Here is a 56,972-nt window from a genome sequence, read left to right as displayed (position 1 = left end):
ACCGGCGTGAACCTCGAAGGCGCCAAGTACACGCTCGCCACCAACGCCAAGGGCGCTGAACTCGGCATCAAGGACTTCTCCGACATCGGCAAGCACAAGGACGCTCTCGGCGGCAAGATCTACGGCATCGAGCCGGGCAACGACGGCAACCGCCTCGTCATGACCCTCATCGAGAAGAACGAGATGGGCATGGGCGGCCTCGAGCTGGTCGAATCCTCCGAACAGGGCATGCTTGCCCAGGTCGCACGCGCCGACAAGGCCGGCGAACCGGTCGTCTTCCTCGGCTGGGCACCGCACCCGATGAACTCCACCTTCGACGTCACCTACCTGACCGGCGGCGACTCGACCTTCGGCCCGAACTTCGGTGGCGCGACCGTCTACACCAACACCCGCGCCGGCTATGTCCAGGAATGCCCGAACGTCGGCAAGTTCATCACCAACCTCAAGTTCTCGCTCGACATGGAAAACCAGATCATGGGCAAGATCCTGAACGACGGTGAGGATCCGGAAAAGGCTGCGACCGAATGGCTCAAGGCCAACGGCGCTGCGATCGAGCCGTGGCTCGCCGGCGTGACCACCAAGGACGGCAAGGAAGCACTTCCGGCCGTCAAGGCCTCGCTCGGCCTCTGAACGATCGTCGGAGGGGCGGCTCGGCCGCCCCTTTCGATACCTGCGCCGCGCACATGGAGGAAAGGGGTGTGGCGCGCACTATCACCAGCTGTATGCACATGAATTCTGCCGCGGCTTTGCTTCGGCGAAGATGTGTCATATCGTCGATCTTCAGCTCTTAATTTGCGACGGGTGCGAACAACGTGAATTGGCTCACCGAAAACCGGATTCCGATCGGGGCTTGGGCTAAGTCCTTCGTGGACTGGCTCACCACCAATGGCGAGTGGCTCTTTGACCAGCTCTCCTTTCTCCTTTCCCACATCATCAACGGACTCCTGTTCGTTCTGCAGGCGCCGCATCCGCTGGTGATCGTCGCCTTTGCCACCGGCCTCGGTTGGTGGCTGCACCGCTCGCTGGGCACGGCGCTCTTCACCTTTCTTGGCCTGCTTCTCATCATGAACCAGGGCTACTGGAAGGAAACCACCGAGACGCTGGCTCTGGTGCTTGCCGCCACCACCGTCAGCATGCTGGTCGGCGTGCCGCTCGGCATCCTCGCCGCCCGCCGCGCCTGGATCTATGCCGGCATGCGCCCGGTGCTCGACCTCATGCAGACGATCCCCACCTTCGTCTACCTGATCCCGGCCCTCATCCTCTTCGGCCTCGGCATGGTCCCGGGCCTGATCGCCACGGTGATCTTCGCGATCCCCGCCCCGATCCGCCTGACGCGCCTCGGCATCATTTCCACCCCGCCGTCGCTGGTGGAAGCCGCCCAGGCCTTCGGGGCGACGCCGAGCCAGGTGCTCCGCAAGGTCGAACTGCCCTTCGCCATGCCGCAGATCATGGCCGGCCTCACCCAGACCATCATGCTGTCGCTGTCGATGGTCGTCATTGCCGCCCTCGTCGGTGCAAGCGGCCTCGGCGTTCCGGTCGTGCGCGCGCTCAACACCGTGAATGTCGCCAAGGGCTTCGAAGCAGGCCTTTGCATCGTCATCCTGGCGATCATCCTCGATCGCATGTTCCGCAGTTCTGAATCGGGAGACGACGCATGACCGACGCCGTCATTTTTGGAAATGTCGATATCGTCTTCGGCGATCATCCGGAGAAGGCGCTGGCCCTCGTCGACCAGGGCAAGACCCGCGACGAGATCGGCACCGAGACCGGGCTGGTGCTCGGCGTGGCCGGGGCCTCGCTCGCGGTCAAGGAAGGCGAGATCCTTGTGCTGATGGGCCTGTCCGGCTCCGGCAAGTCGACCCTGCTGCGCGCCGTCAACGGCCTCGCACCCGTGGTGCGCGGCAATGTCAGCGTCAAGACCTCGAACGGCGCGGTCGACCCCTACCGCGCCAGCCCCAAGGCCCTGCGCGACCTGCGCATGCACACCGTGTCGATGGTGTTCCAGCAGTTCGGTCTGCTGCCCTGGCGCACGGTCGCCGAGAATGTCGGCTTCGGCCTCGAGCTTGCCGGCGTGCCGGAAGCCGAGCGCCGCAAGCAGGTGGAAGAACAGCTCGAGCTGGTCAACCTGTCGAAATGGGCGAACCGCAAGGTCAACGAGCTCTCGGGCGGCATGCAGCAGCGCGTCGGCCTTGCCCGCGCCTTCGCCACCGGCGCGCCGATCCTCCTGATGGACGAGCCGTTCTCGGCACTCGACCCGCTGATTCGCACGCGTCTCCAGGACGAATTGCTCGAGTTCCAGTCGCGCCTGAAGAAGACGATCCTCTTCGTCAGTCACGACCTCGACGAGGCCTTCCGGATCGGCAACCGCATTGCCATCATGGAAAGCGGCCGGATCATCCAGTGCGGCACGCCGCAGGAGATCGTGCAGAACCCGGCCGACCAGTATGTTGCCGACTTCGTGCAGAACATGAATCCGATCAACATGCTCACCGCGCGCGACGTTATGCATCCCGGCGTCGAGAACGCCTCCGGCGCCGGCTCTGTCGCCGGAACGGCCCGGCCGGAGACACCGCTCGTCGACATTCTCGACGCGCTGTCACGTCAGCCTGGCACAATCGGCGTCGTCGACAACGGTAACGTCATCGGGACGATTTCGGCCCAGGATGTCGTTTCCGGCCTGACCCTGCACCGTCGCAAGGCCTGAGCGGACATCCGCTCAGGGCCGGACGCAGGAAGGAGCATGCCATGACGGATAAGCCATCGGTCATCCGGGAAACCGACGAGGAGGCCCGCGCGCTTGCCCGTCGGCTCCTTCGATCGGCGCGCTATGTCTCCCTGGCCGTGCTCGACCCGCAGACCGGGTTTCCCTCGGTCAGCCGGGTCCTGCTGGGCACCGACACCGACGGCTCCGCCGTCATCCTGGTGTCGGGGCTCTCCGCCCATACCAAAGCGCTGAGCGCCGACCGGCGGGCTTCCCTCCTGGCCGGCGAGCCGGGCAAGGGGGACCCCCTCGCCTATGCGCGGCTGACGCTCCACTGCCTGGCCGAATCAGTGGAGCGCGACAGCGCCGATCACGCTCGCCTGCGCACCCGCTTCATCGCCCGCCATCCGAAGTCGAAGCTCTACATCGACTTCCCCGATTTCCGCTTCTTCCGCCTTGTTCCGCAGTCCGCCAGCCTCAATGGCGGCTTCGGCCGGGCCTACATCCTCGGCGCCGAGGACTTCCTCATCCCCCCGGCAATGGGGGGTGATTTTTCGGGATGCGAGGAGCAGGCACTGCAAGATTTAGTGGCCCGCGGCCCGCAATATGCCCTCTCTATCGCCACGACGCATTGTGGACAGAAGCCCGGGAAATGGGCCATCTGCGGGGTCGACCGGGCCGGAATTGACCTAATTTGCGGCGATTTACTCGTTAGATACGAATTTGGGCATCTTATAGCGACACGGGCCGAACTCCCTTAAGAAATCCCTAATACAGCATACCCGGTACCTTAAATTTAGGCATATACAATTATCTTCGCGTTGTTACACTTACGTAATAGGTAAATTGACGGATTGCAGCCGGCGCCTTCCCCCGATGGTGTCCGAGAAACGAAAGTTGAAGTTATGAAAACCAAGGCATTATCCGAACAGTCCATTGCAGCAGCAGGCCTTCTTTCCGCCATGGCCAATCCCAAGCGTCTCATGATCCTGTGCAGCCTCGTCGAAGGCGAAGTTCCGGTCGGCGTTCTCGCCAACCAGGTGGGACTGAGCCAGTCGGCACTGTCCCAGCACCTCTCCAAATTGCGCGCCCAGAAGCTGGTGAAGACCCGCCGCGACGCGCAGACGATTTATTATTCCAGCACCTCCGAATCGGTCATCAAGATCCTCGGCACGCTGGAAGATATTTATTGCGCGAACACCGCAAACAAGACCGCAGCCGCCTGATGGTAACCGCCTCCGGGCGGTGACGAGGGCTCGGCCGGTTTCCGGTCCGGTTGTCTTGCGAGCGACGTTTTTGATCACGAAGACCAGATTGTCCGGCCGGCAGATCCCCGATCTGCCGGCCGGACTATTTGGTGAGGTTGAACCAAGGCGAACGGGGTTCAGCTCCCGACCGCCGCGCTGTCGTCGCGGCTCAGCACGATCAGAGACGGACGCGCCGGCTGAGCCTCCTTGAAGTCCGGCCAGTTCGTGCCGGCATCGGCGATCGAACTTGCATCCTCGTCGTCTTCGAAGCGCAGTTCCCCCGGATGCTGGATCGATACGAACACCGAACGGCCGTCCGGCGTGAAGGTCGGCGAACAGCATTCCGATCCGACCGGCGCCACGTAGAACAGCCTCGGCAGCGCCCGTCCCTCGCCCTCCGTGTCCACGACGAACAGGGCATCGGCAATGCCCTCCGGCGGCGGGCCGTCGGTCGCCACCCACAGCCGCCCGGCCGGGTCGACCGACAGGTTGTCGGGATCGGTGAACCAGCCGTTGACCGAAGTCGCCGGATGGAACAGGGCGCCGTCCTCCGCCACCGCCGGATTGCCGCACAGGACGAAAACGTCCCAGCGGAAACTTGCGGCGGCAAAATCGGCCTTGTCCGGCCCGCCCGGCGGCACCAGTTCGAGGAGGTGACCATGCGGATTGGGACCGCGCGGATTGGCCGGGTTCACCTGCTCTTCCGCATCCCCCTCACCCGCCGGCAACCGGTCTTCGTTCTCCGTCATCGCGACATAGAGCTTGCCCGTTTTCGGATGAACCACGAAGCCCTCCGGCGCGTCCATCGGCGTCGCCCCGAGCAGATCCGCAGCGGCGCGGGTGTTCAGCACCACGTCCGCCTGGCTGGCAAAGCCCGCCTCCGCCGTCAGCGGCCCTTCTCCGGCGATGAGCGGCAGCCAGGACATGGTGCCATCGCTCTCGAACTTGGCGACCGACAGCGTGCCGTTGTCGAGCAGGTCGCGATTGGCGGCACGGTCGTTCGGGTTCCATGGGTCGCGGGTGACAAAACGATAGAGATATTCGAAATCGTCGTCGTCGCCCATGAACACCACGACGCGGCCGTCCGGCGCCACGGCGCATTGCGCACCCTCATGGGTGAAACGGCCGAGCGCGGTGCGCTTCACCGGCTTCGACGCCGGATCGAGGGGATCAATCTCCACCACCCAGTCGAAACGCATCCACTCGTTCGGCTCTTCCTCGAAGCGGAAGCGCGGCTCGATCCGCCCGGCGCCGTAGATGTCGTTGTCCTCCTCGTCCCAGCCCTGACGTTCGACCAGCTCCTGATTCGGCAGCGTGGTGAAGTCGCCGGCAAAGACGTCCATCGAGCCTTCCTCGCCCGAAAGCAGCGTGCCCCAGGGCGTGATGCCACCATTGCAGTTGGAGATGGTGCCGAACACCGTCCTGCCCACGGGATCCGCCTTGGTCTTGAGGCGATCGTCGCCCGCGGCCGGACCTGAGATCGCCATCTCGGTGCCCATGTGGATGCGGCGGTTGTACTGGCCGTCACGGACGATCTCCCACCGGCGATTGGCCTTCTTCACCTCGAAGATCGACAGTCCGACCGACGCCATCACCGCACGGATCTGGTCCTCGGTCATCTTCTCGCGATAGTCGTCGGCCGTCAGCTCCGGAAACATCAGGAACGGCGTCGCATATTCGTGGCTGACCAGCATCAGCCCGTGCTCGGAGCCGGTCGAACCCGGCGGCAGCGGCATGTAATGCGTAAAGTCGTTGTTGTAGCCGAACTGGCGCTCCGCCGCCTTGCCGTCCAGCTTCGCCGGATCGAAGTCCGGGCTGTCGGCAAACAGGCCGTCACCCCAGCGCGCCAGGATCTGGCGGCTGTAGCCCGTCGGCCAGTGATCGTCCTTGTCGCGAACCCGCGCAAGTTCGGTGAAGGTCGAGGTCGGTGCCGCTGCAGCACGCGCCGTCTCGCCGAGCACTGGCAGGATGACCGCGCTGCCGGCAAGCGCAAACAGGCCCTTGAGGACGCTGCGGCGCGCAATCCCTTCTGCGAGGACTTCACCATAGGTCTCTGCGAATACGCGACGCGGATTCGGCCGCGCCCTTGTCTTGCGACGATCAGACATAAGTTCTCCCGGGTAAAAATGATTGTTTGGCTGAAATAGATCTGGCGGACCGATGTCCGGATGCTTTGCAGGACCGACCATAGGTCGATCACACGAAGTCTTGATGACGGGTTTTGAGGGAAAATACTTGGAGCTCCGGACCCGGGCCCGCCGACCGTGCCGTGTCACGCGCAATCATAACCGGAACCTCGGGCATCCATGATGTTTGTTGATGACGGTTGACGACCTTGGGTGCCCTGTTAATTTGACGTGGTTTTTCTGGAATATCCGGCCCTGCGCCGCCAACCGGGAAATGGCCGCCCGCACGAAAACGGCCATGGAGAGCTTTGATGTCCAACCGCCTGAATACCACGCCGAACGATCTGCGCGCCTTCTGGATGCCGTTCACGGCCAACCGCCAGTTCAAGAAGGAACCGCGCCTCTTCGTCGGCGCCAAGGATATGTATTACACGACCCATGACGGCCGCCAGGTGCTCGATGGCACCGCCGGTCTCTGGTGCGTCAATGCCGGCCACTGCCGCCCGAAGATTACCGAGGCGATCCGCGAGCAGGCCGGAGAACTCGACTATGCCCCGGCCTTCCAGCTCGGCCACCCCAAGGCCTTCGAGCTTGCCAACCGCCTGGTCGACATCGCTCCGGAAGGCATGAACCACGTCTTCTACACCAATTCCGGTTCGGAATCGGTCGACACCGCGCTCAAGATCGCGCTCGCTTACCAGCGCGTGAAGGGTGAAGGTTCCCGCTTCCGTCTGATCGGCCGCGAACGCGGCTATCACGGCATCAACTTCGGCGGCATGTCAGTCGGCGGCATCGTCTCCAACCGCAAGATGTTCGGCACGCTTCTGACCGGCGTCGACCACATGCCGCACACTCACCTGCCGGGCAAGAATGCCTTCACCAAGGGCCAGCCGGAATACGGCGCCGAGCTCGCCGACGAGCTGGAGCGCATCGTCGCCCTGCACGACGCCTCGACCATTGCCGCCGTCATCGTCGAGCCGGTCTCGGGCTCGACCGGCGTTCTCATCCCGCCGAAGGGCTATCTCCAGCGCCTGCGCGAGATCTGCACCAAGCACGGCATCCTGTTGATCTTCGATGAAGTCATCACCGGTTTCGGCCGCCTCGGCGCGCCCTTCGCCACCCAGTTCTTCGACGTCAAGCCGGACATCATCACCACCGCCAAGGGTCTCACCAACGGCGTCATCCCGATGGGCGCCGTCTTCGTCACCTCCGAGATCCATGATGCCTTCATGACCGGTCCCGAGCACATGATCGAGTTCATGCACGGCTACACCTATTCCGGCAACCCGATCGCCTCGGCCGCCGGTCTCGGCACGCTCGACACTTACAAGGAAGAGGGTCTCCTGACCCGCGCCGCCGAGCTCGCCCCCTACTGGGAAGAAAAGCTGCATTCGCTCGCCGATTGCCCGAACGTCATCGACATCCGCAATATCGGCCTGATCGGCGCGATCGAGCTTGCCCCGATCGCCGGCGAACCGACCAAGCGCGCCTTCAACGCCTTCCTCAAGGCCTATGAATCGGGCCTGCTGATCCGCACCACCGGTGACATCATCGCGCTCTCGCCGCCGCTGATCATCACCAAGGACGAGATCGACGAACTGTTCGACAAGCTCCGCAAGGTGCTGGTGGCGAACATCTGAGTTTGCCGGTTTCCGGTGCAGCGACCGAAGGCCGCGTCCCGCGCGGCCTTTTTTCATGCTTGAACTTTCGTTAAAGAAGAATGACTGGGACGAAACAATCGAACCCGAGCAGCGACAAACCGGCACAGATCGGAACGTTGCTCCCAAGGAGACAGACATGAAGTTTCAACTTCTCGCCGGCGCGGCGCTCGCCGCACTTCTCGCATCGACAGCCGGCGCACGCGCCGACATCGTCATCGGCCTGATCGCGCCGCTGACCGGTCCGGTCGCCGCCTATGGCGAACAGGTCAAGCACGGCGCCGAAGTCGCCGTCGAGGAAATCAACAAGGCCGGCGGCATCAACGGCGAAAAGGTCGTGCTGAAACTTGCCGACGACGCGGGCGAGCCGAAGCAGGGCGTATCCGCCGCCAACCAGCTGGTCGGCGAAGGCATCCGTTTCGTGGTCGGCCCTGTCACCTCGGGCGTCGCCATCCCGGCTTCCGACGTCTTTGCCGAAAACGGCATCCTGATGGTCACGCCGACGGCAACCGCGCCGGACCTTACCAATCGTGGCCTCACCAATGTCCTGCGCACCTGCGGCCGCGACGACCAGCAGGCCGAAGTTGCGGCGAAATATGTGCTCGCCAACTTCAAGGACAAGAAGGTCGCGATCATCAATGACAAGGGCCAGTACGGCAAGGGTCTGGCCGACGCCTTCAAGAAGACCCTCAACGAGGGCGGCGTGACCGAAGTCTTCAACGATGCGCTGACCGCGGGCGACAAGGACTTCAGCGCGCTGACGACCCGCCTCAAGGCGGACGGCGCCGAGGTGGTCTATTTCGGCGGCTATCATCCCGAAGGCGGCCTGCTGGCCCGTCAGCTCGCCGATCTCGGCATCAAGGCGCTGATCGTCGGCGGCGACGGCCTGTCGAACAGCGAATACGCCTCGATCGGTGGCGACTCCGCCAACGGCACGGTCTTCACCAACGCCTCCGACGCGTTGAAGAACCCGGATTCGAAGGCCGCCGCCGACGCGCTCGCCGCACGGAACATCCCGGCCGAAGCCTTCACGCTCAATGCCTATGCCGCCGTTGAAGTGATCAAGGCCGGCATCGAGAAGGCCGGCAGCGCCGAGGATGCAGAGGCCGTCACGACCGCGCTGAAGTCGGGCGAACCGATCGCCACCGCCATCGGCAAGGTCACCTACGGCGAGACCGGCGACCTGACCTCGCAGAGCTTCTCGCTCTTCAAGTGGGACGCCGGCAAGATCGTCGCCGCCGAGTAAGTCGACCGAGACAATCGCAAAGACACGGGAAAGCGGCCGGAAACGGCCGCTTTTCTTACTCCAGGACCAAAGTTGAAAATACAGCCATACATTGCATTAACTAATCATTAATGCAATTATCGCGTCCTCAACCTGGAGAGCCGCGACAATGGAATATACCGAAGTCGAAAAGCAGCTTTTTTCCGGTAACGCCATCGTTTTCGATGCGATGAAACAACACCAGCCAATTTCGTCATCGGCCTTACGCGATGCAATCCTGGCTGCTGATCTCAAGACCCACGATACTCGACACCGAGACAGCGCCTACAGTCTTTCGCACGCAAACATCACCGGAAAACTTGACCTTGCTGATCTTTATCCCACCCGGGAAGATGCTCTGATCTCGCTGGTCTTCATCGATTGCATCTTTCACGACGACATATCGATTGCACGCTCGGCCATCACAAACATTCGCTTCAAGCAATGCGCCCTGAAGAAGATCGACGGCGAACGTGTCTTCGTCCATGGTTCGGTCGAACTCGATGAAGTTCGGTCATCTGAGCCGGTCGACCGAAGGAGTGGTCAGGAGGCCGCAGACAACTGGTTCGGCTCAAGAGGCCCGCAGCCCCCCCAAGGCGAACCGCAATCAGAAGCACAGCACGGTCACGCAGTCGAGGTGAGCAGGCCTCAGGGGCTGTGCCATATTCATCTGCGCCACTCTGAAATCGGTCGGTCTGTTCTCATCAAGCAGAGCCTGCTTGTCGGCCCGGCGCTCCGAGACGACATCGACAGGAACAACGAGATCCTGAACTTCGCCCTCAATCTGGCCAGCGCAAAAATCAAAGGTTCAGTCTATCTGATAGACGGCGCGGCGGCCCTGGGAGGGGTAAGCCTCAGCGGTGCAGATATACAGGGCGATGTGTACATGGCCGGCGCCCGCCTGGTTTCCGGCGAAGGTGCAGCATTCAACGGCCAGTTACTTTCCGTGTCCGGCTTCGTCGGTCTCCGAGGCAAGACCGTGCAGAACGGCATGGTGGCCCGCTTCGAGAGCCTAGGCATGATCGTGATGATGAATGCCCGAATCGCCAGCGTCATCGACCTCACCGCCGGTCTCTTCGAGGCCGCGCCGAATGACACGATCGCGATCTACGTCTCAGGCTGCGAGAGCATAGGCAGCCTGATAACAGGAGCGCTTGGCGCCGCGGATCAGATGGTCAGGACGACCGTAGTGGGCGATATGCGAATGGTTGGCTGCGGGTTCCAGGGAGACCTGCAACTCTCCGATCTGGACATCAGCCACAAGCAAAGTTCGCCGTCCAAGGCGATGACCGCTCCCGAGATGCAAACCCAGGCAGCCGTCCTTCATTTGATCGCCTTGACTGTCAACGGCCGACTGCTGATTTCCGGCGGGTTCCGAGGCGGAATTGATCTCAGTGACACGAGAATTATCCGGTCCGTGTACCTCGGCAACAATGCCGAGCCCCTGGAGTTCGTCTGCACTCCGGAGAACATCAGGCTGATCGACATGAACGGCGCGCAGATCGAGAGCACGTTGGCGGTATCGAACCTGAAGGTCGAAGCCGTGACAGGCCTTGACCGGCTGAAGAATAACCTCGGCTCAGACCATGATCTGAAGATGCGTAGCTACCCGTTAGCTTTTGCCCCGGGCGTCCTGTTTCACGAACTCCAGATCAATGGCAAGAAGCGCCGGTTCAGCGCGGGCATTCTTGAAACCGACGGACAGCTTGCAATTCTCGACGGAACTGGTCCTTCCATCATTTCCGTTTTGCGGAAGGCCCAGGTAAACTTCGACTCCGAAGACAATATCAAGGAGTACCTGCGCCTCTTTTGCCACAACATTTGCGGGGACCTCGGCCCCTTCATGATCATCGAGCGTAGTGGCTGGCTCTACTCGATCCTCCCTGAAAGCGCCAAGCAGACGGTGGAGGACATCGAGATAGTGCCGTCAGACGCTGTAGGCGTGACGCACCCGGCCGAGTATGTCTGCGCTGCGCGGGTTTCGATCTGGTACGGGCCTGCGATATTCCGCTCGACGCTGGCTCTCCGAAAGGATCTGATGGTAGAGATGACGGATGACGAAAGCCGGTACGACGGCCTGTCGTTGCAGATTGCCCAGTTGAAGCCGCTGAAATATCTCGACACCACGGGTGTGGCCTGCCCGGGCGAATGGCCGCTCTGCCCCACTCTGGCGGCGACACCAACCTACGGATCACTAGACAAGTCCAGGCGGCGGCGGCTCCTCGCGGCATCGCGGTCCTTGTCGGAAAAATATCGCACTCGACCCGAGATCAATCTCCAGAACGCCCACGTTTGTGAACTCCACGACAAGGACGGGAAGGCATGGCCGGACGGTGTACGCCTGACCTTGGCCGGCTTCACCTACGACGCTCTGAGAATTACCGATGGTGGCGACGACATTCGCGAAGAGCGCGGCCGAGCGCATAGGCTTCCAATCATGCAGGACCTGTGGCGGAAGCCTGCCAGATATGCAGGACGGGCGTTGTTGAAGCTCGCCGTCGTGCTGCTCGCGGCTTACATGGCCTGGGAGTTATCGTCTTCACCATACGCACTGTTCGCGCTTGTCGCGGCGGCGGCCATCTGGCTCACCTTGTGGATAAGGAAGCAGGCGGTAAACAGCAAGGCAGAGAAATACTCCCGCCCCTGGCAGGCGAGGAAACGCTGGCTTCGGCTGCAATACGAGGATCTGCGGCCATCGCGAGAGGAGTTCACGCCCCAACCCTTCGAACAGCTTGCCGGCGTGTTCCGCAAGCAGGGACAGGAAGAAGACTTTCGCAGGATTTCGCGTCTGAAGCTGGCCTGGAAAGACAAGGTCGAAACGGCCTTCATATGGCGACCGTTCACCGCCCTCTATCGCCTCGGTTTCGGCTATGGCTTCTCGACTTTCAGGGCCTTCACGACATTCGGCCTGCTTCTTCTCTTCGGGATATGGGCGACCGAGAAAGCGCTGGAAGAGGAGCTTCTGGTCCTGGCGGCGTCACCCGACATATACGTCGCAGCGGTCGCCGATGCACATCCCGGCGAGCCTGCCGACAGGTCGAAGCTCGACGTCTCCTGCCGCGGAGAGATAAACTCGCCAATTTACGCGCTGGATACCCTCCTCCCGCTGATCGATCTGGGACAGGAGACCCGCTGCGGCATACGCTCCGAAGCGAATTTCCGTTTTTCCGCTCCGGCGCTTCCTGTGATCCAGACACAACCCCTGGCAATACTTCAAGACTTTGCCAAAGAAACGGCGAATTGGCTTGGAGATCTCGCATTCCGGCCAACCGTCTGGCAGTATGGCCTCGCCTTCTATCGGCTGCTCGGCTGGATCGTACTCTCCCTGCTGATATTCACGATCTCCAATTCGATGCGCCGCGCGTCCGGAGGATAAAGATGGCGAACTCCTGATCCCCCTTCCCCCGCACCGCCGTGGAAAGCTACACTCCCCGTCAACCGGAATCGGAGTGATCGCATGAGCAGTTTGGAAGACCGCATCGACCAGGGCGTTGGCCGCAAGCCTGCCGACATCGTGCTGAAGAACGGCCGCTTCTTCGATCTCGTCACCGGCGAACTCGTCGCCTCCGACATCGCGATCTGCGGCGACACCATCGTCGGCACCGGCGAAAGCTACGAAGGCCACGAGGTGATCGACCTTTCCGGCCGCATCGTCGTGCCGGGCTTCATCGACACCCATCTCCACATCGAAAGCTCGCTGGTCACGCCCCACGAATTCGACCGCTGCGTCCTGCCCCATGGCGTGACGACGGTCATCTGCGATCCCCACGAAATCGCCAACGTGCTCGGCACCGAAGGCATCCAGTTCTTCCTCGACTCGTCCGAACAGACGATCATGGACATCCGCGTTCAGCTCTCCTCCTGCGTGCCGGCCACCCATCTCGAAACCTCCGGCGCAGACCTGCCGATCGAGCGGCTTTTGCCCTTCCGGAACCATCCGAAGGTGATCGGGCTCGCCGAATTCATGAATTTCCCCGGCGTGATCCACAAGGATCCGGTCGCGATGGCCAAGCTCGAGGCCTTCCAGCACGGCCACATCGACGGCCATTCGCCGCTGCTGTCCGGCCGTGACCTGAACGGCTATCTCTCGGCCCGCATCCGTACCGACCACGAATGCACCAATGTGCCGGAAGCCATGGAGAAGATCCGCAAGGGCATGCATATCCTGGTACGCGAGGGGTCCGTCTCGAAGGATCTTCACGCCCTGATGCCGATCCTCACCGAGCGGCTGTCTCCCTTCCTCGCGCTCTGCACCGACGACCGCAATCCGCTCGACATCGCCGAGGAAGGCCATCTCGACTACATGATCCGAGAGGCGATCAGCAACGGCGTCGAGCCGATCGCCGTCTACCGCGCCGCTTCGATCTCGGCCGCGCGCGCCTTCGGGCTGAAGGACCGCGGTCTCGTCGCCCCCGGCTGGCGCGCCGATCTCGTGGTGATCGACAGCCTGGAAAACTGCAAGGCGGAGATGGTCTTTTCCGCCGGCCGCCGCGTGACGAACGACCTCTTCGCCACCCGCAAGCCCGTCGCCCCCGTCGGCCTCGACAGTGTCAGGGCACGCATCGTCAAGGCGGCGGATTTCGGTGTGCCGGTCACCGAGAGCGAGACACCGGTGATCGGCGTCATGCCCGGCAAGATCATCACCGAGCACCGCCGCTATCGCTTGCCCTCCATCGGCAACCAGACCGCCGTCGATCTGACAAACGACATCATCAAGGTCGCCGTCATCGAGCGCCATGGCAAGAACGGCAACCATGCCAATGGTTTCGTTCAGGGTTTCGGCCTGAAGAAGGGCGCGATCGCCTCGACCGTCGGTCATGACAGTCACAACATCTGCGTGGTCGGCGTCTCCGAGGACGACATGGCGCTCGCCGCCAATCGTCTCTCGGAAATCAAGGGCGGCTTCGTCGTGGTCGAGGACGGCAAGGTGACTGGCGAGATCGCCCTTCCCGTCGCCGGCCTGATGAGCCTCGAACCCTTCGAGACGGTCCGCGATACGCTGCATCATCTGCGGCAGGCGGCCTACGCGCTCGGCACCACCTTGCAGGAACCCTTCCTGCAGGTCGCCTTCCTGCCGCTGCCGGTCATCCCGCACCTGAAGATTTCCGACAAGGGCATGGTGGACGTCGACCAGTTCCGGCTGATCGGGTGAGCCTCAGGGCTAGATCGTTGATCAGACAATATTCGGCCCAACCCAGGGCGCCCAATGCCGTTATCACTATTGACCAGCGATCGACTTGGAATTCCGTCTGCTGCAGCTTATTCTGTCGCCAAGTCACGGAGAGATTAAGTGTCGAAACTGGAAAAGCTTGAGCAGGCCGTAAGCGCCTTGGATGCGGAAGAGTTCGCAAGCTTCTCCGCGTGGTTTGAAGCCCAGCAGGCCGCCCGCTTTGACCGCCGGATCGCTGAAGATGCAAAGGCCGGTCATCTCGATGGCCTTGCCGGCGCCGCCCTTGGCGAACATCGCCAGCACAGGACCCGCCCGTTGTGAACCACCACACGACGGAAGCGTTCTGGCACTGCTATAAAAATCTTCCGTCGGCGGTTCAACGTGTTGCTGATCGCAACTTTCGCCTCCTCAAGGCGAATCCCCACCATCCTTCCCTGCATCTTAAGCAGATCGGCCGTATCTGGTCCGTACGAGCTGGCGCGTCTTGGCGCGCCCTCGGCGTCGATGACAACGGCGACATCATTTGGTTCTGGATCGGTAGCCACGCCGATTACGACCGTCTTCTGAAGACAGCGCCCAAATGAGAAACGGCGGGGGAGGCTCCCTCCCCGCCGACAGTATTCCATCCTGCGCCTACCTCAGTGGCTGGCCGCAGCCGCAGCGCCGAGCCCCGTTTCCGAGCGGATGAACTGGTCGCGGAAGCCGGCCTTGTCGAGGGCTGCGCGCGGGCTCTTGTCGGTGACCGAGAAGAACCAGATGCTGGAAAACGCGATCGTCATCGAGAACAGCGCATATTGTTCATAGGGGAAGATCGGCTTTTCGAAACCGAGCACCGCCACCCAGACCGCCGGCCCGAGCACCACGCAGGTGACCGCGCTGATCAGCCCGAGGAAGCCGCCGACAAAGGCGCCACGGGTCGTCATGTTGCGCCAGAAGATCGACATGAAGAGCACCGGGAAGTTGACGCTCGCGGCAAGGCCAAACGCGAGGCCGACCATGAAGGCGATGTTCTGGTTCTCGAAGACGAGACCGAGGCCGATCGCGAGCACACCGAGCACCAGGGTCGCAAGACGCGATACCAGCATCTCCTCGCGTCCCGTCGCCTTGCCCTTCTTCAGGACGCGGGCATAGAGATCGTGCGAGACGGCCGATGCGCCGGCGAGCGCGAGGCCCGAGACCACCGCGAGGATGGTCGCGAAGGCCACCGCCGAGATGAAGCCGAGGAACACGTCGCCGCCGACCGCCTTCGACAGGTGGATCGCCGCCATGTTGCCGCCGCCGAGGATCTTGCCGGCCGCATCCAGATAGGCCGGATTGGCGCCGACGATGGTGATCGCCGAAAAGCCGATCATCACCGCGAGGATGAAGAAGTAGCCGATGAAGCCGGTGGCATAGAATACCGACTTGCGCGCCGCCTTGGCATCCGGAACGGTGAAGAAGCGCATCAGGATATGCGGCAGGCCGGCCGGACCGCACATTAGCGCAAGACCGAGCGAGATCGCCGTCAGCGGGTCGGAAATCGAGCTCGAGGGACGCAGGATCGCCTCCTTGGCCGCATGGTTGTCGATCGCCGCCGTCATCAGCGCGCTCGGATCGAAGCCGAAATGGGCGAGCGACAGCAGCACGAGGATGGTGCAGCCGGACAGGAGCAGCACCGCCTTGATGATCTGCACCCAGGTGGTGGCGAGCATGCCGCCGAAGGTCACGTACATCACCATCAGCACCCCGACGAGCACCACCGCATAGGCATAGTCGAGGCCGAACAGGAGCTGGATCAGTTTGCCGGCGCCGACCATCTGGGCGATCAGGTAGAAGATCACGACGGTGAGCGAGCCCATGGCCGAGAGCGAGCGGATCTTCGTCTGCTCGAAACGGTAGGAGGCGACGTCGGCAAAGGTGTAGCGACCGAGATTGCGCAGGCGCTCGGCGATCATGAACAGGATCAGCGGCCAGCCGACCGTCCAGCCGACGGTATAGAACACGCCGTCGACGCCCTTGCCGAACACCATGCCGGAGACGCCGAGGAAGGCGGCCGCCGACATGTAGTCGCCGGCAATCGCAAGGCCGTTCTGGAAACCGGTGATGCCGCCGCCGGCGGTGTAGAAGTCCGAGGCCGAGCGCGTCTGGCGCGCCGCCCAGTAGGTGATGCCGAGCGTGCCCAGCACGAACAGGATGAACATCGCGATCGCGATGACGTTGACCGGCTGCTTTTGGACGGCGCCGGCAATGGCATCGCCCGCGGCAAGCGCCGAGGTCGCGACGACGAGGCCGGCAAGCCCGGCGGAAAGGATGAGCGAAAAGCGCCGGATCATGCTTCGGCTCCCGCGATGACGGACTTCGCGATGGCATCGAATTCGCCATTGGCCCGGCGCGTGTAGATGCCGGTCATGACGAAGGCGAAGGCCTGGATGGCAAAGCCTGCGAGAAGCCCGAAGGCCCATTTCGAACCGCCGATCACCGGCATCGAGAACAGGTCGGGATTGAAGATCGCGATCGACACGAAGGTGATGTAGACGCCGAGAACGATGATCGACAACATCAGGGAAAAGCGGTTGCGGCGACGCACCAGCTCGGCAAAACGCGGGTCGTTGGCAATCCTGTCATAGGCTATCTTCACGCACATCCTCCAATTCTGCGTATCCGACTGCCGTCATGCGGCAGTGCATCATGTTTCCTCGATGAAGAAAGGCAGCGTGCGTCTCAAGCCAGACTTAAGGCGTGAGACAAAAGTCGAAGCGCCCGGAGAGGCGCGGAAAGTTGAGTTCCGGCAAAGGGTTGAGGCTGCAATTGACGGAGACGGGGCGGCAGGGGATAACCAACCGGTCGACCCCGGAACCCGGGAAGATCACCCCGGGCGCGATCCGCCAATCAGAAGGCCGAGCATGACCTCGAAGACAGACGAGACCACCCTTCGCGGCCGCCTGCGTGGCCTCTATTTCGGCGAAAGCCTTTCGGCGGTCCGCTTCCAGCTGATGCTCGCCGTCGTCGATCTCGTGATCATCGCCTTCTTCCTGCTCGGCCCCTATCTGAGAGACCGGCCGAGCTACCTGATCATCGACTACGCGATTGCGCTGTGGATCGCCGCCGAGCTGGTGGCGCAGGTACTGACGTCGCGCAGCATTCTCCGCTGGCTCTCGCGTCCGATGACCTGGGTCGATCTCATCGTGCTCGGCACGCTGCTCTTTCCCCAACTGCTGTTCAACTTCGCCTTCCTGCGCGCATTGCGCATCTGGGCGATCGCCCAGCGACCGATCTTCAAGGTCATGCTCCGACGCTTCGGCTGGGGGCACCTGACGGAAGTCGCAACGGCGGTCGTCAACTTCATCGTCTTCCTCTTCACGGTGACCGGCTTCGTCTACACCTTCTTTTTCTACCGGGAGGATGGCGGCGAAGGTTTCGTCGATGCCTTCTATTTCACCGTGGCGACGGTGACGACCACCGGTTTCGGCGACATCACGCTGCCGGGCACTTTTGGAAAACTGACCTCGATCGTGACGATGATCATCGGCATCTCGCTCTTCGTCCGTCTCGCCCAGGCGATCGTCCGGCCCTACAAGGTGACCTTCCCCTGCCCGCAATGCGGGCTGCAACGCCACGACGCGGATGCGGTCCACTGCAAGGCCTGCGGCCACGTGCTGAACATTCCCGACGAGGGACTGTAGGGAGGGGCGAATGCCGGTGATCCTTCGACGAGACGGCTACACCTTCTTCTTCTATTCGAACGAAGGAGATCCCCGTGAACCGATCCACGTGCATGTTCGACGAGGGGGCGCTGAAGCGAAGATCTGGCTGGAGCCCACCATCGGTGTCGCCGAGAGCAAAGGCTTCAACAGCAGGGAGCAGTCTGCTATCCTGCGGATTGTTATCGTTCACCGCATTCTGATCGAAAAGGCATGGCGTGATTATTTCGGCGAATGACATTCGGTTCGACGAGGACACGATGTGGGTGTCCCTCGACGACGGACGCGTGCTCGGTGTGCCGCTCGCCTGGTTCCCGAGGCTGCTATTGGCAACGCCGGAACAACGCCTTGCCTACGAACTTAGCGCGGGTGGCATCCATTGGGATGCGCTCGACGAGGACATCTCGATCGCCGGCCTGATTGCCGGTCGCGGCGATCGAAGCCTCAAGCGCCCCGCCGCCTGATTCTCAGATCTTCGCGCAAAAACCGTCGAGCGCACCGAGCCTGATCTCGCCGTCGACCACCGCCCCTGAAAGCCCCGGCATGACGACGGGCTCCTTGATCGTGATCCGCGACGGCAGCTTCACCGCTTGCGGTCCGCGTCGGAGATTGAAGACGAAGAGCAGCCGGTCATCGCCCTTCTTGCGAGTGAAGGCGAGCACATCCTCTTCGGTCTTCAGGAACTCCATTTCCCCGTCCCGGAGCGCCGCATGTGCCTTTCGGAAGGCGAGCGTCGTGCGGTAATGGTCGAGAACGGAGCCGGACGTCTTCTCCTGCCTGTCGACGGCAAGCGCCCGGTGCTCGGGCGGAACCGGAAGCCAGCTCTTCTTCGCAGTGCTGAAGGCGGCGTGCTCCTTTGCCACGCTCCACGGCATCGGCGTGCGGCACCCGTCCCTACCCTTGAAGGCCGGCCAGAAGCGGATGCCATAGGGGTCGGTTAGCTCCTCGAACTGCAGCTCCGCCTCGGGCAATCCCAGTTCCTCGCCCTGGTAGAGGCAGATCGACCCGCGCAGCGTGGCAAGCACGCTGATCGCAAGCTTCGCCACCGCCTCCCGCTCTTCGGCATTCTGCGCGAAACGGCTGACATGCCGGTTCACGTCATGATTGGAAAAGGCCCAGCACACCCAGCCTTCGCTCACCGAGCCATGGAAGGCATCGACGCAATGGCGGATGTGGTTCGGCGTGAAGTCCGGCCCGAGAAGGTCGAACGTGTAGCACATGTGCAGCTTGTCGCCGCCGGCGGTATAGGCCGCGACCGTCTTCAGCGAACGCGCACCGTCGCCCACCTCGCCCACCGTGGTTCGGCCGTCATAGCGGTCGAGCAGTGCCCGGAACCGCTTGAGGAACTCGATGTTTTCCGGCTGGGTCTTGTCGTAGAGATGGCTCTGCATGCCGTAAGGGTTGACGTCCGGCGCATCGAGCCCCGCCTCGTCGCTGTCGGGGGCGTGCGGCGGATTGTTGCGCAGTTCCTTGTCGTGGAAAAAGTAGTTCACGGTATCGAGCCGGAAACCGTCGACGCCGCGGTCGAGCCAGAACTTGACCGTCGCCAACAGCGCCTCCTGAACCTCGCGATTGTGGAAGTTGAGGTCGGGTTGCGAGGTCAAAAAGTTGTGCATGTAATACTGCTTGCGCACCCCGTCCCATTCCCAGGCCGGCCCGCCGAACACCGACAGCCAGTTGTTGGGCGCCGTGCCGTCGGGCTTGGCGGCGGCCCAGACGAACCAGTCCGCCTTGGGATTGTCGCGGCTCGCCCGGCTTTCCTTGAACCACGGGTGCTGGTCGGAGGTATGCGACAGGACCTGGTCGATGATGACCTTGAGCCCCAGCCGGTGTGCCTCGGTCATCATCGCGTCGAAATCGGCAAGCGTTCCGAACATCGGATCGACGTCGCAATAATCCGAGACGTCATAACCCATGTCCGCCATCGGCGAGGTGAAGAAGGGCGACAGCCAGATCGCATCGACCCCGAGGGCTGCGATATAGGGCAACTTCTCGGTGACGCCCTTCAGGTCGCCGACACCGTCGCCATTGGTGTCGAGAAACGAGCGCGGATAGACTTGGTAGATGACCGCCCCGCGCCACCAGTCGGATGTCGTCTTGGGATGGCTGGCCTTGGTCGGGGCTTTCGTCATGGGCGTCCTCAACGGGAATCGTGGATCGGCAGGGTGCGCAGCAGAATATAGGCGCCCCGTCGCCGCTGGCGAGCGATTAAATCACCAAGAACCGCGCGCGCCTGCGCCGTCACGGCCCTGACATAAGGCTGTAACATTGCCCGCCCATAACCCGCACAGGACAACGACGGCGCCCGTATCCCGGCATGATGAACCAACCGACCGGGTCGGGCCGCGAACGGCCGAGGGGCTTTCCTCGGCGACACCGGGAAGAATAGCGACAACGCCCATGCCCAAGATCGTCATCGTCACCGATGCCTGGCACCCGCAGGTTAACGGCGTGGTGCGCTCCATCGAGACCACCAACCGTGAACTCGCGGCGATGGGGATCGACGTGGCGATGATCACGCCGCAGCCCTTCCCGAGCATCCCGATGCCCACCTATCCGGAAATCCGCCTGTCGCTCGCCCGCTACGGACGGGTCGCCCGCATGATCGAGCGCGAGAAGCCGGACTATCTCCACATCGCGACCGAAGGCCCGCTTGGCCTGATGGCGCGGCGCTGGTGCCTGAAGCACGGCATGCCGTTCTCGACCAGCTACCACACCCGCTTTCCGGAATATGTCCGGAGCCGTATTCCCGTTCCGCTCTCCTGGCTTTATGCCTATGTGCGCTGGTTCCACAACCGCGGCGGCGCCTGCATGGTGGCGACCGAGAGCCTGAAGCGGGAACTGGCCGGTCGCGGCCTCAACAATCTGTGCCTGTGGAGCCGCGGCATCGACACCGCCCTCTTCCACCCCCGTCCCCGCGCCGAAAACCCGTTCGGCCTTGCCCGCCCGATCTTCATGACCGTTGGTCGCGTGGCGATCGAGAAGAACCTGCCGGCCTTTCTCGATCTCGATCTTCCGGGTTCCAAGGTGGTGGTCGGCGACGGCCCGGCCCGCGCCGAGCTCGAGGCCCGCTATCCGGGCGTACTCTTCACCGGCGTGAAGTTCGGAGAGGATCTCGCCCAGGCCTATGCCGAGGCCGACGTCTTCGTCTTCCCTTCGATCACCGACACCTTCGGCAATACGATCCTCGAGGCATTGGCATCGGGCGTACCGGTCGCCGCCTATCCGGTGACGGGTCCGGTCGACATCGTGCCGCCCGGCGGCAAGGCCGGCGTGCTCGATGAGGATCTGCGCAAGGCCTGCATCGCCAGTCTCGACGCGTCGCGTGACGAAGCCCGCGCGGTCGCCGAGACTTATTCCTGGCAGGCCGCGACGCGGCAGTTCCTCGACAATGTCATGGAGGCGAAGGCCCAGGCGAGACGCCGGCGCCTGTCCTTGCGTCAGCCGACCCGGCCGGCAGACGCCTGAGCGCGGTTGGTCAGCGCTTTTTCTTCCGGTTCTCGAACGGGTTGTCGGCCGCCTTGAAATGGATGCGGATCGGTACGCCCGGCATCTGGAAATCGGCGCGCAGGCCGTTGGTCAGATAGCGCACATAGCTTTCCGGCAAGGCGTCGGCACGCGTGCAGGATATCATGAAGGCGGGCGGACGGGCCTTCACCTGCGTCATGTACTTGAGCTTGATGCGGCGGCCGGAGACAGCCGGTGGCGGATGCTGGACCTGCGTGTGTTCGAGCCAGCGGTTGAGCTTGGCGGTCGAGATTCGGCGGTTCCACACCCGGTCGGTGTCGATGATCGACTGCATCAGCTTGTCGAGGCCGTAGCCGGTCTGGCCGGAAATCGGCACGGCGCGGATGCCACGGGCCTGCGGCAGCAGGCGCTCGGTCTTTTCACGTAGGTCGGCAAGCACCGCCTGCGGCTCTTCGACCAGGTCCCACTTGTTGAAGGCAAGCACCGCGGCGCGGCCTTCGCGGATCACCAGGTCGACGATCTGCAGGTCCTGCTTCTCGAACGGAATGGTCGCGTCGAACACGATGACCACGGTCTCGGCGAAACGGATGGCGCGCAGCGCATCGGCGACCGAGAGCTTTTCGAGCTTCTCCTGCACGCGCGCCTTGCGCCGCATGCCGGCGGTGTCGAACATCTTGATGGTGCGGCCGCGCCAGTCCCATTCGACCGAAATGCTGTCGCGGGTGATGCCGGCTTCCGGGCCGGTCAACAGACGGTCTTCGCCGAGAAAGCGGTTGATGAGCGTCGACTTGCCGGCATTCGGCCGCCCGACGATCGCAACCCGCAGCGGCTTGGTCTCGTCGTATTCGGGCTCGATTTCCTCGTCCCCCTCGCCGCCGACTTCTGCCTCGGAGACCCGGACGTCCGTCTCGGCCTCGTCATCCTCTTCAGGAAAGGCGCGTTCCTCGCCGATCGCCGCGACGATCGCATCGCGCAGGTCGATCATGCCCTGGCCGTGTTCGGCCGAAACCGGAACCGGTTCGCCAAGGCCGAGCGTGTAGGCGTCGTAGAAGCCGCTGTCGGAACCGCGCGCTTCGGACTTGTTGGCGACGAGTACCACCGGCTTGCCGCGCCGGCGCAGCATTTCGGCGAGTTCCTTGTCGACCGGCGTCAAACCCATCTTTGCATCGACGATGAAGAGCGACAGGTCCGCGTCGTCGATCGCCGCCTCGGTCTGCGCGCGCATCCGGCCCTCAAGCGTGTCGGGGGCCGCCACTTCGAGACCGGCGGTGTCGATGATCGTGAACCTCAGATCGATGAGCTTCGCCTCGCCCGGGCGGCGGTCGCGGGTGACCCCCGGCGTGTCGTCGACGAGCGCCAGCTTCTTGCCAACCAGGCGGTTGAACAAGGTGGACTTGCCGACGTTCGGACGACCGACGATGGCGACGGTGAAGCTCATGGGGTTCCGTTTCCTTCTGGCGTTGCCGCCGTGCTGCTTAAGACGCCTTGCCGGACGCCGTGATATTGTCGAGCATCATGCGGGCACGGCTCGCGACATTGCGCGGCGTCTCGGCGTCTTCTGCGATCTGCTCGAACCATTCGCGCGCCTTTGCCATGTCGCCGGCCTTGTAGGCGGCAAGGCCGAGCGCCTCGCGGGCGGCATGACGCATCGCGTCGCGCGGCGTCGCCATGGCTTCGACCTCGGCCGAAACCTGCTCGTAGGTACCGTGGTCGATCAGCAACCAGGCGGCCCGCATGCGGGCAAGGTCACGGATCACGGCCGGAACGGAATTGTCCTTGCCGACCTCGGTGAAGGCCTTGATCGCGGCGGCCGGATCGCCCTTTTCGGCTTCGACGGTCGCCGAGCGCATGCGCGCCAGCACCGAATAGGCGCCATAACCGTCCTTTTCGAGGGCTGCGAGCGCGGCCTTCGCCTCGTCGGCCTTGCCCTCGTTGGCGAGCGTCAGCGCAGCGAGGAACTTGTCGCCGGCACTCGACGACTGCCCTTCGTGCCAGTATTCATAGCCGCGATAGCCGGCGGTGCCGAACACGATCAGCACGGCAACCGCGATGACGACGCGGCCGTAACGCTTCCACGCATTGCGGAACTGGTCGGAGCGCAACTCCTCATTGACTTCGCGAATAAAGCTGTCGTTGTTGTCAACCATGAATGCTTCCGGACCGGCCGGCCTTTCGATGCGTCTTTGATGCGTGAGCGGCCTTCTACCCGATTTTTCCCCGCTTGTAAGGGGAAAACCGCGAGAAGACGCGTTGGTTTACATGGCGAGCGGCGCCACGCCGATCAAAAGCGTGTGCAGCTTGAAGATGAAGAGCGCCCAGACCACCGCACCGCCGACGACGGCCATGAGGTCGTATTTCGCCGAAACGAAGGGTCGGGCAACAAGCGCACCCGCACGCTGGCGACGTTTCAGCGCGATGCGCACGATGACGCCCCATGCGAGGAACGAGCCGAACAGCAGGATCGATGCCAGGTCGCCATTGGCGAGAAGATGCGACAGCGCCCAGATCTTCACCGAAAGCACCATCGGGTGCTTGGTCTTCGTCGCGATGTGGCCCGCCGGAAGAAGGCCCGCCACCAGACAGATCGACGCGATGAGCATCAACGTCACCGTGAGATGCGCCATGCCGGCCGGCGGGAACCAGATATCGACGACCGGCGCCTGACGCCAGCCATAGATCAGGACCACCAGCGACACGATGCTCGCAACGCTGTGGACGCCCTTCCAACCGTTTTCGCCGAAACGCGCGACCATCGAACTGCGGAAACCCGGTGCAACGACGCGGATCATGTGCGTACCGATGAAGAGCACGATGCCTAGGAGAAGAATTGTCATGCGGCGGGACCCCGATTGAGACTGTGGTCTTCTGGCATAATGGCCCCGGAACGGAAATTCCAGTCCGTTCAAAGCTTCGCCGCATTTCGCTGACAGAAAACCCGCTTGATTTTTTCCAGGTTTTCCGATGACGCGTCCGCTTCTCCTTGCCGCCCTTTCCCTCCTTCTGACCCAGCCGGCGCTGGCCGACCCGCCGCGCCCGCACGAGGTCAAGCCGAAGCAGTTGCTGATCGTCTCCTTCGACGGCGCCGCCGACAACGCGCTGTGGACGAAGAGCCGCGACATCGCCCGGCGAACCGGCGCCCGTTTCACCTATTTCCTCTCCTGCACGACGCTGATCCCCAAGGCCGCCGCCAAGGGTTACAAGGCGCCCGGGATGAAGGCCGGCCGCTCGAACATCGGCTTTCCCCCGACCGTGGAGGACGTGGCCACCCGCCTCGACAACATCTGGGCGGCCCACCAGGAGGGCCACGAGATCGCCAGCCATGCCTGCGGCCATTTTGACGGCAAGGACTGGTCGAAGGCCGACTGGCTCGCCGAGTTCACCACCTTCGACAGCGTGCTTGCCGATGCATGGAAGGCGAACGGTCTTCAGGACCGGGAACCGGCCGGCTGGGCGGACTTTGCCGCAAACGGCGTGACCGGTTTTCGCGCGCCCTATCTCTCGGCGCCCGACAGCCTCGTCGAGGCGGAAAAGGCCCATGGTTTTGCCTATGACGCGAGCCTCGTCACGCGCGGCCCGATGCTGCCGGAACAGGACGGCAAGCTCGTGCGCTTCGGCCTGCCGCTGATCCCGGAAGGACCGCAAAACCGGCGGATCATCGGCATGGACTACAATCTCTTCATCCGCCATTCCGCCGGCATCGACAATCCGTCGCGCACCAGGGAATTCGAGGCCCGCACCTATGCCGCCTTCCGGGCTGCCTTCGAGGCCGAGTACAACGGCGACCGGATCCCGCTCCAGATCGGCCTGCATTTCGTCGAGATGAATGCCGGCGCCTACTGGCGGGCGATGGAACGGCTGGTGACGGATGTCTGCCAACGCCCGGACGTCGCTTGCGTCGGCTATGCGGAGGCGAATGCCCTCCTCGCAGAGCAATCGGCCGGGCAGCGCTCCTGAGACGACAAAACCCGGAAAAGCGGCGCGGGGACATTTTTCGCCCGCCCCGGATTTTTCCCGTCGCCCGATCAGCAACTTGGCCGAAAGCGATCGACCGCAACATCCCCGCAGGCGGCCTTCGACCTATCCTGAACGGGTCATCGGACAGGACACCGGGTCGCGAACCGGCTTCCTCCTCCGCTTCGAGGCCCGGTGCCGGTGACGGTCGTGGCGGGACAGGTCTTGCGGAAAACCGACGATCCTCCGCAGGCCGCAAAGGCTCCCGCAACGACCGGGGCAGGCGAATGCCTGATACCACCCATTGAACGCAACCCGCCTGCCCCGCTCCTTCAGAATGAAAAACCGCGCCGGATTTCTCCGGCGCGGCTCGAAATGCTGCCTGACGGCCGGCGGGATCAGTCCTGGCTGACCAGCTCGCCATGCTCGGCCAGGTATTCCTGGTCGATTTCCGGCAGCGGCTCGTCGTCGATCGCCGCCTCGAAGGCGCGCAGACGCTTGTAGATCGACAACAGCTCGACGATCGTCGTCCACGAATTGACGAGATACTGGAAGGAACTGCGCACCTGGTCGAACACGTTGTTGATCTGCGTCATCAGGCCGAGCGTCAGCTTGCCGGCAACGATCGACGGCACCAGCACGATCAGGCTGAACAGGTTGTCCGCCTGAAGGTAGAAGATGCGCGCGACGTTGAAATACATGTAGTGGAAGTAGAGCCGGAAATAGTTGCGGCGGACATTGTCGTAGAGTTCGGCAACCGTCAGCGGCTTGGCCCGGTTGGGGTCGTCCTCGCCGTAGACCAGTTCCTTGCGGTAGGAGGCCTCGACCCGCTGGTTGCGGAACTCCAGCCCCGGCAGCTTGATCCCGACGACCGCCAGGAACACGGTGCCGAACACCGACCAGAAGATCGCCGCCCACACGAGCGCATGGGGAACGTCGCCGATCAGCGGCAGCTCGGTGATGGTGGCGCCGAGCTTGAACAGAACCGGCAGGAAGGCGATCAGCGTCATCACCGACGAGACGAGATTGACCCCGAGCGCCTCGACCGTGGACGAGAAGCGCATCGTGTCTTCCTGCACACGCTGCGAGGCACCTTCGATGAAGCGCAGCTTCGGCCAGTGCTCCATGTAGTATTCGTTCATCGCGGTCCGCCAGCGGAAGATCCAGTGGCTGACGAAGAAGCGGCTGAGCACGCCGATGGTGATGGCGACGAAGGCGATCCCGGCAAAACCCAGCATGCCCATATAGAGCTGGGCCGCGGTGACCGACCCTTTTTCCGAAAGGGCCTTCTGGATCATGTCGTAGAAGGGACCGTACCAGGCATTGATCGCCACCGAGACCTGGACGTTGAAATAGGTGGTGAAGATGATCAGCGCGCTGCCCAGCACCGACCACATCTGCCAGCGATGCGGGCTGACGATGAACCAGAACGCACTGAAGGCCAGCACGACGATGGTGTAGAAGATGTAGAACCACAGAAACGGCGTCGACCAGAAGATCGACACGCCGATCGGCGGCTCCTGGCCTTCTGCGAGCGGCGGCAGGCCAATCAGCGCGCCCCAATTGGCGGCGCCGGCATACCAGATCAGAATCGCGGCAAGGGACCAGAGAGCTGCGGACGTGAAGAACAGTCGCGGCTTGGGGAAGAAAGACTTGAACACGGGGATAGCTACTTTCTCGGCGGGGGACGGAAGGGCCTTGGAAACCCGGTCTTTGGGCCGAAACTAGGGCAGAAAAAAGCACCCAGCAATGCCATCAACCGATTGTGACGGTTTTGGTCCGTGTCAATTCACAGGTTCGAATGAAACCATGAGGCTCTGTCCGACCTCAGGGCAGCCGTCGGGCGACCGGCAGGATGAGGAGCGCGCCGGAAAACAGTACGGCCGCCGCGACCAGGCTCGGCACGGTGAAGCCGCCCGTGCGTTCGGCCAGCACGCCGGCAATCAGCGGCCCGAGGCTCTGGCCGATTCCGAAGGCGGCCGTCATGAAGGCCAGCGCCCGGCGCGGGCTCTCAGGCGACAGGGCCCGTCCCAACCGCAAGCCGTAGGCCGTGATGATCATGAAGGTCAGCCCGAGCAGCGCGCCGCCGACAAGCGGCGCCGCCGGTGACGGAAGGACGACGGAGGCCAGCACCCCGGCGGCCTCGATCGTGAGCGCGGCGAGATAGGCACCGCCGAGGCCCAGACGGTGCATCACCGGCCGCCACAGGAAGAGCGAGGCGGCGGCCGCAGAGCCGGCGACGAACCAGGTGAGGAACTCGATCGCCGCGCCCGCCGAACTCATGCGCGCCATGGTGACGATGAAGGTCGCAGTCACCACATAGCCGAGACCGAAGAGGCCGTAGGACGCCGTGACGAGCACCACCGGCAGGCGGAAGACCAGCGGCGGCTCGCTCGACGACGGGTTTTGATGCGCCGGCGCCGCCGGCAGCAGCCAGGCGACGACCGCGAAGGAAAAGAGGCTCACGCCGGCGCCGACGAACCAGTCCATGCGCCAGCCGAGCCCGGCGGCGCCGACCACGAGCACCATCAGCGAAGAGGCGGCAATCCCGATGCCGACACCGGAGAAATGCGCCGACTGCACCGCCTCGCTGCCGGCGCGCGCGGCATGGCCGAGCACGATCGAGGTGATGAAGATCATAGAGAAGGCGCTCGCCAGCCCGGCGAGGAAACGCAGGATGACGAAGCCCGTCACCGAGCCGGCAAACCCCATGCCGGCGAGAAGTACGGCGCTGAGGAACAGCGACAGGAGCCCGACGCCCCGTTCGCGGCCCGCCGCCCAGCCATGACCGCCGACGATCGCACCGGCCAGATAACCGGCAAAATTCGCCGCCGCGATCAGCCCTGCATCGGCCGAGGAAAGACCGAGATCGCCCATCATGCCGGGCAGGATGGGCGTGAAGGAGAAGCGGCCGAACCCCATCGCGGCCGCCATGGCAAGGCCTCCGGCAATCGCGGTGGACAGGAGATGAGGGTCGGAGCGTATCGGTGCTGGCATGGCGGCGCTTATCGCATCGCAGCATCAAACCGGCAAACCACAAAATCTGATCGCCGGTTTCACGGACTGAAATGGATCACGCCGCGCCGTCGTAACACCCCCATGGCAAGCTGCAGCTTGCCCCGGCCGCAAAAATCGCTAGTGGAGGGCAAACGATTTGAAGGAGTACCTCATGAGCGACCTCACCCTGAGCCAGGCCATCGACAACGTCTATGCCTCGCTCAACAACGACAACGAAGAGATCGACCTCCACATCGCGGCTCTCAAGGCGGCGATGGCCCGCGAAGGCGTGAAGGAAGCGATGTTCGAGCCTTCGAAGCTCTTCCAGTCCAACCGCCAGGGCCGCAAGATCATGCAGTCCTATTTCAAGAAGCGCGGCGTGACGGTGGCCTTCTCCGCCTGAGACCGGCCGGCGCCCCATCGGGCGCCGCTGTCTCGCAGCCTCAGTCGATGAGCGTCAGGACGATCGGGCCGTTCTTCGTGACGACGATGGTGTGTTCGAACTGCACGGTCGGCGCCTTGGGCTCGCTGTAGAGCGTCCACGGGTCGTCGCCGTCCTCGGCCCACAGGCCGCCGAGCGAGAGGAAGGGTTCGATGGTGAAAACCAGCCCCTCCTCCATGATCCGCGTCTCGTCGGGATCCGGCCAGGTGGAAAGCTCCTTCGGCTCCTCGTGCAGCGAGTGGCCGATGCCGTGGCTCGCGAGATTCTGGATCAGCGTGTAGCGGTTCTTCTTGGCAAAGGTGCCGATCGCATTGCCGATATTGGCCATCGGCTGGCCGGTGCGCACCTGGTTCAAACCCACCCACAGCGCCCGCTTGCCGTCGCGGCAGAGCTTCTCGATCTTCGGCTTGACCGGGGGCACGATGAACGAGGCACCCGTATCGCCGAACAGGCCGTTCTTCACGCCCGAGACGTCGATATTGACGAGATCGCCGGCCGCGATTTTGCGGTCGCCGGGAATGCCGTGCGCCACTTCCTCGTTGACGCTGATGCAGGTGGCACCGGGGAACTGATAGCAGAACTCCGGCGCCGATTGCGCGCCGGCGTCTTCCAGCACCTTGCGGCCGATCAGGTCGAGCTCGCGCGTGGTAATCCCCGGTTCGAGCGCCGCCCCCATGACCTTGACCGCCGTCGCACAAAGCCGGCCGATCTCCTTCAGCCCGTTGAGGTCATCTTCGCTCGAAACAATCATCTGCCGCCCGCCGGGCCTTGCGCCCGCTTCCAGTTTGGTCTTTTCGGATGCGGTGCTTACGCCCCCGCTTCCGACGGGGTCAACGCCTTTCTGACCAGCGGCGCCACTTTTGTGCCGTAGAGCTCGATGCCGCGCATGATGTCGCGATGTGGCATCGGCCCGATCGCCATCTGCAGCAGGAAACGGTCATTGCCGAAGATCTTGTGGCTGGCGACGATCTTCTCAGCGACCGTTTCCGGATCGCCGACGAAGAGCGCTCCGCGCGGACCGCGCGACGCGTCGAAATGGCCGCGATTGGTCGGTCCCCAGCCACGCTCGCGGCCGATCCGGTTCATCACGGTCGCCTGCGGCTCGTAGAAGATGTCGGCCGCGCTCTCGTTCGTGTCGGCAATGAAGCCGTGCACGTTGATCGAGGTTTTCAGCAGCTTGGGGTCGACGCCCGCCTTGGCGCCGCTCTGGCGGTAGAGATCGAAGAGCGGGGCGAAACGGTGCGGCTCGCCGCCGATGATGGCAAGCGCCAGCGGCAGGCCGAGATAGCCGGCACGCGCCGCCGACTGCGGCGTGCCACCGATCGCGATCCACAAGGGCAGCGGATCCTGCAACGGTCGCGGATAGACGCCGCGCCCGGCGATGGCCTTGCGCGTCTCGCCTTCCCAGGTCACCACCTCGTTCTCGCGGATCTCCATGAGCAGCTGCAGCTTTTCCGCAAACAGTAGATCGTAGTCGTCGAGGTCGTAGCCGAACAGCGGAAAACTCTCGATGAAGGAACCGCGCCCGGCCATGATCTCGACGCGGCCGTTGGACAGGAGGTCGACGGTCGCGAACTGCTGGAAGACCCGGACAGGATCGTCGGAGGAGAGAACCGTCACCGCGCTCGACAGACGGATGTTCTTCGTCTTCACCGCCGCCGCGGCAAGAATGGTCGCGGGCGAGGACGCCATGTAGTCGGGCCGGTGATGTTCACCGAGCCCGAACACTTCGAGCCCGACCTCGTCGGCCAGCTGGATTTCTTCGAGCAAGTCGTCGAGCCGGCGCTTCGCCTCGGCCCCCTTGTCGGCAGCATTCGGATCGACATCCGCAAAAGTGTAAAGCCCGAGTTCCATATCTGTCTTGTCTCCCTGAAACGTTGCAAACAGATAGCGATGCAAAGCACCGGCGGCAAATACCGGAAACGATGACGCAGTGTTCGGCATTCTCCACGCAAGCGGCGTCGGAGTCCGACAATGCCGAAATGGCAACACCCTGCTCGCCAAAAACCGGATTGCCAGCATCCGCAGTTTGCGCATAACCTTCGACGATCTATTGCGGCGCAACAGAACGCCGGCGTCTTTCGGGAGAGATTTCAGGATGAACAGAACCGTCGTCGTCACCGGATCGACCAGCGGCATCGGACTGGCGATTGCCAGGGCGTTTGCCGCCCATGGCGACAATGTCGTGATCAACGGTTTCGGCGATGCCGGCGAGATCGAGGCGATCCGCCAGAGCCTGGAAGTGACCGGCAGCCGCGCGATCTATCACGGCGCCGACATGTCGAAGCCGGACGAGATCGAGGACCTGATGACGACCGCCGCCCGCGAATTCGGCATGGTCGACGTTCTCGTCAACAATGCCGGTATCCAGCATGTTTCGGCGGTCGAGGACTTCCCGCCGGAAAAGTGGGACCAGATCATCGCCATCAATCTGTCCAGTTCCTTCCATACCATTCGCCATGCCGTCCCCGCGATGAAGGAAAAGAAGGCGGGTCGCATCATCAACGTCGCCTCGGCCCACGGCCTGATCGCCTCCCCCTTCAAGAGCGCCTATGTGGCGGCCAAGCACGGCATCATGGGGCTGACCAAGAGCGTCGCGCTCGAACTTGCCGAATCGGGCGTGACGGTGAATGCGATCTGCCCGGGTTATGTGCTGACACCGCTCGTCGAGAAGCAGATCCCCGACACCGCCAGGGCGCGCGGGATCACCGAGGCGCAGGTGAAATCCGAGGTCATGCTGAAGTTCCAGCCGACCAAGGAATTCGTCGCCGTGGAGGAAGTGGCTGCAGTGGCGATCTTCCTCGCCAGCGACGCGGCCAAGCAGATCACCGGCACGCACATCTCGATCGACGGCGGCTGGACCGCTCAATAAAACCGGCCCGCAGGCCTAAGAGAAGACGATCCATGACCGATTGCATCCGTTTCGTCCTGAACGGCGAGGACATCGCCCTCCAAAGCGTGGATCCCACGGAAACGCTTCTGGATTTCCTCAGGCTGAAACGTCGGCTGACCGGCACCAAGGAAGGCTGCGCCGAAGGCGATTGCGGCGCCTGCACCGTGCTCGTCGGGCGGCTCGACGCCGGCCACCTGACCTACGAGACGGTCAATGCCTGCATCCGTTTCCTCGGCTCGCTCAACGCCACCCATGTCGTGACGGTCGAACACCTCGCCGGTGAAGGCGGCAATCTTCATCCGGTCCAGCAGGCCATGGTCGACTGTCACGGCTCGCAATGCGGTTTCTGCACGCCGGGTTTCGTGATGTCGCTCTACGGCCTGTGGCTCTCCAACGACCATCCGTCCCGCGCCGAGATCGAACGGGCGCTTCAGGGCAATCTCTGTCGCTGCACCGGCTACGAGCCGATCGTCAAGGCGGCCGAACAGGTGTCCCGCACCCGTCCGAGCGCACTTTTCGATCCGCTCGAACGCGACCGCGCCAACATCATGGCAAGGCTGTGGAACCTGCAGCCCACCGAGACGATCACCGTCTCGAAAGGCGGGCGTCGCCTCGTCGTGCCGGCCTCGCTGACCGCCCTTGCCGACGTCCTCGCGAGCGAACCCGGCGCCACGATCGTCGCCGGCGCCACCGATGTCGGGCTGTGGGTCACCAAACAGATGCGCGAACTCGATCCGGTCGTCTTCATCAACCACCTCACGGATCTGCAGCATGTCGTCACCGACGAACGGGCGATCACGCTCGGCGCCGGGGTGAGCTATTCCAGGGCCTTCGACACGCTGCGCTCTGAAATCCCCGCCTTCGGCCGGCTGATCGAGCGGATCGGCGGCCAGCAGGTGCGCAACATGGGCACGATCGGCGGCAACATCGCCAACGGCTCGCCGATCGGCGACACGCCGCCGGCGCTGATCGCGCTGGACGCGACGATCCGCCTTCGCTCCACCGCCGGCGGCCGGGAGATCGCGCTCGAGGATTTCTTCATCGATTACGGCAAGCAGGACCGCCGCGCCGGCGAATTCGTCGAATCGATCCGTATTCCAAGGCCGGAGCCCGGCAGTCATTTTGCCGTCTACAAGATCTCCAAGCGCCGCGACGAGGACATCTCGGCGCTTTGCGGCGCCTTCCATCTGACGCTCGGCGACGACAACACGGTTGCCCGCATCCGCATCGCCTTCGGCGGCATGGCCGGCACGCCGAAGCGCGCCCGTGCCGTCGAGGCGGCACTCATCGGCAAGCCCTGGACCGAGGCGACCATCGCCACCGCCCGCGGCGCATTCGACGAGGCCTACAAGCCCCTCACCGACTGGCGCGCCACGGCGGAATATCGCAGCCTGACCGCCAGGAACCTGCTCACCCGATTCTTCCTGGAAACCACCGGGACCCCGCAGGAACTGCACCGCTTTGCGACGGAGGAGGCGTGATGATGCAGGGATACCCCCCTCTGTCGGCTACGCCGACATCTCCCCCTCAAGGGGGGAGATCGACCGCCGCCCTCGGTGCCAGCTTCGACATGAATATCGCAGCTTTGGTGATCAGGAAGCGCAGACCGTTCGCTGAAAACCACAAAACGAATTCTCGACATCAAGTGATTGTCGGGGCGCCGGCCGCGCATCGATCTCCCCCCTTGAGGGGGAGATGCCCGGCAGGGCAGAGGGGGGTAGCCCCGCACGGAGACCTCTCCCATGCATAAGCCGACCTACGAGACCTACAAATATGTCAGCGGCCCGATGCACCAGCCGCTCAAGCATGATTCGGCACACAAGCATGTCGCCGGAAGTGCCGAATATATCGACGACATTCCTGAACCCGCAGGCCTTCTCCACGGCGCGCTCGGCATGTCGGACCGGGCGCACGCGGAAATCCTTTCGGTCGACCTGTCGGCCGTGAAAACCTATCCCGGCGTCGTTGCGGTGTTGACGGCCGACGACGTGCCGGGGGTCAACGACGTCTCCTCCGGCGGTCGCCATGACGAACCGCTGCTCGCAAAGGACAAGGTGGAGTTTAACGGCCAGCCGGTCTTTGCCGTGATTGCCGAAACCCGCGACGCTGCCCGCCGCGCCGCCCGGATGGCGAAGATCGAATATCGCGACCTGCCCTTCTGGACCGACGTCGATGCCGCCCTCGAAAACGACGCCCCGCTCGTCACGCCCGGCATGGTGCTCAAACGCGGCGAGCCGGAGACCGAACTCGACAAGGCCGAGCATCGCCTCAAGGGCACGATGCAGATCGGCGGCCAGGAGCATTTCTACCTGGAAAGCCACATCGCGCTCGCCATCCCCGGCGAAGACGACGAGGTGACCGTTTGGTCCTCGACCCAGCATCCCTCCGAGATCCAGCATATCGTCGGCCACGTGCTCGACATTTCGTCCAACGCGATCACCGTCAATGTACGGCGCATGGGCGGCGGCTTCGGCGGCAAGGAGACCCAGGGCAACCAGTTTGCGGCGCTCGCCGCGCTTGCCGCCAAGAAGCTCAACCGGGCCGTCAAGTTCCGCCCCGACCGGGACGAGGACATGGCGCTGACCGGCAAGCGCCACGACTTCCGCATGGACTTCGACGTCGCCTACGACGGTGACGGCCGCATCCACGCGCTGACCGCGAATTTTGCCGCGCGCTGCGGCTATTCGGCCGACCTTTCCGGACCGGTGACCGACCGCGCCCTCTTCCATGCCGACTCGAGCTACTTCTACCCGCATGTGAAGCTGACCTCGCAGCCCTTGAAGACGCATACGGTTTCCAACACCGCGTTTCGCGGCTTCGGCGGCCCGCAGGGCATGCTCGGCGGCGAGCGCATCATCGAGGAGATCGCCTACCAGCTGGGCAAGGACCCGCTCGATATCCGCAAGGCGAATTTCTATGGCGATATCGGCTCCGGCCGCAATGTCACGCCCTATCACCAGACGATCGAGGACAACATCATCACCCGCGTCGTCGAGGAACTGGAAACCTCCTGCGACTACCAGGCGCGCCGCCGCGCCATCATAGAATTCAACAAGACGAGCCCGGTGATCCGCAAGGGCATCGCGCTGACCCCGGTGAAATTCGGCATCTCCTTCACCATGACCGCCTTCAACCAAGCCGGTGCGCTGGTCCATGTCTATCAGGACGGCTCGATCCACCTCAATCACGGCGGCACCGAGATGGGCCAGGGCCTCTACACCAAGGTCGCCCAGGTGATTGCCGACAGCTTCCAGGTCGACGTCGAGCGGGTGAAGATCACCGCAACGACGACGGCCAAGGTGCCGAACACCTCGGCGACAGCCGCCTCCTCCGGCACCGACCTGAACGGCATGGCGGCCTTTGATGCGGCCCGCCAGATCAAGGAGCGCCTCGTCGCGTTTGCGGTCGAACACTTCAAGGTATTGCCGGACGAGGTCGTCTTCCTGCCCAACCGGGTGCGCGTCGGCGCGGAAGAAATCCCCTTCCCCGACTTCGTCCGCAAGGCCTATTTCGCCCGCGTCCAGCTCTCGGCCGCCGGTTTCTACAAGACGCCGAAGATCCATTGGGACCGTGCCGCCGGCCGCGGCACGCCGTTCTATTACTTCGCCTATGGCGCCGCCTGCTCCGAGGTCTCGATCGACACGCTGACCGGCGAATACCTGATGGAGCGCACCGACATTCTCCACGACGTCGGCCGCTCGCTCAATCCTGCGATCGACATCGGCCAGATCGAGGGCGCCTTCGTCCAGGGCATGGGCTGGCTGACGACCGAGGAACTGTGGTGGGACGCCAAGGGGCGGCTGAGGACCCACGCGCCGTCGACCTACAAGATCCCGCTTGCCTCCGACCGGCCGAAGATCTTCAACACGAAGCTCGCCGAGTGGTCGCAAAACGCCGAGCCGACCATCGGCCGGTCCAAGGCCGTCGGCGAACCACCTTTCATGCTGGCGATCTCGGTCCTGGAAGCGCTGTCCATGGCCGTCGCCTCGGTCGCCGACTACCGCCATTGCCCCCGCCTCGACGCGCCGGCGACACCGGAACGCGTGTTGATGGCGGTCGAACGGTTGAAGGGGATGTGATGGAGTCCCCGGCGGATCACGACATGCTGCCCCTCCGGGATTCGGCAGCGCCGTTGTTCATGGCCGCCGCTGCAGATTGCCCCTCATCCGCCTGCCGGCACCTTCTCCCCGTAAACGGGGAGAAGGTCGATTGCCGCCGGCCGACCGCCACGGAAATCCTTTTTGAGACGCCGTGCTTCCGGGCCTACCCAACGGTAAAGTCGGTGACTCGTTTGGCGGTGTCTCGCTGGGCCAAAAGGGCTCATGAACAGGTTCGCGACATCGGCTGCGAAGTGCCGAGGCGTCCGGATCGTCCCTTCTCCCCGTCGGGACGGGGAGAAGGTGCCGGCAGGCGGATGAGGGGCAGCTTCCGATGACGCCCCCCTCCCTTCCCCACTTCCTCGCCGCCCATCCCGACGCCGTGCTGGTCGAGGTCGCCGAGGCGAAAGGCTCGACGCCGCGCGAGGCGGGGGCCTTCATGCTTGTTGCGGCGAACGCCCTTTTCGGCACGATTGGCGGCGGCCATTTGGAATTCATGGCGATCGACCAGGCGCGGCACATGCTGGCCTCCGGCGAACGGCGGGGCTTCCTCGACGTGCCGCTCGGGCCGGAGATCGGCCAATGCTGCGGCGGCCGCACCGGGCTTGCCTTCAACCGCCTCGATCCGGCCGCCCGTCAGGCCCTGATCGACCGGCAGACGGCCATGGAATGCGCCTATCCCGACGTCTTCGTCTTCGGCGCCGGCCATGTCGGTCTGGCGCTCGCCTCCGCCCTTCATCCTTTGCCGGTCAGCGTCACCGTCGTCGAGACCCGCGAGGCGCTCGACGCTGCGCTGCCCGACGGCGTGAAATTCCGCCGCGTCGCCATGCCCGAAGCCGAAATTGCGGCGATCCGGCCGGGCGGAGCCGCCGTCGTCCTCACTCACGACCATGCGCTCGATTTCCTCATCACCCGCGCGGCCCTCGCCCGCCCCGATCTCGCCTATGTCGGCATGATCGGTTCCGCCACCAAGCGCGCCACCTTCGCAAGCTGGCTGAAGCGCGAGGGCGAAGACGCAAGCCTGCTCGACCGGCTCACCCTGCCGATCGGCGGCAGCACCCTGCGCGACAAGCGCCCGCCGGTGATCGCCGCGATGGCCGCGGCGGAGATCTGCGTCAACGTTCTCAATTCTGAACTCGCGAGGAGCGGCGAGGCATGAGAAACGCGACCAGCGGGCAGTCCTCAAAATCGATACTGGCCTGTTAAGGTCTCCTGCAGGGACGAATTCACCCGACGGCAGCCGCAGGCCGAGGCCGTCGAGGCAAAGCCTGCGCAAAAGCCGCTATTCGGAAGCCGCGGCAACGCGGCTGACCGGCCAGCGCGTCGAATCCGCCAAGGCTGCCTTTCGGGCCAAGCCGCAAGGCTGACCGCCGGGCGCCCAGCCGCACGCGCCGGGCACGTGCATGTGGCCCAAATTGAATCTCCGTGTGAAGCGCCGGAATCAAAGCGTCAGAATCACACGTCAACCGACTGTCTTTATTTGACTTTCCTTACAGCGGACCGGAGCGCATCCAGTCGCCGTGGCGCCTTGCCGCGGACCAGTAGGCGTCGTTTCGGTTTAGCGAAGGGCGACCGTCGACGAGACCCAGATCCTCCTTCACACCATCAGGAAGCGTTTCCGACCACATGTCGTCGCGGCCCAGCAGCCGGACGAGGAACCGGTTGATGCCCCGCAGGGAAAGGCCTGGTGCAGGCCACAGATATCTGATCGCGGACACCATGTTGCGTCTCCACTGCCCAATTCGACTTGATCGTTGATGAGATAACAATGCCTACGGTTGCCGGCCGAATCCAATTCAATTACGCTGGCGATCGATAAAGAGGGCTTATCCTTGAAGCTGTCGAAACAGTTTCCTCTCAATGCGCTGCGCGTCTTCGAGGCGGTCGGCCGTCTCGGCAGCTTCACCCGTGCCGGAGAGGAACTGGGCATGACTCAGACCGCCGTGAGCTACCAGATCAAGCTGCTCGAGGAGATGATCGGCGAACTGCTTTTCACCCGCCAGGCTCGCCAGATCGCCCTCACGGAAGTCGGCGAGCGCATGCTGCCGAAGGTCACGGAGGGTTTCGCGCTGCTGCGCGATACCATGGCCCAGGCTGTCCGAAGTGCCGACGAGGTGCTCGAGATCCACTCGGTCCCGACCTTCGCCTCGCACTGGCTCGCCCGCACGCTCGGCACTTTCCAGCTTGCCCATCCCCAGATCGCCGTCCGGCTCCTGCGCGGCAGCAAGCTGACGGATTTCAGCCGCGAGCCGGCGGACGTCGCGATCCGGATCGGCATCGGCCCCTGGCCCGGACTGGCGGCCCATCCGCTGGTCAGGCTCACCTACACGCCGATGCTGAGCCCGAAACTGGCCGAGAGTATCGGCGGGGTGAAGGAACCCGCCGACCTTCTGAAACTGGCCTGGATCAGCGATGACGACGGTCGGTGGAAACTCTGGTTCGAGGCCGCCGGCGTCGGCGTTGCCCCGACCGGTGCCCGCCGGCTGAACGCGCTCGGCGCGCTCGACCTCGAAGCTGGCGCTGCCCTTGCCGGCCATGGCGTCGCGATGCTCAGCCCCTTCTATCTGCAGGAGGAACTGGCAACCGGCCGCCTGATCCAGCCCTTTGCCCTGAGCTGGCTCGACGAGAACAGCTACTGGCTCGTCTATCCCGAGAGCCGTAGGACCCTGCCGAAGGTGCGCAAGTTCCGGGAATGGCTCGAAGCTACGCTGGCACCGGAACGGCTCGCTCAAGGGCTTCAGGCGCAGTAGCGCCATGGCTGGCGGAAACATCGAGAATTTCTCTGGATTGGCCGATCATCCGCCGTCCGGGGCTTCCCTTGACGAAGATTATTTTTAAGACTGGCAGGCCGGGGGGAAGAAAGGGATTTTTCTGATGTACGAATACGCCATTGCCTGGGAATGGCTCTCCTTTGCGGTTCGCTGGCTGCATGTGGTGACCGCCATCGCCTGGATCGGCTCGTCGTTCTATTTCATCGCGCTCGACCTCGGTCTGGTGAAGCGCGACCATCTGCCGGTCGGCGCCTATGGCGAGGAGTGGCAGGTGCATGGCGGCGGCTTCTACCACATCCAGAAATATCTCGTGGCGCCGGCCCAGATGCCGGAGCATCTGACCTGGTTCAAGTGGGAAAGCTACGCCACGTGGCTCTCCGGTTTCGCCATGCTCTGCGTGGTCTATTACGGCGGCGCCGACCTCTTCCTGATCGACCGCCAGGTTCTGGACCTCACCCAGTGGCAGGCCATCGGCCTTTCGCTCGCCTCGCTGGCACTCGGCTGGCTGATCTACGACCAGCTGTGCAAATCGCCGCTCGGCAAGAACATCTGGGCGCTGATGGGCGTGCTCTATCTGGCGCTGATCGCCATGGCCTGGGGCTATACGCAGGTCTTCACCGGCCGCGCCGCCTTCCTGCATCTCGGTGCCTTCACCGCCACGATCATGTCGGCAAACGTCTTCCTGATCATCATCCCGAACCAGAAGATCGTCGTCGCCGACCTGATTGCCGGCCGCACGCCCGACCCGAAATACGGTGTCATTGCCAAGCAGCGCTCGCTGCACAACAACTACCTGACGCTGCCCGTCATCTTCTTCATGCTGTCGAACCACTATCCGCTGGCTTTTGCCACCGCCTATAACTGGGTGATCGCGGCGCTCGTCTTCCTGATGGGCGTCACCATCCGCCACTGGTTCAACACCACCCATGCCCGCAAGGGCCGCCCGCTCTGGACCTGGATCGCGACGACGGTCATCTTCATCGTCATCATGTGGCTCTCGACGGTCCAGAAGGCGCCGGTCGAGGACGAGGTTTCCGTGGCGCCCGCCAACCTCCGCTTCGTCGAGAATGCCCATTTCGAGGCGGCCCGCGACATCGTCATGTCGCGCTGCTCGATGTGCCATGCGGCGGAACCCGTCTGGGAGGGCATCGTCCGCCCGCCGAAGAATGTCCGGCTCGAAACCGATGCCGAGATCGCTGCGCACGCCCGCGAGATCTACATCCAGGCGGGCCGCAGCCATGCCATGCCCCCCGGCAACGTGACCGAGGTCGGGCCGGAGGAGCGCGCCATGCTGGTCGCCTGGTTCGAAAGCGCGGTATCCGGTAAGGCGTCCCAATGACCGCGACCCTCATCCGCGGCCGGCTGCTCTCCTTCCTTCGTGCGCCGGAGGCGATCGACGACACGGGAAGCTATACCTATCTCGCCGACGGCGCCCTGCTCGTCGCCGACGGTCGCATCGCGGCGATGGGCACGCATGACGACGTGAGCGCCGCCGCGCCGCAGGGCACGGTCGAGATCGACCATCGCCCGCACCTGATCCTGCCAGGCCTGATCGACACGCACGTGCATTTCCCCCAGATGCAGGTGATCGGCTCCTATGCGGCCAACCTGCTCGAATGGCTGAACACCTACACCTTCCCCGAGGAATGCCGCTTCGTCGAGAGCGCCCATGCGGAGCGCATCGCCGGCCATTTCTTCGACGAGTTCTTCCGCAACGGCACGACGACCGCGGTCGCCTATTGCTCTGTGCACAAGACGTCCGCCGACGCCTTCTTCGCCGAGAGCTTGCGCCGCGGCAGCCTGATGATCGGCGGCAAGGTGATGATGGACCGCAATGCCCCGCAAGGCCTGCTGGACACGCCTGAGACGGGTTACGACGAAACCCGCCAGGTCATCGCCGACTGGCACGGAAAGGGCCGCAACCACGTCGCCATCACACCCCGCTTTGCCATCACCTCGACGCCGGAACAGATGGCGATGACGCAGGCACTGGCGGAGGAATTCCCCGACCTGCACATTCAGACGCACCTGTCGGAGAACCGCGACGAGATCGACTTCACCTGCTCGCTCTATCCGGAAGCCAAGGACTATACCGACATCTACGCCCGCTATGGCCTGCTCGGAGCCAAGAGCCTGTTCGGCCATGCGATCCACCTGTCGGACCGCGAGGCCGACGCCATGAGCGAAGCGGGCGCGGTCGCCGTGCACTGCCCGACCTCCAACCTGTTTCTCGGTTCCGGCCTCTTCCCGATGAAGTCCTATCAGCGTCGGGAAAAACCGTTGCGGATCGCGGTCGCCACCGACATCGGCGGCGGCTCTAGCTATTCCATGCTGAAGACCTTGGACGAGGCCTACAAGATCCAGCAATTGCTCGGCGAGCGGCTGAACCCGCTGGAGAGCTTCCACCTGATGACCCGCGGCAACGCCGAGGCGCTTTCTCTCGTAGACCGGATCGGCACGCTGGAGCCCGGCACCGACGCCGATTTCGTCGTGCTGAACGCCGCCGCCACCCCGGCCATGCGGCTGCGAATGGAAACCGTCAAATCCCTTGCAGACGAACTGTTTCTGCTGCAAACCTTAGGCGACGACCGGTCGGTCGTTGAAACCTATGTCGCCGGGCGGGCCATGAAGTCTACGGGGTGACGAAAGACGGTCCGGACCCGAACACACTGTGTGGCAACTCCTGCTGAACCTTATTCTCGGCATCCTTCTGATCTCGATGACCGTCGTCATCCACACGTTCGGACTGATGGGCGTGACCCATACGATGGGCTGGATCACCTCGCATGTCCGCCTGCACGGTCACCGAAGCCGCATCCTGGCGATGAACACGGTGGTGATTGGCGTCTTTGCCGTGCTGACCGCCGAGGTCTGGCTGTGGGCGATCTGCTATCGGGCCATCGGCTTCATCGAGGATTTCCCGACCGCGCTCTACTTCGCCACCATCACCTTTTCCACCGTCGGCTATGGCGACGTCATTCCGCACCCGGAATGGCGCATGCTGGCCGCACTCGAGGGGATCAACGGCTTCGTGCTGATCGGCTGGTCCACCGCCTATCTCGTCGCCGCCGGCATGCGCGTCGGCCCCTTCCGTTCCGGTGAGCATTTCTGATGACGCTCTGTCGTTAATTTTCAAAGAGGTCTTTAACCGTGTCCCCCATTCTTGAAATCGCCGACCTGAAGCGGCTGGCGAAGCGCCGCGTGCCGAAACTGTTCTTCGATTATGCCGATAGCGGCTCCTATACCGAGAGCACGTACCGCGCCAACGAGAGCGATTACGCCCGCATCAAGCTGCGCCAGCGCGTGCTCGTCGACATGAGCGGCCGCTCGCTCGAAACGACGATGATCGGCGAGAAGGTCAAGATGCCGGTGGCGCTCGCACCGACAGGCCTCACCGGCATGCAGCACGCCGACGGCGAGATGCTGGCGGCAAAAGCCGCGGAAGAGTTCGGCGTCCCCTTCACGCTCTCCACCATGAGCATATGCTCGATCGAGGACGTGGCCTCCGTCACCCGCAAGCCCTTCTGGTTTCAGCTCTATGTCATGCGCGATCGCGATTTCGTATTGAACCTGATCGAGCGCGCCAAGGCGGCGAAATGCTCGGCCCTGGTGCTCACCGCCGACCTGCAGATCCTCGGCCAGCGCCACAAGGACCTACGCAACGGCCTGTCCGCGCCGCCGAAGCTGACGCCAAAACACCTCTACCAGATGGCGACCCGGCCGCGCTGGTGCTGGAACATGCTCCAGACCAACCGCCGGACCTTCCGCAACATTCACGGCCACGCAAAGAGCGTCACCGACCTCGCCTCGCTCAATGCCTGGACGGTCGAGCAGTTCGATCCGCAGCTGTCGTGGAAGGACGTCGAGTGGATCAAGGAGCGTTGGGGCGGCAAGCTGATCATCAAGGGCATTCTCGACACCGAGGATGCGAAGATGGCGGCCGCGACCGGCGCGGACGCGATCGTCGTTTCCAACCACGGCGGCCGCCAGCTCGACGGCGCCCATTCCTCGATCGCCATGCTGCCGAGGATCGTCGATGCCGTCGGCGACAAGATCGAAGTCCATCTCGACGGCGGCATCCGCTCGGGCCAGGACGTGCTGAAAGCCGTGGCGCTCGGCGCCAGGGGCACCTATATCGGCCGCCCCTTCCTCTACGGCCTCGGCGCCATGGGCAAGCCGGGCGTGACGAAGGCGCTGGAGATCATCGCCAGGGAGATGGACACCACCATGGCGCTTTGCGGCAAGCGCAGCATCTCGGACATCACCGGCGATATCATTGCGGAGAACCCGTTCCGGGTTTGAGGTCTCGCAACCGAAGAGGCGCGGACAGCCGTGCCTCTTCTTCTCAGCCGATCCAGCCCGTCGAAAGCGCGCCCACCCAGTCGGCCATGCCGTGCCGGCGGGCGAGTTCGGCCATAGCGAGATTGTCGTAGCGGACCTGACGGAAGGTCGGCTGCCAGCCGAGCGCCGTCTTTTCCAGGGTCGCATAGGCCGCAAACGGCGTGCCGGCCTGGGCCTTGTGGTAGAAGGGCACGTCGTAGTCGAAGCCCGGGCAGCCGACGCTGCCCGGATTGACGATCAGCCTTCCGTCGGAAAGCTGCACGGATCGGGCAATATGGCTGTGGCCGCACAGGATCAGCGGCTGCTCGATGCCCTTGGCCAGCGCCTCGATCTCCTCGAGCGGCTTCAGATGGAAGATGCCCTGCTCGTTGAGCGTCTCCATCCAGTAGGTGTTGTCGTCCTGAGGCGTGGCGTGGCAGAGATAGACCTCGCCGCGATGGACAGCGCTGAACGGCAGGCCGCGGATCCAGTCGAGCTGGTCGGCGGTCAGCTGCGCATAGGAGGGTCGCTCCCAGTCCCCCATCTCCTCGGGCGGGCGATCAATCAGCGCCCGGTCATGATTGCCCTTGACCGTCACCGCGTCGAGCGGGATCAGCAGATCGGCCGTCCTGCCGGCATCGAGCGGGCCGGAGAAGCTGTCGCCCAGATTGACGATCTCCGAAATGCCCTGCGCGCGGATGTCGGCAAGGACCGCCTCCAGTGCAAGATAGTTCCCGTGCACGTCGGCGATGGCTGCAAACATCTCTGCCATCAGCTGCCCCGATAGGTCGAGTAGCCGTAGGGCGAGAGCAGCAGCGGAACGTGATAGTGGGCGTCGGTGTCGGCGATGCCGAAACGGATCGGGATCACGTCGAGGAACGGCGGCTCGGTCAGCGGCGCGCCCTTCTCCTTCAGATAGTCGCCGGCGTGGAACAGCAGCTCGTACTGGCCGATCTGGAAATCCGCATCCTTGAGGATCGGCCCGCCGTCGACCCGCCCGTCCGCATTCGTGAACACCGTGACGATCAGTTCCGCCTCCTCCCCGCTCATCCGCATCAGCTGGATCTTCATGCCTTCGGCGGGCTTGCCGAGCGCGGTGTCGAGGACATGGGTGGTGAGGCCGGTCATAGATGGGGCTCCAGGATAAGGTAGGGGCTTGCGAAGAAATGTTCTTCGAGATTGTTGCCCGGCCCGTCGCGATCGACAACCAGAAAATCCGACACTTCACCGATTGCCATTAGCGGATGATGCCAGACATTGCGCCGATAGTTCACGCCCTGGTCAGGCCGGGCGAGAAAGACCTGCGGACGGGCGGGTTTGCCGCCCTCGTCCTCAGCCACCGCGACGAGAAAGGGACGTCCCGAGAGCGGCGAAAAACTCTGACTGCCAAGCGGGTGACGTTCCATCATGCCGATCTCGTAAGGGAAGGCGCGCGGCTGTCCGCGGAAGATGTTGACGATCACCCGCGCCCCCTCGCCCACGGCGTCGGGAGAAAAGAGCGCGTGGAACCGCTCGGTCGTGCCGCCGTTGATCAGACGCATGGTGGAAGGATCGGCCTCGATCACCTCGCCGAAGGGCGCGAAGGCGGACGCCGTGAGGTGCTTAACGGTAAGCAGGTCGGACAAGCGGGGTCATTCTCCCTGGGGATGGATGTGCAAGAGCGTCTCTACGATCCGCACCAGATCAGGCACTTCATGTTTCGCGGTCTGAAAGACATAGTTCAGATCAATGTCAAAGTATCCGTGTGCCATGCGGTTGCGCATACCCCGGATCATCGCCCAGGGAATCTCGGGATGCTCGGCAACAAAGTCCGGAGAGAAGGCCTCGAGCTGGACGACGCACTCGCTCGCCATGAGCAGGCTCATGCCGACGCCGCGTTGCACAAGGAGGTTCTTCCGAAAATCCTGCAACTCTAGCTCGGTGACAAATCCATGGGCATCGAGCGATGCACTGCGGATACGGTCAAGCAATGAGCGAATGCGCTCTTCGCGGTTCATATGGGGCGCGCCTCGGCCAGGATTCTACCCCGGTGCCTTTCCGGGATCTCGCTCGACGTCACCAAATGAACCGACACGCCTTCCGCCAGTTCCTCAAGCGCAGATTGTAGCCCGCCAAGCGTCATGAGGGATGAACCGGGAAGAGCATCCACGAGGATATCAAGATCGCTGGTGGCGCGGTCTTCGCCACGGGCAACCGACCCGAACACGCGCGGATTGGCTGCATTGTGACGCGCTGTCGCCTCACGAATGGCTTGCCTCTTCCTGTCCAAGACTTCTGACGGTCGCATCACCGATCTCCTCGGCAGCAATATAGAACAAGGCGTCTGTGAACGAAAGTCGCGCCAGGACTGCAGCATCCCCAGCCCAAACGAAAACGACGCCGGCTTTCGCCGGCGTCGTCTTCAGACCTTGGGAGATCGTGGCAATCAGGCGGCGCTCTTCGCGTAATCGGCGGTGGGCACTTCCGAGATAGTCTTCAGAACCTGCGAAGCGATCGCATAGGGGTCACCCTGGGAGTTCGGACGACGGTCTTCGAGGTAACCGCGGTAGCCATTGTTGACGAAGGAATGCGGAACGCGGATCGAGGCGCCACGGTCGGCAACGCCGTAGGAGAACTTGTTCCACGGAGCCGTCTCATGCTTGCCGGTCAGGCGCAAGTGGTTATCCGGACCGTAGACGTCGATGTGCTCTTTCCAGTTCTTCGCGAAGGCGGCCATGAGGGCTTCGAAGTATTCCTTGCCACCGGTTTCGCGCATGAACTTGGTCGAGAAGTTGCAGTGCATGCCCGAGCCGTTCCAGTCGGTGTCGCCGAGCGGCTTGCAATGGAATTCGACGTCGATGCCGTAGGTTTCGCAGAGACGGAGCAGCAGGTAGCGAGCCATCCAGATCTGGTCGGCGGCCTTCTTGGAGCCCTTGCCGAACACCTGGAATTCCCACTGACCCTTGGCCACTTCGGCGTTGATGCCTTCGTGGTTGATGCCGGCCTCGAGGCAGAGATCGAGGTGCTCTTCGACGATCTCGCGGGCGACCGCGCCGACGTTCTTGTAGCCGACGCCGGTGTAGTACGGACCCTGCGGAGCCGGGAAGCCCTGTTCCGGGAAGCCGAGCGGGCGACCGTTTTCGTAGAAGAAGTATTCCTGCTCGAAACCGAACCATGCGTCCTCGTCGTCAAGGATCGTAGCGCGGGTGTTCGATGCATGCGGCGTGACGCCATCCGGCATCATGACTTCGCACATGACGAGAACGCCATTGGTGCGAGCCGGGTCAGGGTAGACAGCGACCGGCTTCAGCACACAATCCGAAGAGTGGCCTTCGGCCTGCATCGTCGACGAACCGTCGAAACCCCAGAGCGGGAGCTGTTCGAGGGTCGGGAAGCTGTCGAATTCCTTGATCTGCGTCTTGCCACGCAGGTTCGCTACCGGCTTGTAGCCATCGAGCCAGATATACTCGAGCTTGTACTTGGTCATATTTGTCTCTCTTCAGTCCAGCGCCACAACCTGGGCGCAACAGAGGGGTGAATCTCCGGGTCGCCGGCGAGTCCCCGTTAAAGAAGCATGAAGCGTGCCAACTTCGCGACCGCCTGCCGGGAGCGAGACATTTTGGCGCAGCCGGAGCGTGCGCGCGCCGGTAAGGACGGGAATTTATTTAACGGATTTCGCTGACAATGGGGGAACATGACGCCCCTATGCCGTGTTTTCGGGCGGAGCACCCTGCTTGTGCAAATGATGAAATCACACGCAGACAAAAAACTGTAATATTAGTGCTCATATTTTAGGCATTGTGCACTTTTCATGTGCAAATCACTTTAACTTCTGGTACGAAAGGTAAATCGCGCCTTTGGCACGATGAACAAAGAGAGGCAGTAGCATGACGACGAACATGGTTCGGGAATCGGCGAAGATCTTAGAGTTCCCGGTTCGCAACATTCAGAAGCTGAGAGAAATGCGCGAGCGCGATGCCCGCATGCACCCCGTGATCATGGAAAGCGGCTGCGGCAGCTGGTATCACGAGGAAGCCATTCGCGAGGCTGAAGAAGCGCGCAAGCAGTAAGCTGCGCGCCTCCCATTCTTTGCCCTCAGGCCTTGCGGCCATAGAGGCGAAGACGCATGACGCCGCCATCCGGATGCATGGCGAGCCTGACATGGGTGACCGGGCCGATATCGGCGATCTTGTCGCCCTCATAGAGATGTTCCGCGTCCATCTGCATCTTCTGGCGCGAAAGGATAGGCTTCCACCCCTCCGAAGCCGCGATCTCCGCCTCGCTGAAAACGTCACCCGCGCCCGGCAGATAGGCGCCGAGGATCTCGCAGGTATCCGGGAAATTCCCCTTGAAGAAATGCGTGTCGATCAGGATGCGGTCGATCCGGCCAGCATGGCCGAGGCGGATGATCGCCCAGTCGTGACCGGGTCCGCGCCGACGCTTGGTTTCCCATCCGTCGCCCATGTTGATGCCACGCCCCGGCGACAGGATCTTGTCAGGATGGCCGTAATGCGCATCCGACCAGGCGAGCGCCTTGGCGCCATGGAAGACATAGGCAAGGTCGATCTCTTCATCCGCACCGATCTTCGACCAGTCGAAATGGGCGGCGCCATACACCCGCAGGCGGGCGATGCCGCCGTCCGGATAGATGTGCAGGCGCAGATGCGTCCAGACCTTCGAACGGTCGGCATTGGCGAAGAAGTGCTGGGCGCTCGGACCGAGCGGCGCCTTGGCGACGAGTTCGGTCCAGACGGTCGCCTCCGTCGGATCGCCGTCCTCGATGGACGCCGCCTCGATCGAGCAGTGCGGCGGATAGTTGCCGGTGAAGAAGCGGGTGTCGACGTCGAAGCCGAAGATGCGGCCCGGCATGGCAAGGCGGATCACCGACCAGTCATGGCCGGGCACGCGCTTGCGGCGACTTTCCCAGCCGTCCATGTACTTGCCGTTGTCGTCGTAGAGGTCGGGATCGAATTCGGCGGGCGCATCGTTGAGCATGCGCTCCAGCGGCGCAAAGAATTCGTCCGTCGAGAAAAGGCCTTTCGCGCCCAGCCGGGCGGAAGCGAGGTTGACGGCGCCGGCGGCGAAATCCGGCAGGGTCACGGTGGAAATCTCGGGCATGTCAGTTCGTCTCCGGTAGCAGGCTTTCGAGGCGAAGCCGGGCGATCTTCTCGACCTGGGCGCAGGCGGTGTCGAACTCCTGCTCGCGGCCATTGCCGATGCGCGTCTCGAAAGCGGATAGAATGTCGTTCTTCGTCAGCCCCTTCACCGCGATGATGAAGGGAAAGCCGAACTTCTCGGTATAGGCGGAATTGAGCGCGGTGAAGCGCTGATGCTCCTCGGGCGAAAGCCGGTCGAGACCGGCACCCGCCTGTTCCTTGCGGCTGTCCTCGGTCAGCTCCCCGGCGATCGCCAACTTGCCGGCGAGATCGGGATGCGCCCTCAGGACACCGAGCCGCTCTGCGGGCGAAGCCGCCCGGAATTTTTCCGTGAGCGCCGCATGGACACCGGAGGCCGTCAACGGCTCCGCCACCAGGCCGGCGTCGAAGGCACGCTCGGCGATGAAGGGCGAGTGTTCGAAGACGCCGCCGAACCGCGAGATGAAATCACTGCGATCCAGCATCAGATCGCCTCCGGCTTGTGATGCCTGTGCCAGTGTTCGGCGATCTCGATGCGTTTCGGGATCCACACCTTCTCGTGGCTGGTCACGTAGTCGATGAAGCGCGCGAGTGCCGCGGCCCGGCCCGGACGGCCGACAAGGCGGCAATGCAGCCCGACCGACATCATCTTCGGGCTGCCGGCCTTGCCTTCGGCATATAGCACGTCGAAGGCGTCCTTCAGATAGGTGAAGAACTGGTCGCCGGAATTGAAGCCCTGCGGCGTGGCAAACCGCATGTCGTTGGTCTCGAGCGTGTAGGGAATGATCAGGAACGGCATGCCGTCGACACCCTTCACCCAATAGGGCAGATCATCCGCATAGGAGTCTGACGAGTAAAGGAAACCGCCCTCCTCCATCACCAGCCGCAGCGTGTTGTCGGAGGGCTTGCCCTGATACATGCCGAGCGGATGGGAGCCGGTCAGCTCCTTGTGCAGCCGGACCGCCTCGAGGATGTGCTTTCTTTCCTCTTCTTCCGGGCAATCCTTGTATTCGAGCCACCGATAGCCGTGGCTGGCAATCTCCCAGCCCGCCTCCTTCATCGCCGCGACGGCTTCCGGATTGCGCGCCATGGCAAGCGTCACGCCGTAGACGGTGACCGGCACCTTGCGCTCGGTGAACATCCGCCACAGCCGCCAGAAGCCGGCGCGCGAGCCATATTCGTAGATCGATTCCATGTTGAGATTGCGCTGCCCCGGCCAGGGTTGCGCCCCGACGATCTCGGAGAGCAGGCATTCCGAGGCCTTGTCACCGTCGAGAATGCAGCTCTCGCCGCCCTCCTCGTAGTTGACGACGAACTGCACGGCGACATGCGCGTCGCCCGGCCATTTCGGATCGGGAGGCGTACGGCCATAGCCGACGAGGTCACGCGGATAGGAAGTCTGCTGCATCAAATCACCTTGAAATCGGACGCCCGACGGTAAGCAGGCCGGCGTCCGATGTCGAGATGGAAAACCCGGATGCGACCCTGCCTCTTCGTCGGCCCGGGCCTCAGGCGATCTTGCGGGCGGCGACGCGTCCCATTGGATGCAGCGAATGGACCTGGAACGGAGCCCCGGGTTCGCGCTCGACGAACAGCGCCAGGTTGGCGACCTCGACAGGTTCTTCGAGCAGCGGCGCGAAATGGGCACCGAGCGCGGCCTCCACACGACCGAAATCGCGGGCCAGCAGAGGCCCCGTCAGCGTCATGTGAAAGCGGAACTCGTCCATCACATAGGGATGGCCCCAGCGGTGCAGGTTGGCGAATTGCGACGCCGACAACCCGTCGGGATTGCGGCGCTCGATCTCCGCCTCCGTCAGTGGCGCGCGGTAGCCGTCGAACTCCTGCACCACGGCCGCGGCGAGGTAGTCGAGCGCCGGGCAACTCGTTGCCGGCGTCAGTCCGTAGAAATCGCCGAGGCGCCCGACTTCCAGGCGCGGGATCTCGAAGGGTTCGAGCGTGCCGGCAAAGCGCATCAGCTCGCGCAGCAACGCCGCCTCGCTGCAATCATGATTGAGATGAAACGGCGCTTTGAGCGTCGCATGAAAACCGTAGCGGCGCGGCAGCGCGGTGTGAAAGGCGATCTCGTGAATGCCGAGACCCCTGACAGCCGGATGTTCCACCGGCTCGCCGGAATAGACGCTGCGGCCGAGCCAGCTCGCCGCGGCCAGCGTCAGCGCGTCCCCGGACGGGGGCGTGAAATAGATGGCATAACGCATTCCGCACCTCGCTTTCTGGGGCAAGGCAATTTTAGCAATTGCCGTTATGCGAAGCAGTTAGGTGATTTGCGTGACAATATGACGAAGGGAGAAGAGGAAAGACCTCACGCGCTGCGTGCAGCAACCGCAATATGGTTGTCGAGGTGGAAACCGGCAGGCAATGCCATGGCACGGCCTGCAACCACGCCCAGGGCCTCCGCGGCGAGGCGATGGGCGATCCCGAAGCTGACCTTGAAGCCGCCGGTGAGCGCGATGACGCGAGGATTGTCGGGATGAGGACCGACCATCGGATCGCGGTCGATCGCCTTGGGCCTGAGCCCTGCCCAACGCTCGACAACTTCGGCTGAAAGCAGCGCCGGGGCGAGATCCCTTGCCCGTCTGATCAGGTCCTCAAGTTGTTCGTCGGTGGCGAACGGCGCGTCGAAGCGGTCCTCGCTGGTGCTGCCGATCGCAGCATAGCCGCCCTCATGCGGCACGACGTAAAGACCGTCGAGATAGAGAAGCGGCAGGTCGGGATCGATATCACCCTTGAGGAGAGCCGCCTGCCCCTTGACCGGCTGGCCGAGCGGCTGCGCAAGCGGCGCCCCGAGCGACTGCAGCAGCGGGAAGGCCCCGTGGCCGGCGGCGAGGATGCAATGGCCGAAGGAGATGGTCTCGCCGTCGGCAAGCCGGGCCGTCGTTCCGGAAAGCGAGGCGAGCCCCTTGCCCTCCGCGATCCGTACATGCCGCGCCGTGCGCAAGCGGCTCACCAGCATGCCCGTCAGGCCGCGGGGCGAAACGCGGGCGGCAAACGTGTCGTGGACGAGACCGGAACCGCAAACCTCACTGACCGGCCAGCCTTCGCCTGCCGGCGTGGCGTCGAGCACCTTCCAGGCGAAACGGCGCTCCCCGACCCGCCAGTTGACCTCGGCTTCCAGCTCGTGGCGCGCGGCAATCTTGCGAAGATGCGGTTTCGGCAGCGGGATGATCCGGCCGGAACGGCGGTAACCGGCGGAAAGCCCGGTCTCGGCCTCGAGAGCGGCGACCTCGTCTTCCAGCGAAAGAAGCGCGTCGAACTGCAGCTGCTTCTTGTCATTCCATTTGTCCGGCATGTGCGGCATCAGCGCCCCGAGCAACCCGCCGCTCGCTCCCCGGGCAAGCGCGCCCTCGTCGATCAGCAGCGTTTCTATCCCCAGGCGTTCCGCGGTCAGCGCCGCCCACAGCCCCATCACGCCGCCGCCGACGACCAGAAGCTCGACGCGTGATTGACCGGCAAGCCGGCTGGCAGTATCCGCTTTCGTCATGGCAAATTCCAATTCGACATCACCGGCCAGCCCGGACAACCGGGAACTCACTTGGCGCGACGGCGATATGCCCTATTCGACCGCCTTTGACGACCACTTTTATTGCCAGACAGATGGGCGGCTGGAATGCGGCCACGTCTTCCTTTCCGGTAACGGGCTGCCGGAGCGCTGGCAGAGAGCCGGAACGTTTCGGATCGGCGAACTCGGCTTCGGCACCGGGCTCAATGCCTGCGAGACGTGGCGGCAATGGAAGGAAACGCGGATACCGGGCTCCCTGCTGCATTTCGTCTCCTTCGAACTCTATCCGATGAAGGCGGAAGAACTGTCGCGGGCGCTTTCCCGCTGGAGCGAGATCGATGCGGAACGGCAAGTGCTGACCGCCCGGTGGCCGGAAGCACCTTCCGGCTTCGTCGACGTCGAGCTCGACGCGCAAACCCGCCTCACCGTCTGCTGTGGTGACGCGCTCGAAAGCCTCGGCCGTTCGGCGCTGGAATTCGACGCCTGGTATCTGGATGGTTTCGCCCCGGCCCGCAATGCCGCCATGTGGTCGCCGGAGCTGATGCAGCAGGTGTTTGACCACACGGTGCCGGGCGGCAGCTTCGCCACCTACGCCGCCGCCGGTTTCGTCCGCCGCAACCTGATGGCCACCGGCTTTGCGGTGGAGCGCCGCAAGGGCTTTGCCGGCAAGCGGGAAATGCTGTGTGGGCTGCGCCCCTCAGGCCCCGGTGCCGCCGAAGGCTGATCCGTCCCGAACCGGACGACCCAGCCAGCGGGCGATCTTCTCCTCGAGCTGTTCCGGGCTGATCGGCTTCGACAGGTAGTCGTCCATGCCGGCGGCCAGGCAGAGTTCGCGGTCGAGATCAAGTGCATGGGCAGTCACGCCGATGATCGGCACGTGCCAGCCCTCGCCTTCCGACCGTTCCGCCTCGCGGATCGTGCGCGCCGCCTGATGGCCGTTCAGCACCGGCATCGACACATCCATCAGGATCAGTCGCGGATTGAGCGACCGCCAGGCGTCGACGGCCTCCCGGCCGTTGGCGACGATGCGATAGGTCAGGTCGCTCGACTGCAGGATCTGCCGGAAGACGATCTGGTTGACCTCGTTGTCCTCTGCCACCAGCACGTCGCAGCCGTCCGTCGCCGCAGATGGTCGGCGGACGACGGGGCTGGGCTCGGCGACCTTTGCATTGGCTGGCGCGACGAAACTGCGCTGCGGCTCCGCGGCGACCGGCGGCTGGCTTCCCGTCACCGCGGAAACGCCGAGGCGCGCCGCCCTCACCACCTCGACGACGGCGCTGCGCAACAGGTTGGCGCGCGCCGGCTTCATCAGGTGGGCCTGGACGTTCAGCTGCTGGAAGATGCGCTCGTCGCCGACCATGTCCATCGACGTCAGGAACACCATGGCGATCTTTTCGAAACGACGGTCGGCGCGGATCATGCGCGCGACGTCGATGCCGTTCATCTCGGGCATCTGGTAGTCGATGATCAGCGCGTCGACGGACAGTCCAACCCGGTCGGCCTCTTCGAGGATCGCCATGGCCGCATGGCCGCTCTCGACGGCAAGACCGTCGAAGCCCCAGAGCGCAAGCTGCTCGGTCAGGATCCGCCGATTGATGTCGTTGTCGTCGATGACGAGGATCCGGGCCCCCTTGACGTTGATCGGCAGCGGCTGGAGCTTGTTGCGCTCGTTGACGACCGTGAACGGCAGGCGGACGGTGAATACCGAACCCTGGCCGAGTGTGCTCTCAACCTCGATATAGCCACCGAACAGGTCGACGAGACCGGCAGTGATCGCAAGCCCCAGCCCCGTTCCCTCGTGGCGCCGGGTCGAGGACGTGTCGACCTGCGAGAACTTGTCGAAGATCGCAGCACGCTTTTCTTCCGGAATGCCGATGCCGGTATCCTCGATCCGCATGGTCAGCATGACTTCCGAACCGTCGGACGGCGTGCTGGAAAGATCGATCAGCACATGGCCCTTTTCGGTGAACTTGATCGCATTGCCGACCAGATTGGTGACGATCTGCCGGAAGCGGCCCGGGTCGCCGGACACCATGTGACGGACCGTTGCGTCGCCACGGACGATGAGTTCGATATCCTTTTCCGCCGCCGAGGCCGAGAGCAGCGTCGCGACATCCTCGATCGCCTCGACCGGATCGAAGGCGGCCTTGCGCAGCCTGAGCTGGCCGGCATCGATCTTCGAGAAGTCGAGGATGTCGTTGATGATGGTGAGCAGCGCGTTGCCCGACTTGACGATGATGTCGACGAAGGTCTTCTGGCGGGTGTCGAGGAGAGACTTGGCGAGAAGTTCGGCCATGCCGAGCACACCGTTCATCGGCGTGCGGATCTCGTGGCTCATGTTGGCGAGGAATTCCGACTTCGCCTTGTCCGCCGCCTCGCTGCGGGCGAGCAGCACCTTCAGCTCTTCCTCGCGGCTCTTGATGTCGGTGATGTCGGTGCAGACGACCATCCAGTGGCCCCGGCCGCTCGCCGTCGCCTCAATCTGGATCCAGGTCTTGCCGTCGCTGAGGAAGGTGGCCGAAAAGCCCTTGCCCGAGCGGACCTTCTCCTGCCAGTCGCGCAGCACGGCCATCGGCTCGTCGCCGAAATCGCCACGCTTGGCGCAATAGGCGAAGCCGGCATGCCAGCTCTGGCCGGCAGCCAGCATCGGCTGCGGCACGCCGAGCATGCGGGCAAAGGAATCGTTGCACTGGATGATGACGCCGTCCTCGATGACGACGAGCCCCTGTGACATGACCCGCGTGGCGTCCTGCATGAACTGGCCGAGCCGCTCCAGCTGCACGCGCGCCTCGTTGATCTCCCGCTCGCGCTGGTGGATCTCGGTGAGGTCGGAATAGGTGAGCAGGATCTTGTCGTCATGCAGCCGGGTGATGGTGGACAACACATGCTTGCCGTCTTCATAGGCAAAATCGCGCGTGCTCGTGCCTTTCAGCGAGCGGAATTCGGCGACGCGCTTTTCATAGCCCGCCTCGAACTCCATGCCCTGCCAGGCCCAGCCGCGCCGGTCGTTGACCTTGGCATAGTCGTAGAAGCTCAGGCCCTCCATCTGCTGGTCGTCCGACCAGCACCAGATTTCACGGCATTTCTGGTTGGCGAACTCGATACGGAGATCGCTGGACAGGATCACCACGCCGACCGGCATGATGCGCAGCATGCTCTCGAGATCGCCATAGAGTTCTTCGGCATGCGCCTGCGCGGCCATCAGCTCGCGCTCGCGCGCCTTCAGCAGTGACACGTCGGTGATTGACCCGACGATGTAGCGCTGGCTGTCCGGCGTGACGATGCGGTTGATGCGGGTGATCACCGAACGGGTCACATCCTCCGCCATCAGCAGATCTTGAGCCCGCTCAATCGGTTGGCCATCCTCCAGGAGCCTCAGATTGTCCTCACGCAGCTGCGGTCCCGAGCGCGGGAACATTTCGTCCTCGCGCATGCCGTAGAACTTGGTTCTGTCCTCGCCCTGCAAGGCTTCATAGGCCGCATTGGCAAAGATCAGCCGGCGGTCGTTGTCACGGATGAACACGGGCACCGGCAACTGTTCAATTGCCGCCCGGTAAAGCACGCTCTCCTGCTCGCGCTGGTGCAGGTCGGTGATATCGGAATAGGTGATCAGGATCTTGCCGGTGGCGAGGCGCTTGCCGCGGATGGCGAGCACCTTGCCGCAGCGGGTCTCGGCCCGCGTTGTGGTGATGTTGTCACCATGTTCGAGGGAAGCGAAACGATGCTGGAAAAGCGTATCGACGTCCTGCTCGACATTGGCAGAACCACTGCGAGAAACAATGAAGGCCAGGAAGTCGCGATAGTGCCAGCCGGTCATGTCGATCGGCTCGTCCGCTTCCAGCATGGCATAGAAGGCTTCGTTGGCATCCTCGATCACGAGGTTTTCGTCCAGGATGAGAACACCGACCGGAAGCGAGCGGAGCAGGCTCTCGACATGCGCATGCAGTTGCTCTGCCTCGGCCTGGGCCGCGATCAGCTGCGCCTCGCGCGACTTCAAGGTCGAGATGTCGGTAACGGAACCGACGAGAAAGGGTTCGCCGCTCGGCGTGGCGATCCGGCTGGCGCGGGTGATGACCGGGATGCTGCTCCCGTCCTCGCGGCGAAACAGGTCCTCCGATTCGACGGTGCGACCGCTTTCGAAGATCCTGCGGTTCTCCGCATGATACTGTTCGCCCCGTTCCGGGAAGGCCTCGCGTTCGTCCTTGCCGATCAGCCGCTCGCGCGAAAGGCCGACGATCTGCGAATAGGCGCTGTTGGCGAACACCATCCTGTGCGAGGCGTCGCGGACATAGGTGGCGACGGGCAGGTCCTCGAGCGTCGCCCGGAAGAGTTCGTTGGTGCCCTCGTCGCCGGCGTCTACGTCCGACTTCCCTTCGCTCGCCTCGACGGCGGCCTGCGCGGCACGGCCGGGATCTCGGCTCCGACCACCCGACGCGCGGCGCGGCACCTCCTCGAACATGCCGAACAGATAGATGGAATCGTCGTCGCCGAAGAAACGCTCGACGCGCAGCGGATAGCGGTCCGTGCCGAAGGGATCAAAGACAAGCGTGGTCTGGTCGTCACCGAAAACAACGACCTGGCGCTCGCGATCGTCGCGCATGTCGCTGTCGAACCTGCCGGAAAGCTCGCGGTCGGTCTTGCCGGAAAACGCCTGCCGCTCCTGCCGGAAGAAGCGCGCATAGGCGTCGTTGACGGCGATGTACCGCAGCTCGCTGTCCTTGATGAAGGCGGGCACCTCCAGATCAGCGATCTTCTCGCAGGCTAAGTTGAGCAAATTCCCACCCGTATCCAATAAAATATATTCCACCCCCGAAAATGCTCTCGAATGGTAAACGCAAGGTAACCGCGGGTCCCGCAGCCGCTTCAAATTGCATCGGACCGGCGGTGTCCCGGTCGTCCGCGCTTCCGGCGAATCGCGCCCCATATCGCGCCACCGGATCTGCCGATGTTCCAGTTGAGCCGGGCTTTCGTCGCAATTGGCTAGGACACCGACACCGGAAACCTGCGTAGAATTCGATGTCGAAGTTGAAACAATGGATCGACCATGAGCGACATTACGTCTTCTGCCTTGCCCGAGACTGACAGCACCGGCGCGCCTGCGGAACGCAGACGCCGCAGCGGCGGACGTGGCGCCGAGCGTGTCCGTTCCTCCGATGGATCAAAATACCTGAACCTGGTCAATCGCCTGGCCCGCACCGAGCTGCTCGATCCGGAAGCGCTCGAAGACATCCACCAGACGTCGCTGACGGTTCTGGAAGAAATCGGCATGGACGTCATGCTGCCGGAGGCACGCGAGCGCATGCGGGCGGCCGGCGCCGACGTGACGGAAGGCACCGAGCGCGTGCGCTTCGACCGCGGGCTGATCGAGGAGATGATCGCCTCGGCGCCCGGCGAGTTCACCATGCATGCCCGAAACCCGGCCCGCAACGTCCGGATCGGCGGCAAGAACCTGGTCTTCGCCCAGGTGGCGAGCGCCCCCTTCGTCGCCGACCGCGAGGGCGGCCGCCGGGCCGGCAACCAGGAGGACTACCGCAAGCTCGTGAAGCTCGCCCAGTC

General features: G+C 63.5%; 53 protein-coding genes (2 of these 53 only partly in view). 29 read left to right on the top strand and 24 right to left on the bottom strand.

Translation table 11 applies throughout. The annotated features are described in order from the left end of the window. From HHL25_RS02060 to HHL25_RS02040, 5 genes are all read left to right on the top strand, one after another. On the top strand, positions 1–630 hold the 3' portion of the coding sequence (locus HHL25_RS02060) for a choline ABC transporter substrate-binding protein (protein WP_169586780.1). It extends 327 nt beyond the left edge of the window; 630 of the gene's 957 nt are visible here — the last part of the coding sequence; its start codon lies off the left edge, out of view; its stop codon occupies positions 628–630. 182 nt (positions 631–812) lie between these two features. Then, positions 813–1,658 carry a choline ABC transporter permease subunit gene (gene choW, locus HHL25_RS02055; RefSeq protein WP_169586778.1) on the top strand — a complete coding sequence of 282 codons (846 nt, stop codon included), beginning with the start codon at positions 813–815 and terminating at the stop codon, positions 1,656–1,658. Further along, positions 1,655–2,704 (top strand): choline ABC transporter ATP-binding protein, encoded by a 1,050-nt coding sequence (gene choV / locus HHL25_RS02050; protein ID WP_169586776.1) that lies wholly within the window; start codon positions 1,655–1,657, stop codon positions 2,702–2,704. The genes choW and choV overlap by 4 nt, the downstream gene beginning before the upstream one ends. Before the next feature lie 41 nt (positions 2,705–2,745). Continuing rightward, the gene (locus HHL25_RS02045; protein ID WP_169586774.1) at positions 2,746–3,462 is read left to right on the top strand and encodes a HugZ family pyridoxamine 5'-phosphate oxidase; all 717 of its coding nucleotides are present in this window, start codon (positions 2,746–2,748) and stop codon (positions 3,460–3,462) included. 144 nt (positions 3,463–3,606) lie between these two features. Further along, complete coding sequence (locus tag HHL25_RS02040; RefSeq protein WP_169586772.1) at positions 3,607–3,927, top strand: ArsR/SmtB family transcription factor; 321 nt, start codon at positions 3,607–3,609, stop codon at positions 3,925–3,927. Positions 3,928–4,085: 158 nt separating this feature from the next. Here the strand turns inward: HHL25_RS02040 and HHL25_RS02035 are convergent, their stop codons facing one another. Continuing rightward, complete coding sequence (locus HHL25_RS02035; protein WP_169586770.1) at positions 4,086–6,056, bottom strand: PhoX family protein; 1,971 nt, start codon at positions 6,054–6,056, stop codon at positions 4,086–4,088. A gap of 329 nt (positions 6,057–6,385) precedes the next feature. Here HHL25_RS02035 and HHL25_RS02030 point away from each other — a divergent pair, with 329 nt between their 5' ends. The 6 genes from HHL25_RS02030 to HHL25_RS02005 all read left to right on the top strand — a co-directional run bounded on the left by HHL25_RS02030 (position 6,386) and on the right by HHL25_RS02005 (position 14,750). Beyond that, entirely contained in the window at positions 6,386–7,714 is a 1,329-nt protein-coding gene (locus HHL25_RS02030; RefSeq protein WP_169586768.1) for an aspartate aminotransferase family protein, read from the top strand. Between the two features lie 157 nt (positions 7,715–7,871). Further along, a complete protein-coding gene (locus HHL25_RS02025; protein WP_169586766.1) occupies positions 7,872–8,978 on the top strand; it encodes a branched-chain amino acid ABC transporter substrate-binding protein in 1,107 nt (368 codons plus the stop codon). A gap of 148 nt (positions 8,979–9,126) precedes the next feature. Then, a complete protein-coding gene (locus HHL25_RS02020; RefSeq protein ID WP_169586764.1) occupies positions 9,127–12,372 on the top strand; it encodes a hypothetical protein in 3,246 nt (1,081 codons plus the stop codon). 81 nt (positions 12,373–12,453) lie between these two features. After that, positions 12,454–14,148, top strand: a complete 1,695-nt coding sequence (gene ade / locus HHL25_RS02015; protein ID WP_169586762.1) for an adenine deaminase — start codon at positions 12,454–12,456, stop codon at positions 14,146–14,148. A 138-nt stretch (positions 14,149–14,286) separates the two neighbouring features. Beyond that, on the top strand, positions 14,287–14,487 hold the full coding sequence (locus HHL25_RS02010) for a hypothetical protein (RefSeq protein ID WP_169586760.1): 201 nt from the start codon (positions 14,287–14,289) through the stop codon (positions 14,485–14,487). After that, entirely contained in the window at positions 14,484–14,750 is a 267-nt protein-coding gene (locus tag HHL25_RS02005; RefSeq protein ID WP_169586758.1) for a ParE family toxin-like protein, read from the top strand. The genes HHL25_RS02010 and HHL25_RS02005 overlap by 4 nt, the downstream gene beginning before the upstream one ends. A 54-nt stretch (positions 14,751–14,804) precedes the next feature. Here the strand turns inward: HHL25_RS02005 and HHL25_RS02000 are convergent, their stop codons facing one another. Further along, positions 14,805–16,478, bottom strand: a complete 1,674-nt coding sequence (locus HHL25_RS02000) for a cation acetate symporter (protein ID WP_169586756.1) — start codon at positions 16,476–16,478, stop codon at positions 14,805–14,807. Continuing rightward, positions 16,475–16,783, bottom strand: a complete 309-nt coding sequence (locus tag HHL25_RS01995; RefSeq protein ID WP_205927699.1) for a DUF485 domain-containing protein — start codon at positions 16,781–16,783, stop codon at positions 16,475–16,477. The genes HHL25_RS02000 and HHL25_RS01995 overlap by 4 nt, the downstream gene beginning before the upstream one ends. 265 nt (positions 16,784–17,048) lie before the next feature. Between HHL25_RS01995 and HHL25_RS01990 the strand changes: the two genes are divergently transcribed. The 3 genes from HHL25_RS01990 to HHL25_RS01980 are packed head-to-tail and all read left to right on the top strand — an operon-like array spanning position 17,049 to position 18,310. Continuing rightward, positions 17,049–17,828: an ion channel gene (locus tag HHL25_RS01990; RefSeq protein ID WP_169586752.1), complete on the top strand. Its 780-nt coding sequence runs from the start codon at positions 17,049–17,051 to the stop codon at positions 17,826–17,828. A 10-nt stretch (positions 17,829–17,838) separates the two neighbouring features. Next, positions 17,839–18,084 carry a DUF4160 domain-containing protein gene (locus HHL25_RS01985; protein ID WP_169586750.1) on the top strand — a complete coding sequence of 82 codons (246 nt, stop codon included), beginning with the start codon at positions 17,839–17,841 and terminating at the stop codon, positions 18,082–18,084. After that, the gene (locus HHL25_RS01980; RefSeq protein WP_169586748.1) at positions 18,065–18,310 is read left to right on the top strand and encodes a DUF2442 domain-containing protein; all 246 of its coding nucleotides are present in this window, start codon (positions 18,065–18,067) and stop codon (positions 18,308–18,310) included. The genes HHL25_RS01985 and HHL25_RS01980 overlap by 20 nt, the downstream gene beginning before the upstream one ends. A 3-nt stretch (positions 18,311–18,313) precedes the next feature. Here HHL25_RS01980 and bglA read toward each other — a convergent pair whose 3' ends face one another. Further along, the gene (gene bglA / locus HHL25_RS01975; protein ID WP_169586746.1) at positions 18,314–19,978 is read right to left on the bottom strand and encodes a beta-galactosidase BglA; all 1,665 of its coding nucleotides are present in this window, start codon (positions 19,976–19,978) and stop codon (positions 18,314–18,316) included. A 268-nt stretch (positions 19,979–20,246) separates the two neighbouring features. On the opposite strand from bglA, the gene HHL25_RS01970 reads away from it, so the two are divergent. After that, on the top strand, positions 20,247–21,314 hold the full coding sequence (locus tag HHL25_RS01970) for a glycosyltransferase family 4 protein (protein ID WP_169586745.1): 1,068 nt from the start codon (positions 20,247–20,249) through the stop codon (positions 21,312–21,314). A gap of 10 nt (positions 21,315–21,324) precedes the next feature. Here HHL25_RS01970 and der read toward each other — a convergent pair whose 3' ends face one another. The 3 genes from der to HHL25_RS01955 form a co-directional block, all read right to left on the bottom strand. Then, a complete protein-coding gene (der, locus tag HHL25_RS01965; protein ID WP_169586743.1) occupies positions 21,325–22,752 on the bottom strand; it encodes a ribosome biogenesis GTPase Der in 1,428 nt (475 codons plus the stop codon). A gap of 37 nt (positions 22,753–22,789) precedes the next feature. Further along, positions 22,790–23,461 (bottom strand): tetratricopeptide repeat protein, encoded by a 672-nt coding sequence (locus HHL25_RS01960; RefSeq protein ID WP_169586741.1) that lies wholly within the window; start codon positions 23,459–23,461, stop codon positions 22,790–22,792. Between the two features lie 108 nt (positions 23,462–23,569). Beyond that, positions 23,570–24,148 (bottom strand): NnrU family protein, encoded by a 579-nt coding sequence (locus tag HHL25_RS01955; protein WP_169586739.1) that lies wholly within the window; start codon positions 24,146–24,148, stop codon positions 23,570–23,572. A gap of 127 nt (positions 24,149–24,275) precedes the next feature. Here HHL25_RS01955 and HHL25_RS01950 point away from each other — a divergent pair, with 127 nt between their 5' ends. Further along, positions 24,276–25,268 (top strand): polysaccharide deacetylase family protein, encoded by a 993-nt coding sequence (locus HHL25_RS01950; protein WP_169586737.1) that lies wholly within the window; start codon positions 24,276–24,278, stop codon positions 25,266–25,268. Between the two features lie 395 nt (positions 25,269–25,663). On the opposite strand, the gene bacA is transcribed toward HHL25_RS01950, so the two are convergent. Together bacA and HHL25_RS01940 are read right to left on the bottom strand one after the other, a co-directional pair. Continuing rightward, a complete protein-coding gene (gene bacA, locus HHL25_RS01945; RefSeq protein WP_169586735.1) occupies positions 25,664–26,926 on the bottom strand; it encodes a bacteroid development protein BacA in 1,263 nt (420 codons plus the stop codon). Positions 26,927–27,092: 166 nt separating this feature from the next. After that, on the bottom strand, positions 27,093–28,262 hold the full coding sequence (locus HHL25_RS01940; protein WP_169586733.1) for a YbfB/YjiJ family MFS transporter: 1,170 nt from the start codon (positions 28,260–28,262) through the stop codon (positions 27,093–27,095). A 172-nt stretch (positions 28,263–28,434) separates the two neighbouring features. Here HHL25_RS01940 and HHL25_RS01935 point away from each other — a divergent pair, with 172 nt between their 5' ends. Further along, positions 28,435–28,665 carry a hypothetical protein gene (locus HHL25_RS01935; RefSeq protein WP_169586731.1) on the top strand — a complete coding sequence of 77 codons (231 nt, stop codon included), beginning with the start codon at positions 28,435–28,437 and terminating at the stop codon, positions 28,663–28,665. 40 nt (positions 28,666–28,705) lie between these two features. Here the strand turns inward: HHL25_RS01935 and map are convergent, their stop codons facing one another. Together map and HHL25_RS01925 are read right to left on the bottom strand one after the other, a co-directional pair. Beyond that, the gene (map, locus tag HHL25_RS01930; RefSeq protein ID WP_169586729.1) at positions 28,706–29,455 is read right to left on the bottom strand and encodes a type I methionyl aminopeptidase; all 750 of its coding nucleotides are present in this window, start codon (positions 29,453–29,455) and stop codon (positions 28,706–28,708) included. 56 nt (positions 29,456–29,511) lie between these two features. Continuing rightward, on the bottom strand, positions 29,512–30,558 hold the full coding sequence (locus HHL25_RS01925; RefSeq protein WP_169586728.1) for an LLM class flavin-dependent oxidoreductase: 1,047 nt from the start codon (positions 30,556–30,558) through the stop codon (positions 29,512–29,514). A gap of 244 nt (positions 30,559–30,802) precedes the next feature. Between HHL25_RS01925 and HHL25_RS01920 the strand changes: the two genes are divergently transcribed. From HHL25_RS01920 to xdhC, 4 genes are all read left to right on the top strand, one after another. Continuing rightward, the gene (locus HHL25_RS01920) at positions 30,803–31,576 is read left to right on the top strand and encodes a 3-hydroxybutyrate dehydrogenase (protein WP_169586726.1); all 774 of its coding nucleotides are present in this window, start codon (positions 30,803–30,805) and stop codon (positions 31,574–31,576) included. A gap of 32 nt (positions 31,577–31,608) precedes the next feature. Next, entirely contained in the window at positions 31,609–33,078 is a 1,470-nt protein-coding gene (gene xdhA, locus HHL25_RS01915; protein WP_169586724.1) for a xanthine dehydrogenase small subunit, read from the top strand. 261 nt (positions 33,079–33,339) lie between these two features. Continuing rightward, on the top strand, positions 33,340–35,676 hold the full coding sequence (gene xdhB / locus HHL25_RS01910; protein ID WP_169586722.1) for a xanthine dehydrogenase molybdopterin binding subunit: 2,337 nt from the start codon (positions 33,340–33,342) through the stop codon (positions 35,674–35,676). Between the two features lie 352 nt (positions 35,677–36,028). Then, positions 36,029–36,853, top strand: a complete 825-nt coding sequence (xdhC, locus tag HHL25_RS01905) for a xanthine dehydrogenase accessory protein XdhC (RefSeq protein WP_169586720.1) — start codon at positions 36,029–36,031, stop codon at positions 36,851–36,853. Between the two features lie 331 nt (positions 36,854–37,184). On the opposite strand, the gene HHL25_RS01900 is transcribed toward xdhC, so the two are convergent. Continuing rightward, on the bottom strand, positions 37,185–37,415 hold the full coding sequence (locus HHL25_RS01900; protein WP_169586719.1) for a hypothetical protein: 231 nt from the start codon (positions 37,413–37,415) through the stop codon (positions 37,185–37,187). A 111-nt stretch (positions 37,416–37,526) separates the two neighbouring features. Here HHL25_RS01900 and HHL25_RS01895 point away from each other — a divergent pair, with 111 nt between their 5' ends. From HHL25_RS01895 to HHL25_RS01875, 5 genes are all read left to right on the top strand, one after another. Next, a complete protein-coding gene (locus HHL25_RS01895) occupies positions 37,527–38,444 on the top strand; it encodes a LysR substrate-binding domain-containing protein (protein WP_169586716.1) in 918 nt (305 codons plus the stop codon). Between the two features lie 124 nt (positions 38,445–38,568). Then, positions 38,569–39,804, top strand: coding sequence for a urate hydroxylase PuuD (puuD, locus tag HHL25_RS01890; RefSeq protein ID WP_169586714.1), 1,236 nt, complete (start codon positions 38,569–38,571; stop codon positions 39,802–39,804). Then, positions 39,801–41,108, top strand: coding sequence for a guanine deaminase (gene guaD / locus HHL25_RS01885; RefSeq protein WP_169586712.1), 1,308 nt, complete (start codon positions 39,801–39,803; stop codon positions 41,106–41,108). Before puuD ends, guaD begins: the two co-directional genes overlap by 4 nt. Positions 41,109–41,136: 28 nt before the next feature. Then, the gene (locus HHL25_RS01880) at positions 41,137–41,577 is read left to right on the top strand and encodes a potassium channel family protein (protein ID WP_315853007.1); all 441 of its coding nucleotides are present in this window, start codon (positions 41,137–41,139) and stop codon (positions 41,575–41,577) included. A gap of 38 nt (positions 41,578–41,615) precedes the next feature. Next, positions 41,616–42,767 (top strand): alpha-hydroxy acid oxidase, encoded by a 1,152-nt coding sequence (locus HHL25_RS01875; protein ID WP_169586710.1) that lies wholly within the window; start codon positions 41,616–41,618, stop codon positions 42,765–42,767. A gap of 43 nt (positions 42,768–42,810) precedes the next feature. Here the strand turns inward: HHL25_RS01875 and HHL25_RS01870 are convergent, their stop codons facing one another. The 6 genes from HHL25_RS01870 to HHL25_RS01845 all read right to left on the bottom strand — a co-directional run bounded on the left by HHL25_RS01870 (position 42,811) and on the right by HHL25_RS01845 (position 46,251). Further along, entirely contained in the window at positions 42,811–43,548 is a 738-nt protein-coding gene (locus HHL25_RS01870) for a metallophosphoesterase family protein (protein ID WP_169589520.1), read from the bottom strand. 8 nt (positions 43,549–43,556) lie between these two features. Then, entirely contained in the window at positions 43,557–43,913 is a 357-nt protein-coding gene (uraH, locus tag HHL25_RS01865) for a hydroxyisourate hydrolase (RefSeq protein WP_169586708.1), read from the bottom strand. Next, on the bottom strand, positions 43,910–44,410 hold the full coding sequence (locus tag HHL25_RS01860; RefSeq protein ID WP_169586706.1) for an ureidoglycolate lyase: 501 nt from the start codon (positions 44,408–44,410) through the stop codon (positions 43,910–43,912). Before HHL25_RS01860 ends, uraH begins: the two co-directional genes overlap by 4 nt. Positions 44,411–44,416: 6 nt before the next feature. Then, complete coding sequence (locus HHL25_RS01855) at positions 44,417–44,782, bottom strand: HepT-like ribonuclease domain-containing protein (protein WP_169586704.1); 366 nt, start codon at positions 44,780–44,782, stop codon at positions 44,417–44,419. After that, positions 44,779–45,072: a nucleotidyltransferase family protein gene (locus tag HHL25_RS01850; protein WP_169586702.1), complete on the bottom strand. Its 294-nt coding sequence runs from the start codon at positions 45,070–45,072 to the stop codon at positions 44,779–44,781. The genes HHL25_RS01855 and HHL25_RS01850 overlap by 4 nt, the downstream gene beginning before the upstream one ends. Before the next feature lie 138 nt (positions 45,073–45,210). After that, positions 45,211–46,251 carry a glutamine synthetase beta-grasp domain-containing protein gene (locus tag HHL25_RS01845; protein ID WP_169586700.1) on the bottom strand — a complete coding sequence of 347 codons (1,041 nt, stop codon included), beginning with the start codon at positions 46,249–46,251 and terminating at the stop codon, positions 45,211–45,213. Between the two features lie 400 nt (positions 46,252–46,651). Between HHL25_RS01845 and HHL25_RS01840 the strand changes: the two genes are divergently transcribed. Beyond that, positions 46,652–46,834, top strand: coding sequence for a DUF2735 domain-containing protein (locus HHL25_RS01840; RefSeq protein WP_169586698.1), 183 nt, complete (start codon positions 46,652–46,654; stop codon positions 46,832–46,834). 25 nt (positions 46,835–46,859) lie between these two features. Here the strand turns inward: HHL25_RS01840 and alc are convergent, their stop codons facing one another. From alc to HHL25_RS01815, 5 genes are all read right to left on the bottom strand, one after another. Next, entirely contained in the window at positions 46,860–47,882 is a 1,023-nt protein-coding gene (alc, locus tag HHL25_RS01835) for an allantoicase (RefSeq protein ID WP_169586696.1), read from the bottom strand. 1 nt (position 47,883) lies between these two features. Then, positions 47,884–48,384 carry a 2-oxo-4-hydroxy-4-carboxy-5-ureidoimidazoline decarboxylase gene (gene uraD, locus HHL25_RS01830; RefSeq protein ID WP_169586694.1) on the bottom strand — a complete coding sequence of 167 codons (501 nt, stop codon included), beginning with the start codon at positions 48,382–48,384 and terminating at the stop codon, positions 47,884–47,886. Beyond that, a complete protein-coding gene (gene puuE, locus HHL25_RS01825) occupies positions 48,384–49,307 on the bottom strand; it encodes an allantoinase PuuE (RefSeq protein WP_169586692.1) in 924 nt (307 codons plus the stop codon). Before puuE ends, uraD begins: the two co-directional genes overlap by 1 nt. 100 nt (positions 49,308–49,407) lie before the next feature. Then, a complete protein-coding gene (locus HHL25_RS01820; RefSeq protein ID WP_169586690.1) occupies positions 49,408–50,115 on the bottom strand; it encodes a DUF1045 domain-containing protein in 708 nt (235 codons plus the stop codon). A gap of 104 nt (positions 50,116–50,219) precedes the next feature. Beyond that, on the bottom strand, positions 50,220–51,398 hold the full coding sequence (locus HHL25_RS01815) for an NAD(P)/FAD-dependent oxidoreductase (protein WP_169586688.1): 1,179 nt from the start codon (positions 51,396–51,398) through the stop codon (positions 50,220–50,222). Between HHL25_RS01815 and mnmD the strand changes: the two genes are divergently transcribed. Beyond that, positions 51,397–52,140 carry a tRNA (5-methylaminomethyl-2-thiouridine)(34)-methyltransferase MnmD gene (gene mnmD / locus HHL25_RS01810; protein ID WP_169586686.1) on the top strand — a complete coding sequence of 248 codons (744 nt, stop codon included), beginning with the start codon at positions 51,397–51,399 and terminating at the stop codon, positions 52,138–52,140. The genes HHL25_RS01815 and mnmD overlap by 2 nt on opposite strands. Here the strand turns inward: mnmD and HHL25_RS01805 are convergent. Beyond that, positions 52,114–56,190 (bottom strand): PAS domain-containing protein, encoded by a 4,077-nt coding sequence (locus HHL25_RS01805; RefSeq protein WP_169586684.1) that lies wholly within the window; start codon positions 56,188–56,190, stop codon positions 52,114–52,116. The two genes, mnmD and HHL25_RS01805, sit on opposite strands and share 27 nt — an antisense overlap. A 270-nt stretch (positions 56,191–56,460) precedes the next feature. Between HHL25_RS01805 and HHL25_RS01800 the strand changes: the two genes are divergently transcribed. After that, positions 56,461–56,972, top strand: the start of a protein-coding gene (locus tag HHL25_RS01800) for a trimethylamine methyltransferase family protein (RefSeq protein WP_169586682.1). 1,075 nt of this gene lie beyond the right edge of the window; 512 of the gene's 1,587 nt are visible here — the first part of the coding sequence; the start codon lies at positions 56,461–56,463; its stop codon lies off the right edge, out of view.

The organism is Rhizobium terricola (genome assembly GCF_012927355.1).
Classification (GTDB): domain Bacteria; phylum Pseudomonadota; class Alphaproteobacteria; order Rhizobiales; family Rhizobiaceae; genus Allorhizobium; species Allorhizobium terricola.
Note: the sequence above shows the minus strand (reverse complement) of the source record. Positions and strands in the feature narration are given on the sequence as shown.

Excerpts from the sequence above, each read along its gene's own strand:
- choV (WP_169586776.1), top strand. The coding sequence starts at position 1,655 with ATGACCGACGCCGTCATTTTTGGAAATGTCGATATCGTCTTCGGCGAT.
- HHL25_RS02045 (WP_169586774.1), top strand. The coding sequence starts at position 2,746 with ATGACGGATAAGCCATCGGTCATCCGGGAAACCGACGAGGAGGCCCGC.
- HHL25_RS02040 (WP_169586772.1), top strand. The coding sequence starts at position 3,607 with ATGAAAACCAAGGCATTATCCGAACAGTCCATTGCAGCAGCAGGCCTT.
- HHL25_RS02035 (WP_169586770.1), bottom strand. The coding sequence starts at position 6,056 with ATGTCTGATCGTCGCAAGACAAGGGCGCGGCCGAATCCGCGTCGCGTA.
- HHL25_RS02030 (WP_169586768.1), top strand. The coding sequence starts at position 6,386 with ATGTCCAACCGCCTGAATACCACGCCGAACGATCTGCGCGCCTTCTGG.
- HHL25_RS02025 (WP_169586766.1), top strand. The coding sequence starts at position 7,872 with ATGAAGTTTCAACTTCTCGCCGGCGCGGCGCTCGCCGCACTTCTCGCA.
- HHL25_RS02020 (WP_169586764.1), top strand. The coding sequence starts at position 9,127 with ATGGAATATACCGAAGTCGAAAAGCAGCTTTTTTCCGGTAACGCCATC.
- ade (WP_169586762.1), top strand. The coding sequence starts at position 12,454 with ATGAGCAGTTTGGAAGACCGCATCGACCAGGGCGTTGGCCGCAAGCCT.
- HHL25_RS02000 (WP_169586756.1), bottom strand. The coding sequence starts at position 16,478 with ATGATCCGGCGCTTTTCGCTCATCCTTTCCGCCGGGCTTGCCGGCCTC.
- HHL25_RS01990 (WP_169586752.1), top strand. The coding sequence starts at position 17,049 with ATGACCTCGAAGACAGACGAGACCACCCTTCGCGGCCGCCTGCGTGGC.
- HHL25_RS01985 (WP_169586750.1), top strand. The coding sequence starts at position 17,839 with ATGCCGGTGATCCTTCGACGAGACGGCTACACCTTCTTCTTCTATTCG.
- bglA (WP_169586746.1), bottom strand. The coding sequence starts at position 19,978 with ATGACGAAAGCCCCGACCAAGGCCAGCCATCCCAAGACGACATCCGAC.
- HHL25_RS01970 (WP_169586745.1), top strand. The coding sequence starts at position 20,247 with ATGCCCAAGATCGTCATCGTCACCGATGCCTGGCACCCGCAGGTTAAC.
- der (WP_169586743.1), bottom strand. The coding sequence starts at position 22,752 with ATGAGCTTCACCGTCGCCATCGTCGGTCGTCCGAACGTCGGCAAGTCC.
- HHL25_RS01960 (WP_169586741.1), bottom strand. The coding sequence starts at position 23,461 with ATGGTTGACAACAACGACAGCTTTATTCGCGAAGTCAATGAGGAGTTG.
- HHL25_RS01955 (WP_169586739.1), bottom strand. The coding sequence starts at position 24,148 with ATGACAATTCTTCTCCTAGGCATCGTGCTCTTCATCGGTACGCACATG.
- HHL25_RS01950 (WP_169586737.1), top strand. The coding sequence starts at position 24,276 with ATGACGCGTCCGCTTCTCCTTGCCGCCCTTTCCCTCCTTCTGACCCAG.
- HHL25_RS01940 (WP_169586733.1), bottom strand. The coding sequence starts at position 28,262 with ATGCCAGCACCGATACGCTCCGACCCTCATCTCCTGTCCACCGCGATT.
- HHL25_RS01935 (WP_169586731.1), top strand. The coding sequence starts at position 28,435 with ATGAGCGACCTCACCCTGAGCCAGGCCATCGACAACGTCTATGCCTCG.
- map (WP_169586729.1), bottom strand. The coding sequence starts at position 29,455 with ATGATTGTTTCGAGCGAAGATGACCTCAACGGGCTGAAGGAGATCGGC.
- HHL25_RS01925 (WP_169586728.1), bottom strand. The coding sequence starts at position 30,558 with ATGGAACTCGGGCTTTACACTTTTGCGGATGTCGATCCGAATGCTGCC.
- HHL25_RS01920 (WP_169586726.1), top strand. The coding sequence starts at position 30,803 with ATGAACAGAACCGTCGTCGTCACCGGATCGACCAGCGGCATCGGACTG.
- xdhA (WP_169586724.1), top strand. The coding sequence starts at position 31,609 with ATGACCGATTGCATCCGTTTCGTCCTGAACGGCGAGGACATCGCCCTC.
- xdhB (WP_169586722.1), top strand. The coding sequence starts at position 33,340 with ATGCATAAGCCGACCTACGAGACCTACAAATATGTCAGCGGCCCGATG.
- xdhC (WP_169586720.1), top strand. The coding sequence starts at position 36,029 with ATGACGCCCCCCTCCCTTCCCCACTTCCTCGCCGCCCATCCCGACGCC.
- HHL25_RS01900 (WP_169586719.1), bottom strand. The coding sequence starts at position 37,415 with ATGGTGTCCGCGATCAGATATCTGTGGCCTGCACCAGGCCTTTCCCTG.
- puuD (WP_169586714.1), top strand. The coding sequence starts at position 38,569 with ATGTACGAATACGCCATTGCCTGGGAATGGCTCTCCTTTGCGGTTCGC.
- guaD (WP_169586712.1), top strand. The coding sequence starts at position 39,801 with ATGACCGCGACCCTCATCCGCGGCCGGCTGCTCTCCTTCCTTCGTGCG.
- HHL25_RS01870 (WP_169589520.1), bottom strand. The coding sequence starts at position 43,548 with ATGTTTGCAGCCATCGCCGACGTGCACGGGAACTATCTTGCACTGGAG.
- uraH (WP_169586708.1), bottom strand. The coding sequence starts at position 43,913 with ATGACCGGCCTCACCACCCATGTCCTCGACACCGCGCTCGGCAAGCCC.
- HHL25_RS01855 (WP_169586704.1), bottom strand. The coding sequence starts at position 44,782 with ATGAACCGCGAAGAGCGCATTCGCTCATTGCTTGACCGTATCCGCAGT.
- HHL25_RS01850 (WP_169586702.1), bottom strand. The coding sequence starts at position 45,072 with ATGCGACCGTCAGAAGTCTTGGACAGGAAGAGGCAAGCCATTCGTGAG.
- HHL25_RS01845 (WP_169586700.1), bottom strand. The coding sequence starts at position 46,251 with ATGACCAAGTACAAGCTCGAGTATATCTGGCTCGATGGCTACAAGCCG.
- HHL25_RS01840 (WP_169586698.1), top strand. The coding sequence starts at position 46,652 with ATGACGACGAACATGGTTCGGGAATCGGCGAAGATCTTAGAGTTCCCG.
- alc (WP_169586696.1), bottom strand. The coding sequence starts at position 47,882 with ATGCCCGAGATTTCCACCGTGACCCTGCCGGATTTCGCCGCCGGCGCC.
- uraD (WP_169586694.1), bottom strand. The coding sequence starts at position 48,384 with ATGCTGGATCGCAGTGATTTCATCTCGCGGTTCGGCGGCGTCTTCGAA.
- puuE (WP_169586692.1), bottom strand. The coding sequence starts at position 49,307 with ATGCAGCAGACTTCCTATCCGCGTGACCTCGTCGGCTATGGCCGTACG.
- HHL25_RS01820 (WP_169586690.1), bottom strand. The coding sequence starts at position 50,115 with ATGCGTTATGCCATCTATTTCACGCCCCCGTCCGGGGACGCGCTGACG.
- mnmD (WP_169586686.1), top strand. The coding sequence starts at position 51,397 with ATGGCAAATTCCAATTCGACATCACCGGCCAGCCCGGACAACCGGGAA.
- HHL25_RS01815 (WP_169586688.1), bottom strand. The coding sequence starts at position 51,398 with ATGACGAAAGCGGATACTGCCAGCCGGCTTGCCGGTCAATCACGCGTC.